Source organism: Escherichia sp. KTE114, assembly GCF_000407765.1.
Taxonomy (GTDB): domain Bacteria; phylum Pseudomonadota; class Gammaproteobacteria; order Enterobacterales; family Enterobacteriaceae; genus Escherichia; species Escherichia ruysiae.
The window spans coordinates 2924558-2980919 of sequence record NZ_KE136626.1; the positions used below are offsets into that span (position 1 = coordinate 2924558).

Here is a 56362-nt window from a genome sequence, read left to right on the forward strand (position 1 = left end):
GTCGATTCCGCCTGTTCACGACAACAGTGACTACAAAGGCTACAGCAGCACCATTCCGATTGCCCGTTTTATCGATGCGATCCTCGAACCGGGGAAAGTGATCAACTGGAACGGTAAATCGGTAAAACTGCCGCCGCTGAAAATGTGTATTTTTGCCGGAACTAACCCGTTCCATCGCCATCAGCAGATCAACCGCATTATTGAAGGCTGGCGCAAGCTGGAAACGGTTATCGCCATAGATAACCAGTGGACCTCAACCTGCCGCTTTGCCGACATCGTGCTGCCTGCGACCACGCAGTTTGAGCGTAACGATCTCGACCAGTACGGCAACCACTCCAACCGTGGCATTATCGCCATGAAACAGGTCGTGCCGCCGCAGTTCGAGGCGCGCAACGACTTTGATATTTTCCGCGAGCTGTGCCGCCGCTTTAATCGCGAAGAAGCCTTTACCGAAGGGCTGGACGAAATGGGCTGGCTGAAACGCATCTGGCAGGAAGGTGTACAACAAGGCAAAGGGCGCGGCGTTCATCTGCCAGCGTTTGATGACTTCTGGAATAACAAAGAGTACGTCGAGTTTGACCATCCGCAGATGTTTGTTCGCCACCAGGCATTCCGCGAAGATCCGGATCTCGAACCGCTGGGCACGCCGAGTGGCCTGATTGAGATCTACTCGAAAACCATCGCCGATATGAACTACGACGATTGTCAGGGGCATCCGATGTGGTTTGAGAAAATCGAACGCTCCCACGGTGGGCCTGGCTCGCAAAAGTATCCGTTGCATCTGCAATCTGTGCATCCGGATTTCCGACTTCACTCGCAGTTATGTGAGTCGGAAACGCTGCGTCAGCAATATACGGTAGCGGGTAAAGAGCCAGTGTTCATTAACCCGCAGGATGCCAGCGCGCGCGGTATTCGTAACGGTGATGTGGTACGCGTGTTTAACGCTCGCGGTCAGGTGTTGGCAGGAGCAGTAGTTTCTGACCGCTATGCGCCCGGCGTGGCGCGAATTCACGAAGGGGCATGGTACGATCCAGATAAAGGTGGCGAGCCTGGTGCGCTGTGCAAATACGGTAACCCCAACGTGTTGACCATCGACATCGGTACTTCGCAGCTGGCGCAGGCGACCAGTGCGCACACTACGCTGGTGGAAATTGAGAAGTACAACGGAACAGTGGAGCAGGTGACGGCGTTTAACGGCCCCGTGGAGATGGTGGCGCAGTGCGAATATGTTCCCGCGTCGCAGGTGAAATCATGACCACGCTGACAGCACAACAGATTGCCTGTGTTTACGCCTGGCTGGCGCAGTTGTTCTCCCGTGAACTGGACGATGAACAACTGACGCAAATCGCCAGTGCGCAGATGTCTGAATGGTTTTCTTTGCTGAAAAGCGAACCGCCGTTAGCTGCGGCGGTGAACGAACTGGAAGCTAAAATCGCCGCATTGACGGTTCGTGACGACGCCCGTCTGGAACTCGCCGCTGACTTTTGCGGACTGTTTCTGATGACTGACAAACAAGCGGCGCTGCCTTATGCATCGGCCTACAAACAGGACGAGCAAGAGATTAAACGCTTGTTAGTTGAGGCGGGGATGGAAACCAGTGGCAATTTCAACGAACCGTCAGATCATCTGGCGATCTATCTGGAGTTGTTAAGTCATCTGCATTTTTCACTGGGAGAGGGGACTGTTCCTGCGCGAAGAATCGACTGTTTGCGGCAAAAAACGCTAACGGTACTGTGGCAATGGTTACCTGAGTTTGCTGCGCGTTGCCATCGGTATGATAGCTTTGGTTTTTACGCGGCACTAAGCCAGTTGTTGCTTGCGATAACCAATAGAGATAATGCCGATTTGTAAGCCTGATAAGACGTGTTAAGCGTCGCATCAGGCATTATGGCAGAGCCGCCGGATGCGGCGTGAACGCCTATCCGGCCTACGGGAACAGTGCCCTTTGTAAGCCTGATACGACGCGTTAAGCGTCGCATCAGGCAACAAACTCACGGATGAGCCACAAACCGGGAAAGCCGCTGGCGCAGCAGGCGGTTTTCCTGCCTCAGGTGCGCAATATCATTCATTAACGTCAGTGCCACCGCGATCCCCGGCCAGTCCAGCGCCAGTTCCTGACGCAGACGTACCGCGCGTTGCACCACAATGGCGGCATGGTCGTCAAATACCCAGGTTGTTTCCTGGATCTCACGCGGTTCAACCACCCCCAAACCGACAATTTCATTCAACTCCTCTTCAGAGATGCCGGTATGCAGGCAAAATTCGGTAATGGTAAAAGTCACCGTAACATTAGCCATCATGCTTTCCCCCAATCTTTACGTGGATCAAAAGACGACTGGGCGTCTGCCAGTTGTTGCCACAGCGCGGTAGTGTTCTCATCCGGTTTCGGTGGCATGACGATTTTCAGCACTGCATACAGGTCGCCGGTCTGTTTTTTGCTGACCAGACCTTTGCCTTTAACGCGTAATCGTTGCCCGGCCTGACTGCCTGGCGGGATAGTCAGCAAAATGCTTTCTTTCAGTGTTGGTACTGTGACTTTTGTACCCAGTGCCGCTTCCCACGGGCTAACCGGCACCACAATTTCCAGATCCTGACCGACAATATCAAACAATGGATGCGGCGCAATATGAATCACCAGCCACAGGTCGCCATTTGGACCACCGTTTTCGCCCAGCGTCCCCTGGCCTTTCAGACGGATGCGTTGACCATTGCCGACGCCCGCCGGGATCTTCACATTCAGCGTTTTCGGGATTTCCTGTTCGATCATGCCAAAGGCGTTATAAACCGGCAGGTTATAGCTGATGGTACGCTTATGCTCAGTAAGCGTTTCTTCGAGGAATACCGCCACTTCGATTTCAATATCGTGGCCGCGTGTGGCGGGGCGTTGACGGCTCTGGCGGGCATGCTGACCGAAAATTGACGAGAAGATATCGTCAAAATCTTCGGCGTTAAAACTCTGACCGTCGCCATGCTGGAACTGACGGCTAAATTGCGGATCGTTGCGATGTTGCCACATCTGATCATACTCAGCGCGACGTTGTTCATCACTTAACACTTCCCAGGCTTCAGCGACCTCTTTGAAGCGGGCTTCGGCATCCGGTTCTTTGCTGACATCAGGATGGTATTTGCGGGCCAGTCGACGATAGGCGGTCTTGATTGTCTTGAGATCGTCCGTCGGTTTCACGCCCATGATGGCGTAATAATCCTTTAATTCCATAGCGTTATCTCGCGTAAATCAATACAGACAAAGGGAAACCCCTGATAAGGTATCAGTGTTAAGTGTAGGGGAAATCAGAAAAAATCGTAGGCCAGAGACAACAACATAACTAAAAATGATATTTTCAGCCTGAATGTTGGCAGGTGAAAGAGGGGATGTTTAACCTTCAGGGATGCCCCATGACTATCTTGCCAGGGGGCAGAAAATGGGTACTTATCCCGCTTTTACCGCAGTGACCATCACTTCAACCAGAATCTCCGGGCGGGCCATCTCCGCTTGTACGGCAGCACGTGCCGGGCTATATCCTTCTGGCATCCAGCTAACCCATACGTCGTTGAACTCGGCAAAATCGCGGCTGATATCTTTTAACCATATCTGAGCGGACAAGAGATGAAATTTATCACTGCCAGCTTCAGCAAGTAATGCGTCGATTTTCTCCAGCACTTCGCGCGTTTGTTGCGCGATGGACGGAGTATTGCTCTTCGGTGTCTGACCGGAGAGAAAAACAAGATTGCCATATTCCACGCTGGCGGCAAGACGCGGTTGTGGGTTATTACGTTTGATATTCAAGCTGATTGGCTCCATGTCAGTCCATCAAGTGAAATTGCAGGATCTTCGCCCGACAGCAGAGCGCCTAACACCACGGCACTACCCGCCGCCAGCGTAAAGCCCAGACTGCCCTGACCAAGATTCATCCATAGATTTTGATACTTCGCCCGTCCTAATAGTGGCGGACCCGCAGGGGTGGATGGACGCATACCCGTCCATAATTCGGCCTCATCGATACCTTGCAGTTGCGGAAAACTGGCAGCTACGATCTGTTTTAAGGCGCCAATGCGTTCAGAGCGCAGTTCAGTACCGTCATAGCCAATATCGACCATGGCGGCGATGCGCAACCGGTCACCGAGCCGGGCATAGACAATTTTATGACCATAGTCGGTGACACTGATTTGTGGTGCGATCCCCATTTTTTGTGGGAAGGGGAGCGTCAGACTGTAGCCTTTCAGACCACAGAGCGGTACGTGAGTCCCGGTTCCGGTAAGCAAATGCGTGCTGCCATTACCGGCGGCAACGACATAATCATCCGCAACCAGCGTTCCAGTGCGGGTGGTAATAGACTCAATGCGCTCACCTTTATTGTTCAACTGCAAAACTTCGCAATCGGTCTGTAGCGAAAAATTCGCACTGGCATTAAGTTTGGCAAGTAATGCCTGACAGAACTTATAGCAGTCCGCCGTTTCATCGCCGGGGGAGTAAATACCACCGCACAGGGAATGACCAATATGTTTTAGTGCTGGTTCAAGATGAACACACTCTTCGCGTGATAAAGCCTGTTGAAATTGCGGAACAATGCCTTTTGCTGCTTTGGCTAAATCTTGCTGGCGGCGATGAATAATCAGTTTGCCAGAACGGCGCCAGTGAAAATCATCAAGATTATCCTCCAGCAGCCACTCTTCCATGACCTGACGACTTAACAGTGATAAGCGTAAAATATGGTCGCCATTGAGTTTATTTGTCCGGCTATTACAGGACATTAAAAACGCCAGCAACCAGCGCCACTGGCTAAATGACATGCGCAAACGCATATTCAGAGGGGAGTCACTTTTCCCCATCCACTTAAGCCCCTGCATCGGTACGCCTTTATCCGCCAGAGGGGCCACGTAGCGATAGCTGAGTTGCCCGCCATTAGCGAAACTGGTGGCGACGCCTGCCTGACTGTTACGTTCTAACAATTGCACCTGATGGCCCTGTTTTACCAGAACCCATGCTGTCGCCAGACCAATTACCCCGCCGCCAATAACTACAATGCGTTTTTTCATCACCTGAGATATCCACCGCTAATAAATGCGTTGGGGATATGTCAAAACATTTAGGCCTGAGGAGCAATTGACTTTTTATTTTCAGGGTATAACTCAAGGTTAATGGCTCGCAGTTGCTGACGTAATTGCTGACAGAGGAAATCGACAAATTTTTGTGTAATAGGGCTAAGCGAAACATCGGCACGGCGTAGTAAGCAAAGATCAATTTTTATTGGTGGTTCGATGGAGTGAATTGTCTCTGCCGGGAGGTTATGACGGGCAGAGAAAATATCGGTAATACTGCATCCCATTCCTCGTTTTACAAATTCAGTCGCCATGTAATATGTCTGGACATTCAGGCGCGTCGTCAAAAAATCACGCCGTTTGGCTATTGCATCGGAAAGGGAATAGGGGCCGGGAGAAATCCAGCGTTGTTGGTCAATCTTGTCTATTTCTACCGCGCCCTGTCGATAGTCCCGGTCGATATAAACCAGTGGAACTTCGGCTATCAGCGTCGTCATAATCTCCCCCTGTTGAATCGGCTGTAGCGTCAGAGCCAGATCAATCTCACGCAGATCAAGCTTTTTAACCAACGTTTCGGTGTGCTCTGTCGTCAGTGTCATTACCAGATTCGCATTCTGCTGGTAAAACGCGGTGACTATTTCTGGCACCAGACTTAACCCCAGACTTGGCAGGCATCCCAGGGCTATTTTGGCTCGCGGATCTCGCGTCAGGTTATCGGCCAGCAGTCGCAGGTTATCGAGTTCGTGATAAATCGACTGCGCTTTTTCAAAAAGTGTGATCGCTTCGCTGGTTGGAAGAAGCTTGCCACGAACTCGCTGAAAGAGCTGAAAACCGAGTTTTTGTTCAGCGTTTTTTAACGCTTTACTGGCGGCCGGCTGGGAAATATTCAGCGATTCCGCAGCCCGGGAAAGTGTCCCGCATGTCATCACGGCATAGAAGATTTCCAGGTGGCGCAGTTTCATTAAGAGTTAACCCAGAGTTATAGACGATAGATAAAAAGTCATTTCATGGTAACACCAAGTTAACATAAATTTAATCTGTAACGCCTGTTCTGGTAACAATGCGTTATTTGCCCACCTAAAGGGGTTAATTACGAACTCAGAATAATACCTGTAGTACCCGGACAAACCCTCAGTGCATTTTGCTAACAATAATAACGAGGGGGGATATTTTCTGAGCTGTCCAAATACATCGGCTGATATTGAAAGTCGATTCGATGGGGTTAAGGAGTTATATGAGTGACTCAATGCTCGCTGGTGGTTCGCTAACCAGACAAAATATCACCAAAAAGAATGTCATTATTGGTTTACTGTTGGTTGTTTTTTTACTAACAGCGTTCTGGTGTCAGGGGCGTCCAGGTAATGAACTCGGACTGCTTGGTTTTACACCGCTGGTAGCGTTAGCGGTGCTCTCGTTGATAGGCGTCGATATTGTTTTGGCGGTTATTTCATCGATTATTATTGCGATGATAATGACTTCCACCGGCTTACCTGAAATGGGCACCATGCTGGCAAAATCGACGGGATCGTTTATCGCCACTGTAGGTCTGATCATCATGCTTGGTGCCGGTGTCGGGGAAGTGGCAACACGTACCGGAGCCGCCGTTGAACTGGTCAAATTTGTGGTACATCGTATCGGGCTTTCCAGCCAGACGCGGGTCAAATTTGGCATCGTTGTATCTTCCATTCTCATCTGTGGCGCGCTGGGCACTATGGCAGGCGGTAATGCCATTATTGTCGCGGTGATTATTCCTGTAGCGGCGGCAGTACGGCTGACACCGCCTACGGTGGCTGCACTGATGATGACGGCGGGGTCAGTGGGATTGTTTACCGGGCCATTTACCCCCAGTACCGTGACGATTTTACAACTCGGCGGCCTGACTTATCCGCAATACCTGATGTACGTTGGATTACCAATGAGCGCCGTGACGTTATTCGCTGGCTGGATCATGGCCGGGCGAATTCAGAAGATGACGGAAGGAAAATTACACTACGAAGTGGATCTCTCTGAGAAAACTCAGGAAGAAAAGGAACCCGCCCGCGTTCGCCGTCGCAAGCTCAGCGCGCTGGCATTTGCCGCAACCATTATTGTTATGGCGGTTATCGGTGTAGTGATAAAAGCAGGTTTTAGTTTTGCCATTATCGTGATGTTACTGGTGGCTTTGTTCACTGGACTGGTGGGAGGATTAAGCCCTGCCGGGATACTGCAGGCGCTGTATAAGGGGTGTGGCAGACTGGTGTGGATGTTTCTGCTTTACTGGCTGTATAACCCGATTCTGGAACTTATGGATAGCCTGCAGGCGTATCAGGGATTGCTCGAATACACCCAACCACTGTTAACCGGGATATCTCCGGCATGGCTTTGCTTCTGTATTTTTGCCTTTAACATTATCGGTCATGTGCCAGGCGCCGCTGTTGCTCAGATGACCTTTACGCACAAAATATTTGGTCCAATGTTGATGGCTGCGGGAGTGCCGCCACAGGGGACAACGGCGGTATTGTTAGCCTCATCGCAAGTGGACTGGTTTGGGCCTTTCCCTTCATCGGATATGTTTGGTCAAATGGGGCTGGCACAATCAACCCATCTGAAATATATGCTTTATAACGGTTGGACCATTGTCATTGCCAATATCATTCTTTTTGCCGTGCTGTTTCAGGTATTAGTTTAACGATACAAACCAGGCGATAGCGCACTGTCCGCTATCGCCTGGTGCTCTGCAAGTTTCCCGCCTCGTTATCTGCTAATTTGCGAACCTGTTCCCGGAAAAAAGTCATATTTCTGTCACACTCTTTAATCATTGATAACAAAAGAGGTGTGAGGAATGAAAAAAACGCTAATCGCCGCAGCCGTGGCAGGGATGGCTTTGCTTTCTTCAAATGCTCAGGCACAGGCTGTACCGGAAGGCTATCAGCTACAGCAAGTGCTGATGATGAGTCGCCATAACTTACGTGCGCCGCTGGCAAATAATGGCAGTGTGCTTGAGCAGTCGACGCCGAATAAATGGCCGGAATGGGATGTTCCTGGCGGGCAGCTCACCACTAAAGGTGGCGTGCTGGAAGTGTATATGGGGCATTACATGCGTGAGTGGCTGGCAGAGCAGGGGATGGTAAAGTCGGGTGAATGCCCGCCGCCGGACACCGTTTATGCCTACGCAAACAGCCTGCAACGTACCGTCGCTACCGCGCAGTTCTTTATTACCGGCGCATTCCCTGGATGTGATATTCCTGTTCATCACCAGGAAAAAATGGGCACCATGGACCCAACCTTTAACCCGGTAATCACCGATGATTCCGCCGCATTCAGTGAGCAGGCGGTGGCGGCAATGGAGAAAGAGTTCAGCAAACTACAACTGACGGACAGCTATCAGCTACTGGAAAAAATCGTTAACTATAAAGACTCTCCAGCCTGTAAAGAGAAGCAGCAATGTTCGCTGGTGGATGGTAAAAATACTTTCAGTGCGAAGTATCAACAAGAGCCGGGCGTTTCCGGGCCATTGAAAGTAGGCAACTCGCTGGTAGATGCGTTTACGTTGCAATACTACGAAGGTTTCCCGATGGATCAGGTGGCGTGGGGGGAAATTAAATCTGACCAACAGTGGAAGGTGTTGTCGAAGCTGAAAAACGGCTACCAGGACAGCCTGTTTACCTCACCGGAAGTAGCGCGCAATGTTGCGAAACCGCTGGTCAGTTATATCGACAAAGCCCTGGTCACCGATCGCGCCAGCGCACCGAAAATCACTGTGTTGGTAGGGCATGACTCTAATATTGCCTCGCTGCTCACCGCGCTGGATTTTAAACCCTATCAGTTGCATGACCAGAACGAACGCACGCCAATTGGCGGCAAAATCGTTTTCCAGCGTTGGCATGACAGCAAAGCCAATCGTGATTTGATGAAAATCGAGTATGTATACCAGAGCGCGGAACAGTTACGTAATGCCGATGCGTTAACGTTGCAGGCTCCGGCTCAGCGGGTGACGCTGGAATTAAGCGGTTGCCCGATAGATGCTAATGGTTTTTGTCCGATGGATAAGTTTGATAGCGTGTTGAATGAAGCGGTGAAATAACAGAAAACTCCCCCGTCAGCTGCGGGGGAGTCACTGGTTAAACGTTTTTACGTTCGATGGTCTGTTCGCCCCAAAAAAGCGAATCTTTATCGGTTTTGGCAAAGGCTTTGACTAACACTTCGTCGCTACCTTCTTCCCAAATTTTTTCCGCCATTTTCTCATCGTACCCGGCGACTTCAAAAATGGCCTCGGCTATTTCCGGTGACGTGTTGCGCAGAGATGCCCATTCACCCACGTGATGAGCTTTCGCTTCTTGAGTTGGCATGTGTATCCTCCTGTTGAAGATTAGCCATTAAGTTTGACTGCCAGACCAGCAACATATTCCCCCTGGTAACGTGCGATAGACAACTCTTCCTGACTGGGCTGGCGCGAACCGTCACCGCCTGCAATGGTGGTCGCGCCATAAGGCGTTCCGCCGCGAACCTGCGAGACGTCAAATAACTCTTGTGCTGCGTAGCCAATAGGGACAATCACCATGCCGTGATGTGCAAGGGTCGTCCAGGTTGAAGTGATAGTCTGTTCCTGACCGCCGCCGGTGCCGGTCGAACTAAAGACGCTTGCCAGTTTGCCGTACAGAGCGCCGGAAGCCCACAGGCCGCCAGTCTGATCCAGGAAAGTACGCATCTGGCCTGACATATTGCCAAAACGGGTTGGTGTACCAAAAATAATCGCGTCGTAATCGGCCAGTTCTTGCGGGTTTGCAACGGGCGCAGTTTGCGTTTTACCGCCTGCTTTTTCGAATAATTGCGGCTGCATGGTTTCCGGTACACGCTTAACGACAACTTCTGCGCCATCGACTTTGCTTGCGCCTTCGGCGACAGCTCGTGCCATCGTTTCGATATGTCCGTACATGGAATAATAAAGCACCAGAACTTTAGCCATTTCTAACCACTCCTCGTGTTATCTCTATTCCGTAGCGATTCGCTACCACTCATTTAAAGATAAGACGTCCTATTCAGAGTGCAAATGTCACAACCACTTATTTGATTTATAACAATTTTCACAAGCATGTAATTTTGTCGCAAAATGATACATTTTTATCCCATAGCGTTTTTTTAATCATAAGAGCGGCTTATGGCTGATTACCGGAAATGATATCTATTCTCGCTAAGAAGCTGTTGCAGGATATTACCAAACGCAGGCTTACCCGCGTCAGTTCACTAAGCTTAGTCCCACGTAGCGAAAATATGGCACCCGCCATACGCCGCGTTAATCCTGGGCACTATGATGACGGAGGTCAGTAATGGCAAACCATCGAGGCGGTTCCGGCAATTTTGCAGAAGACCGCGAAAGAGCATCAGAAGCAGGTAAAAAAGGTGGACAACACAGCGGGGGGAATTTCAAAAATGACCCGCAGCGCGCATCTGAAGCTGGAAAAAAAGGGGGCAAAAGCAGTCACGGCAAAAGCAACAACTAGCCGGGCTACTCCATGACGAATGCGTTTTGTCTGACGCACGTCATTACGCCACTGCCGCCGGTAATTCCGGCGGTTTTTCGTTCTGGTACTCTTCTTAATATCCTCGTTTTAATACCTTTCTCGCTCATTTCACCATTATTCATTTGTACCGTGAATGTTGATGGTCGAGGCATCGTGCTGATTTTGCTATCCTGTTGCCAGTCTACAAGAGGGGTGAGTGCATGACGCAAGGCGCAGTGAAAACAACGGGTAAACGTTCGCGCGCAGTGAGCGCGAAGAAAAAAGCGATTCTTGGTGCGGCACTGGACACTTTTTCACAATTCGGTTTTCACGGCACAAGGCTGGAGCAGATCGCAGAGTTGGCGGGCGTGTCAAAAACCAATCTGCTGTATTACTTCCCGTCGAAAGAGGCGCTGTATATTGCCGTGCTGCGGCAGATTCTCGATATCTGGCTGGCACCGTTAAAAGCGTTTCGTGAAGATTTTTCCCCGCTGGCGGCGATCAAAGAGTACATCCGTCTGAAGCTGGAAGTCTCACGCGATTATCCGCAGGCTTCGCGCCTGTTCTGTATGGAGATGCTGGCGGGCGCGCCGCTGTTAATGGATGAGCTGACGGGGGATTTGAAGGCGTTAATTGATGAGAAATCGGCGCTGATTGCCGGTTGGGTCAAAAGCGGAAAACTCGCGCCGATTGACCCGCAGCATCTGATTTTTATGATTTGGGCTTCCACCCAACATTATGCCGATTTCGCTCCCCAGGTGGAGGCGGTGACAGGCGCCACGTTGCGCGATGAGGTGTTTTTCAATCAAACGGTTGAAAACGTGCAGCGGATTATTATTGAAGGGATTCGACCACGTTAATAATTGCCGGAGGAGGTTACAACCTCCTCCGGCAAGTTCTTTAACCGATCGTCATTAAACTGGCGTTACCGCCGGCGGCAGCGGTATTCACACTCAGCGAACGTTCGATATACAGCCGTTCCAGCAGGATATTGCTTTCGCCACGGGCAAAACCCTGCACCGAAACAATCGCACCGTCACGCGCGGCAACCGCTTCACACAGTGCACGAAGCTGATCCGAATCACCGTGGAAAATCACCGCATCAAATGGTTGAGCGGTAATATTTTCCGCTTTAGCCAGTTGAATACGTTCGCTGACTGCCGATGGTAATGCCTTCACTAACTGACGATGGAGCGCGTCATCCGTCCACAGCACCTGGCTGCCCACCGCCAGCACGGCGGCAAGCTGAGTTAATGCATCCTGTTCATCATCCGCAATACATAACACGCGCTTACGCGGCAGCAGCGTCCAGGTGTTGCGTTCACCCGTCGGCCCTGGCAGCAATCGCTGTGTTCCTGCCTGCGCCAGCTCGCCATATTGAGTACATAACGCTTGCAATTCTGGACGATTTGCTGCCCATTCCCGTAGTGCATTCAGTGGCTGGATCAATGCGGCTTTCAACTGCGCATCGACCGGATACTCTGCATCCTGACGCGCGAGCGTCACTGTCAGCGCGCTTTCCGGGCGATTCGCCAGCAGACGGTAGAGATAGAGCGGACCGCCTGCTTTCGGACCTGTACCGGACAACCCTTCGCCGCCGAACGGCTGCACACCAACCACTGCGCCAACCATATTACGGTTAACATACAGGTTACCGACATGCGCCGAGCCAGTGACCTGGGCAATGGTTTCATCAATACGTGTATGAACGCCAAGCGTCAGACCATAACCGGAAGCGTTAATCTGCTCGATCAGCTCCGGCAATTGATTACGGTTGTAGCGCACCACATGCAGCACCGGACCAAAGACCTCTTTTTGCAATTCGGCAAAGTCATCCAGTTCGATCAGCGTCGGGGCGACAAAGGTGCCGCTTTGCCATTCACGGGCATCTTCGCTGTTTTCCCGCACCGCCTGGAACACCGGACGGCCTTTGCTACGCATGGTCTGAATATGACGCTCAATATTGGCTTTCGCTTCGCTATCAATCACCGGACCGATATCGGTGGTCAGGCGACCCGGATTACCCATCCGGCATTCGGCCATTGCGCCGCGCAGCATTTTCAACGTGTGGTCGGCAATCTCATCTTGCAGGCACAGCACGCGCAGTGCCGAACAACGCTGACCTGCACTGTCGAACGCCGAGGCCAGCACATCTATTACGACTTGTTCGGTCAGTGCTGAAGAATCGACAATCATCGCGTTCATGCCGCCGGTTTCAGCGATGAGCGGAATAGGGCGACCCTGAGCGTCCAGGCGGCTGGCGATATTGCGTTGCAGTAACGTAGCGACTTCGGTTGATCCGGTAAACATCACCCCGCGCACGCGATCATCACCCGTCAGTTGCGCGCCCACGGTTTCACCCCGACCTGGTAGCAACTGCACCACGCCTGGCGGTACACCCGCTTCCAGCAAAATGGCGATCCCTTGCGCGGCAATCAGCGGCGTTTGTTCTGCCGGTTTTGCCAGCACGCTGTTACCTGCCGCCAGTGCGGCGGCGATCTGCCCGGTGAAAATCGCCAGCGGGAAGTTCCACGGGCTGATACACACCACTGGCCCTAATGGACGATGAGTTTCGTTAGCGAAATCGTCCCGCACCTGTCCGGCGTAGTAGTGGAGAAAATCGACAGCTTCGCGCACTTCAGCAATGGCGTTACTGAAGGTTTTCCCGGCTTCACGCACCAGAATACCAATCAGTTGCTGCATCTGGCTTTCCATTAGCACGGCAGCGCGATGCAATATCGCCGCACGTTCAGCCGGAGGAGTGGCAAACCAGATTGGCGCATTATTAACCGCATTTTCCAGTGCCTGTTCCACTTCACGCGGCGTGGCTTCACGCACATAGCCCACAATATCTTTCGGTTCCGCAGGGTTAATAACGGGTGACATCTCACCTGCCGCTACCGGCTGTTCCAGCATTGGCAAGGCCTGCCATTTTTGCAGCGCACTGTTGAGCAGGGCAGAGGAGAGCGATGCCAGACGGTGTTCGTTGGCGAGATCTAACCCTGCCGAGTTGTCGCGCCCCTGACCGTAAAGATCGCGCGGCAGCGGAATTTTCGGATGCGGTAGCCCTGTTTGCCCTTCCTGTTGCGCCAATTTTTCTACAGCAGTGACCGGATCTGCAACCAGTTCATCCAGTGGCAAAGAAGTGTCGGCAATACGGTTAACAAACGAGGTGTTGGCACCGTTTTCCAGCAGACGACGTACCAGATACGCCAGCAGCGTTTCATGCGTACCGACCGGCGCGTAAATACGACACGGGCGGTTAAGTTTGCCGTCGGCAACTTTCCCGGTGACCTGCTCATACAGTGGCTCGCCCATACCATGCAGGCACTGGAACTCGTACTGACCCGGATAGTAGTTTTGACCCGCCAGTTGATAAATTGCCGCCAGCGTATGGGCGTTGTGCGTCGCGAACTGCGGGTAGATTAGATTAGGCACTGCCAGCAGCTTTTTCGCACAGGCAAGATAAGAAACGTCGGTATACACCTTGCGGGTATAAACCGGATAACCTTCAAGGCCGTCCATCTGCGCACGCTTGATTTCGCTGTCCCAGTACGCGCCTTTCACCAGGCGAATCATCAGACGGCGACGGCTGCGGGTGGCGAGATCAATCAGGTAATCAATTACCATCGGGCAGCGTTTTTGATAAGCCTGAATAACAAAACCGATGCCGTTCCAGCCTGCCAGCTCTGGCTCGAAACAGAGTTTTTCCAGCAGATCGAGGGAGATCTCCAGACGATCTGCCTCTTCGGCATCGATGTTAATACCAATATCGTACTGACGCGCCAGTAGGGTTAATGATTTCAGACGCGGGTAAAGCTCGTCCATTACCCGGTCATACTGGGCGCGGCTGTAACGCGGATGCAGCGCCGACAGCTTGATTGAAATGCCTGGCCCTTCATAGATGCCACGACCGTTGGATGCTTTGCCAATGGCGTGAATCGCCTGCTGATAGGACACCATATACGCCTGCGCATCTGCGGCGGTCAGCGCGGCTTCGCCGAGCATATCGTAAGAGTAACGGAAACCTTTCTCTTCCAGCTTGCGGGCATTGGCTAATGCTTCCGCGATGGTTTCGCCAGTGACGAACTGCTCGCCCATCAGGCGCATCGCCATATCCACACCTTTGCGGATCAGCGGTTCACCGCTCTTACCGATAATGCGGTTCAGCGAGCGGGAGAGGCTGGCTTCGTTATGGGTAGAAACCAGTTTGCCGGTAAACAGTAGCCCCCAGGTGGCGGCATTAACAAACAAAGACGGGCTACGACCAATGTGTGACTGCCAGTTACCGTTGCTGATTTTGTCGCGAATTAACGCATCACGGGTGGCTTTATCGGGAATACGTAGCAACGCTTCCGCCAGACACATCAGCGCCACGCCTTCCTGCGATGACAGTGAAAACTCCTGCAATAATCCCTGAACCATGCCTGCGCGACCACTGGCGTTTTTTTGATTACGCAGTTTATCTGCCAGTTGATATGCCAGTTTGTGCGCCTGTTCCGCAATCGGCTGCGGCAGGCGAGCTTGTTCCAGCAGCATAGAAACCGCTTCGGTTTCCGGGCGGCGATAGGCAGCGGTGATGGCAGCACGGGAAACTGACTGCGGCAAAATTTGCTCGGCAAAGTCGAGGAATGGCTGGTGTGGTTCCTCTGCCGGAGTCGGTGCTTCATCGCTCTCATTGGCAGCGCCAGAAAGCAGCGCAGGCAGCTCCGGCAGGGTATCGCTGTTCTCCAGCTGTTCAAGATAAGAAAAAATCGCCTGCTTAATTAACCAGTGTGGCGTGCGATCGATACGTGTCGCGGCTGACTTAATACGCTCGCGCGTCGCGTCGTCCAGCTTAACCCCCATGGTGGTGGTTCCCATGCCATTACTCCTGTTGTTCTGAAAGGTGCAACTTAACGTTATTGTGAAATATCCATTATGTTGCAACTTTGTGCAACCATGTTAAATGTGACTTCCGTAGCAAGCTTAAAAATGAATGAAATGTTAATAAAAGAAATCGATATGACAGGGAATAAAAAAATAACGCAGATTTTTTCTCTGCGGCAGTTAACATTTTTGAAAGGTGCAACCGCAAAAAATGTGAGGGAGTGCAACCTGATGAAAAATAGTATCGCTGGGCACTAAAATTTAATGTAAATGATGTGTTAAATCGATTGTGAATAACCAACGCTTCCGGCAGGATACGGTCGCCCTGGTAAACATAAACTCTGTTACCCCGTTCCGGTGGCAGATATAACGGCAAGTTTCGACATTGCCGATAATAATTTTTTGGAGACTTTAGATGGCTATTAGCACACCGATGTTGGTGACATTTTGTGTCTATATCTTTGGCATGATATTGATTGGGTTTATCGCCTGGCGATCAACTAAAAACTTTGACGACTATATTCTGGGCGGTCGCAGCCTTGGGCCGTTTGTAACGGCATTATCGGCGGGTGCGTCGGATATGAGCGGCTGGCTGTTAATGGGATTGCCGGGCGCAGTGTTTCTTTCCGGGATTTCCGAAAGCTGGATCGCTATTGGCCTGACATTAGGCGCGTGGATTAACTGGAAGCTGGTGGCCGGGCGGTTGCGTGTGCATACCGAATACAACAATAACGCCTTAACCCTGCCGGATTATTTCACCGGGCGCTTTGAAGATAAAAGCCGTATTTTGCGCATTATCTCCGCGCTGGTTATTTTGCTGTTCTTCACCATTTATTGCGCTTCGGGCATTGTGGCAGGCGCGCGTCTGTTTGAAAGCACCTTTGGCATGAGCTACGAAACGGCTCTGTGGGCAGGTGCAGCGGCGACCATCCTTTATACCTTTATTGGCGGCTTCCTCGCGGTGAGCTGGACCGATACCGTACAGGCCAGCCTGATGATTTTTGCCCTGATCCTGACGCCGGTTATTGTAATCATTAGCGTTGGTGGGTTTGGCGACTCGCTGGAAGTGATCAAACAAAAGAGCATTGAAAACGTTGATATGCTTAAAGGACTGAATTTTGTCGCCATTATCTCGCTGATGGGCTGGGGGCTGGGTTACTTCGGGCAGCCGCATATTCTGGCGCGTTTTATGGCGGCGGATTCTCACCACAGCATCGTCCATGCGCGTCGTATCAGTATGACCTGGATGATCCTCTGCCTTGCTGGGGCGGTGGCTGTCGGCTTCTTTGGGATTGCTTACTTTAATGATCATCCGGCGGTAGCAGGTGCGGTAAACCAGAACGCTGAACGCGTGTTTATCGAACTGGCGCAAATTCTGTTTAATCCGTGGATTGCCGGGATCCTGCTGTCGGCGATTCTGGCGGCGGTGATGTCAACCTTAAGCTGCCAACTGCTGGTGTGCTCCAGTGCGATTACCGAAGATCTGTACAAAGCATTTCTGCGTAAACATGCCAGCCAGAAAGAACTGGTGTGGGTAGGGCGTGTTATGGTGCTGGTGGTGGCGCTGGTGGCCATTGCGTTGGCAGCGAACCCGGAAAACCGCGTGCTGGGGCTGGTGAGCTACGCGTGGGCAGGCTTTGGCGCGGCGTTTGGTCCGGTGGTGCTGTTCTCGGTGATGTGGTCACACATGACGCGCAACGGCGCGCTGGCGGGGATGATCATCGGTGCGCTGACGGTTATCGTCTGGAAACAGTTCGGCTGGCTGGGTCTGTACGAAATTATTCCGGGCTTTATCTTCGGCAGCATTGGGATTGTGGTGTTTAGTTTGCTGGGTAAAGCGCCGTCAGCGGCGATGCAAAAACGCTTTGCCGAAGCAGATGCGCACTATCATTCGGCGCCACCGTCACGGTTGCAGGAAGGTTAAGGGAAGGCGTTTTACCGAAAATTCCACGTCATAATGGGAAGCAGACAGAGGGCAATCAGTGATTGCCCTCTGTGTTTTCTCTCAAAATATTTTTACATTTCCTCATCATTATCACTACATTCCGCTTGTGTTTTTCTTCACCGTAATGATAATCGCTATCACTGCGATTTACTTTTCTTTGCATAGATTGACTCAGAAAAACGTTTAAGGGTGGGTGGCATGTTTGTTCCGTTTCTCATTATGTTGCGCGAAGGACTTGAAGCCGCGCTGATTGTCAGTTTGATTGCCAGCTATCTTAAGCGTACCCAGCGAGGCCGATGGATTGGTGTGATGTGGATTGGCGTGTTGCTTGCCGCTGCGTTGTGCCTGGGTTTGGGTATCTTCATTAATGAAACCACCGGCGAATTCCCGCAAAAAGAGCAGGAGCTGTTTGAAGGGATCGTGGCGGTGATCGCCGTGGTGATCCTCACCTGGATGGTTTTCTGGATGCGCAAGGTGTCGCGCAACGTCAAAGTGCAACTGGAGCAGGCGGTCGATAGCGCATTGCATCGCGGGAATCATCACGGCTGGGCGCTGGTGATGATGGTCTTTTTTGCCGTTGCACGGGAAGGGCTGGAGTCGGTCTTTTTCCTGCTGGCGGCATTTCAGCAAGATGTCGGGATCTGGCCGCCGCTCGGTGCAATGCTTGGCCTCGCCACGGCCGTGGTGCTTGGTTTCCTGCTCTACTGGGGCGGTATTCGCCTCAATCTTGGCGCATTTTTCAAATGGACCAGCCTGTTTATTCTCTTCGTCGCCGCAGGGCTGGCAGCAGGTGCCATTCGCGCATTTCATGAAGCCGGATTGTGGAACCACTTTCAGGAAATCGCCTTCGATATGAGCGCGGTGCTCTCAACTCACTCGCTGTTCGGCACGCTGATGGAAGGTATTTTTGGGTATCAGGAAGCGCCGAGCGTCAGCGAAGTCGCCGTCTGGTTTATTTATCTCATCCCGGCGCTGGTGGCGTTTGCTCTGCCGCCACGTGCAGGAACGACAGCGTCTCGCTCCGCGTAACAAATACGACGCAAACTCTTGCTTAGTTACAACATACTTTAAAGGGATAGTCTCGTCATGACCATTAACTTCCGCCGTAGCGCACTGCAATTAAGCGTGGCTGCGCTGTTCTCTTCTGCTTTTATGGCTAGCGCCGCTGATGTTCCGCAGGTCAAAGTGACCGTGACGGATAAGCAGTGCGAACCAATGACTATTACGGTTAACGCCGGGAAAACGCAGTTTATCATTCAGAACCACAGTCAGAAGGCGCTGGAGTGGGAGATCCTCAAAGGCGTGATGGTGGTGGAAGAGCGGGAAAATATCGCCCCTGGTTTTAGCCAGAAAATGACGGCGAATTTACAGCCTGGTGAATACGATATGACCTGCGGTCTGCTGACTAACCCGAAAGGGAAGTTGATCGTCAAAGGCGAGGCGACGGCGGATGCGGCGCAAAGTGATGCACTGTTAAGCCTCGGCGGTGCAATTACCGCATATAAGGCGTATGTCATGGCGGAAACCACGCAGCTGGTGACCGACACTAAAGCCTTTACCGACGCCATTAAAGCGGGCGATATCGAAAAAGCGAAAGCACTGTATGCACCGACGCGCCAGCACTATGAGCGCATTGAACCGATCGCTGAACTGTTCTCCGATCTGGATGGCAGCATTGACGCCCGTGAGGATGATTACGAGCAAAAAGCTGCCGACCCAAAATTCACCGGTTTCCACCGTCTGGAAAAAGCCTTGTTTGGCGACAACACCACCAAAGGAATGGATCAGTACGCTGACCAGCTTTATACCGATGTGGTCGATTTGCATAAACGCATCAGTGAACTGGCTTTCCCACCTTCAAAAGTGGTCGGCGGCGCAGCGGGACTGATTGAGGAAGTGGCAGCCAGCAAAATTAGCGGTGAAGAAGATCGCTACAGCCACACCGATCTGTGGGATTTCCAGGCTAACGTTGAAGGCTCGCAGAAAATTGTCGATCTGCTGCGTCCACAACTGCAAAAAGCCAACCCGGAACTGCTGGCAAAAGTCGATGCCAACTTTAAAAAGGTCGATACCATTCTGGCGAAATACCGTACTAAAGACGGTTTTGAAACCTACGACAAATTGACCGATGCTGACCGTAATGCACTAAAAGGCTCGATTACCGCGCTGGCGGAAGATCTGGCGCAACTTCGCGGTGTGCTGGGACTGGATTAAGCGTTATGCAGTATGAAGATGAAAACGGCGTGAATGAACCGTCACGCCGACGTTTACTGAAAGGGATTGGTGCACTGGCGCTGGCGGGAAGTTGTCCGGTCGCTCATGCACAAAAACCGCAAAGTGCGCCGGGTACGCTTTCACCGGATGCACGCAATGAGAAACAGCCGTTTTATGGTGAGCATCAGGCAGGGATCCTGACGCCACAGCAGGCCGCAATGATGCTGGTGGCGTTTGATGTGCTTGCCAGTGATAAAGCCGATCTTGAGCGGTTGTTTCGCTTGTTGACTCAGCGTTTTGCTTTTCTGACTCAGGGCGGAATGGCACCAGAAACGCCAAATCCGCGCCTGCCGCCACTCGATTCCGGTATTCTTGGCGGCTACATTGCGCCTGATAATCTCACCATCACGTTGTCTGTTGGTCACTCGTTGTTTGATGAGCGGTTTGGCCTTGCGCCACAGATGCCGAAAAAGTTGCAGAAGATGACGCGTTTCCCCAACGACTCGCTTGATGCAGCGTTATGTCATGGAGATGTGTTGCTACAGATTTGCGCCAATACCCAGGACACGGCGATCCACGCGCTGCGCGATATCATTAAACACACGCCGGATTTGCTCAGCGTGCGCTGGAAGCGGGAAGGGTTTATTTCCGATCATGCGGCGCGTAGTAAAGGCAAAGAGACGCCGATTAATTTGCTGGGCTTTAAAGACGGCACTGCTAATCCCGACAGCCATAATGCGAAGTTGATGCAAAAAGTGGTGTGGGTCACGGCAGATCAGCAGGAACCTGCCTGGACTATCGGTGGTAGCTACCAGGCGGTGCGGTTGATTCAGTTTCGGGTGGAATTTTGGGACAGAACGCCACTGAAAGAACAGCAGATGATTTTTGGTCGTGATAAGCAAACCGGTGCTCCGCTAGGAATGCAGCACGAGCATGATGTGCCCGATTACGCCAGCGATCCTGAAGGGAAGGTGATAGCACTGGATAGCCATATCCGGCTGGCGAATCCACGCACGCCAGAGAGTGAGTCCAGCCTGATGTTGCGCCGTGGCTACAGTTATTCACTGGGCGTCACCAACTCCGGGCAACTGGATATGGGGCTACTGTTCGTTTGCTACCAACACGATCTGGAAAAGGGCTTCCTGACAGTACAAAAAAGGCTGAACGGCGAGGCGCTGGAGGAATACGTTAAACCTATCGGTGGCGGTTATTTCTTTGCGTTGCCAGGGGTGAAGGACGCGAACGATTATCTCGGAAGCGCATTATTGCGGGTTTAATGTTTTTAGGCGGATAGGCGTTACGCCGCATCCGACGTTCGTGCGCTGATGCCTGATGCGATGCTGGCGCATCTCATCAGGCCTACAATCGGTGTAGGATCGGTAGGCAGGATAAGGCGTTACGCCGCATCCGACGTTCGTGCGCTGGTGCCTGATGCGATGCTGGCGCATCTTATCAGTTCTACAATCGGTGCCGGATCGGTAGGCAGGATAAGGCGTTTACGCCGCATCCGGCAAGCACAAGGCACATTTTACCAGCACCGCGAATCCTGCTGAAAGCACACAGCTTTTTCCATCACTGTCATCACTCTGTCATCTTTCCAGTAGAAACTAATGTCATCAAAATGGTGTTTTATGGTTAAATATAAGTAAATTTATTGTTGCAATAAAGGCAAAAACTGTTGTACTTATTAAGTAACAGCGGTAGTTCCCGGCAGTGATAGTCAGTCACTATGGAGATCGCGGATGGTAACGTCCTGTACTGGACAATGTTTTGTTAAGCAACGTTTCACCACTCGCGGAGAGTTCTCCTCCGGTAGTCATCTCGTCACTCTGTATTTTTACCCACTTCCTTTCTTTATTCGTGTTACCGACGCCTTTAACGGTGCGCGTAGCCGTTTTCGGTGTTATCTCCAAAAGCAAACTATGGCTTACAAGGAAGCCAACCCTCTGATGTTCGTGCGCATAATCGCGCTGCCAACGGCGCGTGTGATGAATACAAACAACTCAAGGTGCTCTCCATGGGAAGACAAAAAGCAGTGATCAAAGCTCGTCGCGAGGCAAAACGTGTGCTGAGACGGGATTCGCGCAGCCATAAACAGCGTGAAGAAGAATCGGTCACCTCGCTTGTGCAGATGAGCGGCGTAGAAGCCATTGGCATGGCTCGCGACAGTCGCGATACCTCGCCAATCCTCGCGCGAAATGAAGCGCAATTGCACTATCTGAAGGCTATTGAGAGTAAGCAACTGATATTCGCCACGGGCGAAGCCGGGTGTGGTAAAACCTGGATCAGTGCGGCAAAAGCGGCAGAAGCCCTGATACATAAGGATGTCGACAGAATTATCGTCACCCGTCCAGTTCTGCAAGCCGATGAAGATCTTGGCTTCTTACCTGGAGATATCGCAGAAAAGTTTGCTCCTTATTTTCGTCCGGTCTACGACGTGCTGGTTCGGCGGTTGGGCGCTTCCTTTATGCAATACTGCCTGCGACCGGAGATAGGGAAGGTCGAAATCGCGCCGTTCGCCTATATGCGTGGACGTACCTTTGAAAATGCAGTCGTCATCCTTGATGAGGCGCAGAATGTGACTGCCGCGCAAATGAAAATGTTTTTAACCCGCCTCGGGGAAAACGTGACGGTTATTGTTAACGGAGATATTACACAGTGCGATTTACCTCGCGGTGTGCGCTCCGGATTAAGTGACGCGCTGGAACGTTTCGAAGAAGATGAAATGGTCGGGATTGTCCGATTCGGTAAAGAGGATTGCGTACGTTCGGCACTTTGCCAACGTACGCTACATGCCTATAGTTGAGATTTTTAATGGTACAGAGCCCTGGCGTGGAGTGCACCCCAAAAGTTGGACACTCAGCTGAGTAAGGTGCAGTCCACTTTCATACGAGCTCTTCTCAAAATATGGCGGTGAGGGGGGGATTGACTCGCTTCACTCGCCCTGCGGGCAGCCCACTCACTGCGTTCGCGGACTGTCCAACTGGCTGTCGCCAGTTGACGAACCCCGGTCGGGGTTTCTCATCCCCCCGGTGTTGTGCAATATGCGAAAAAAAAGCCCGTACTTACGTACGGGCTCTTCTTAAAAGATGGCGGTGAGGGGGGGATTCGAACCCCCGATACGTTGCCGTATACACACTTTCCAGGCGTGCTCCTTCAGCCACTCGGACACCTCACCAAATTGTCGTTCCTGTCTTGCTGGAACGGGCGCTAATTTAGGGAAATCACGGCCTGAGGTCAACAAACTTTTTAAAAAAATAGCGCGTTTATTCAAACTTCAATCAATCTGCAACTTTAATAAGCAAAGTTTGCTTTTTTTACCACCAGCAGTGGATTTGTTATGCTGAGGAGCTTTGTAGATCATAATGATAAGCGCGGGTAAATTCCGCAAAACCGCTTTCGGGAGTCAGTATGGATATCATTTTTTATCATCCTGTGTTCGATACCGCCTGGTGGATTGATGCGCTGGGTAAAGCTATTCCTCAGGCCAGAGTCAGAGCATGGAAAACCGGTGATAATCATCCTGCGGATTATGCTTTGGTCTGGCATCCACCTGTTGAAATGCTGGCAGGTCGTGATCTTAAGGCCGTGTTCGCGTTGGGTGCCGGCGTTGATTCGATTTTGAGTAAATTACAGACGTACCATGAAATGCTGAAACCGTCTATTCCACTTTTTCGCCTGGAAGATACGGGGATGGGCGAGCAAATGCAGGAATATGCTGTCAGTCAGGTGCTCCATTGGTTCAGACGTTTTGACGATTATCGAGCGCAGCAAAATGCTTCGCTTTGGCAACCTCTGCCTGAGTATCAACGGGAAGATTTTACTATCGGCATCCTGGGGGCTGGCGTATTGGGCAGTAAAGTCGCACAGAGCTTGCAGATCTGGCGTTTTCCGCTGCGTTGCTGGAGTCGTAGCCATAAAAGCTGGCCCGGCGTACAAAGTTTTGCCGGAACTGAAGAGTTAGGCAAATTTTTGAGCCAATGCCGTGTATTAATTAATTTATTACCGAATACGCCTGAAACCGTCGGCATCATTAATCAACAATTATTAGAAAAATTACCGGATGGCGCATATCTCCTCAACCTGGCGCGTGGCGTTCATGTGGTGGAAGATGACCTGCTCGCGGCGCTGGATAGCGGTAAAGTTAAAGCGGCGATGCTGGATGTTTTTAATCGTGAACCTTTACCGCCGGAAAGCCCGCTCTGGCAACATCCACGCGTGACAATAACACCACATGTCGCAGCCATTACCCGACCCGTTGAAGCAGTGGAGTACATTGCACACGCCATTACACAACTCGAAAAAGGGAAGACGGTCAGCGGACAAGTCGACCGTGTACGAGGCTACTAATAAACCATACGGATTCCTGCTATCCTTGGCGGGAATTGAATACAGGAGAGAGTTATGTATCCCGTCGACCTTCATATGCATACCGTTGCCAGTACACATGCATATAGCACATTAAGTGATTACATTGCCCAGGCCAAACAGAAAGGCATTAAACTTTTTGCGATCACCGATCATGGCCCTGATATGGAAGATGCACCTCATCACTGGCACTTTATTAATATGCGTATCTGGCCGCGAGTCGTCGATGGGGTGGGGATCCTGCGTGGCATCGAAGCCAATATCAAAAATATTGATGGTGAAATTGATTGCAGCGGCAAAATGTTTGACTCGCTGGATCTGATTATTGCTGGTTTTCATGAACCGGTTTTTGCGCCGCATGATGAAGCTACGAATACTCAGGCCATGATTGCCGCGATGGCGAGTGGGCATGTGCACGTGGTTAGCCATCCCGGAAATCCACGATATCCAATTGATTTTAAAGCTGTTGCTGAAGCTGCTGCTAAGTATCAGGTGGCGCTGGAAATCAATAACTCCTCATTCTTACATTCGCGTAAGGGCAGTGAAGATAACTGCCGTGCGGTTGCCGCTGCGGTGCGCGATGCCGGAGGTTGGGTCGCGTTAGGATCGGATTCTCATACCGCTTTTACCATGGGCGATTTTGAAGAATGCCGCAAGATCCTCGACGCAGTGGATTTTCCGGAAGAGAGAATATTGAATGTTTCGCCACGCCGTTTGCTGAATTTCCTTGAATCTCGCGGTATGGCGCCGATTGCGGAATTTGCTGATCTTTAATTGCTATTAACGGAAATAAATTAATGAACGAGTTTTCTATCCTGTGTCGTGTGCTGGGTTCGCTCTATTACCGTCAACCGCAGGATCCTTTACTGGTTCCGCTGTTTACCTTAATTCGTGAAGGGAAACTGGCGGCGAACTGGCCGCTGGAACAGGATGAATTGCTGGCGCGTTTGCAGAAAAGCTGTGATATGGCGCAAGTTTCTGCCGATTACAATGCATTATTCGTCGGTGATGAATGCGCAGTTTCACCTTATCGCAGCACCTGGGTTGAGGGAGCCACAGAAGCGGAAATCCGTACTTTCCTTTCTGAACGCGGGATGCCGTTAGCGGATACGCCAGCCGATCACATCGGTACTTTGCTGCTGGCCGCTTCCTGGCTGGAAGATCAGTCAACAGAGGATGAAAGCGAAGCTCTGGAAACACTGTTTAGCGAGTACTTGTTGCCCTGGTGCGGCGCATTTCTCGGAAAAGTAGAGGCTCATGCGACTACACCGTTCTGGCGCACCATGGCACCACTGACCCGCGATGCAATCAGCGCAATGTGGGATGAACTTGAGGAAGAATCAGAGGAGTAAATGTGATCGGAATCACTCATTACTGCAATCTATATATAGCTGTTGCATAAAATGTGTGCTCGATCTCATTCATAGTCGCGTTTTCTGCTATTATGCGCGGCATGAACATACTTCTCTCTATTGCAATCACAACAGGCATTCTCTCCGGTATCTGGGGCTGGGTGGCTGTTTCCCTTGGCTTACTTAGCTGGGCAGGTTTCCTGGGCTGCACGGCCTACTTTGCCTGTCCGCAAGGTGGGCTAAAAGGGCTGGCTATTTCCGCTGCAACACTGCTTAGCGGCGTGGTGTGGGCGATGGTTATTATTTACGGCAGTGCTCTGGCACCACATCTGGAAATTCTCGGTTATGTCATAACCGGTATTGTCGCTTTTCTGATGTGTATTCAGGCGAAACAGGTGTTGTTGTCGTTTGTTCCGGGGACGTTTATTGGTGCATGTGCGACGTTTGCCGGGCAAGGGAACTGGAAGCTGGTGCTACCTTCGCTGGCGCTTGGGCTGGTGTTTGGTTACGCAATGAAAAACAGCGGTCTTTGGCTGGCGGCGCGCAGTGCTAAGTCCGCTCACCGTGAGCAACAAGTCAAAAATAAAGCGTGAGGAGCACTCACGCTTTATATTGAATCATCAAGGGCCGGAATTAACTCCGGCTTTTTTATGTATCAGGATTCCGGTGGTACTGATAAGTGACGGTATTTCACCAGAATGTCATTCTGCCGCTCTGATTTATTCTGCAAATCCCACAAGCCACGGTCGATGCCGTCGTTAATCAGGAAGATAACGCCTGTTTCGATGGCGGACATTAGACAGAGCATAACCGGTTCGTTAGAGGTATAACCCACTTCCCCTTCCAGTAACCGCTGGTAGTCAATAAAGCGGAAGACACCCGCCTGGACTTCATACGAAAGGATCGTCTTACTGGTGTTCACCGAAGAGAGGATCTCACCGGTACTTACATTGACGACGCGCAGGTTCACTGCAATCTGATCAAGTTGGTATTGCGTATCTGCACCAATACCAAAATATCTCGCCCCAACACCGCCCGATTTGACGTTACTTTCATAACCAATAATAGAGCCTTCAACCATGATATTGGCTGCGGTCAACGATTGAAGCGGGATTCGGTTGTTTACCGCGACAGTGCCGTTTTCCTGTGCCGCACGAATAATCTTGCGTTCGTTGAGCAGGTTTTGTAGGCCCTGACGTTCCAGCGGTATAAACCAGCGAGAATCTTTCAATGCCGTGACCAGCATCGCGGTGGCGCTTTGCGGAACAGCAGTGGAGAAGTTACTCGCCGGGTAGGGTTTAAATTGCCCGGTTTCGTCCTGAATGTTGTATACCGAAACAAAGATCTTACCTGTTGGCGCTGGCAGGTGGGTCAAATCTTTGTAGCTCTGGGCACGAGGCATTAATGTCGGTCTGGCGGCTTCTTTAGGTGGGGCGGTTAAGCATCCGCTCAGCAACATGACGGCAACCAAAACAAATAAGCGCTGCATGATTATTTTCCTTATGAAGCTGGGGCTTAAAAATCGGTTGAGTTATTTTGTAAACCCGAAACCTGGATGGTCGAGGTTTGTCCTGTCTTGCGATCCGTCACATTCAACTGCAATTGACCATCGCGGTTGGCAATATCAACAATATATTCATTGGTCACCATTCTTCCTGGCTGACCCGTATTAATATTTGTCAGCAACCCACCTAAAATTTGGGACTGGATGGCTTGAGTAAAGTTATCTAACGCTGATGGCGTTTCAATACCAAAGTCATCGTCATAGCTCGGATCTTTATACGAGTTCTGCGCCTGGGCACTATTTAATAAAAAAGCACCGTTATTCGGGTTACCACCAAAGTTTGGATTGCGGAACTGGAAAGTCATATTTCCTGCCCAACTTAATGGTGAAATAAGCATGAGTAGAACTACTGCATGTTTGACACGCATTGCAGCCTCCGAACAAATTTTTATTTAAAATTCATCATGCGCCAAATCGCCCGTACTCAATAACGCCTGATTTATCTGGCGACGATTTAGTGCTTCTTCAGTTTGAATCAGTGCAAAGACAACAGTTTTCTCGAAGTCTCTTTTCAATGGGAATAAAAATGTCTGGAAAATAACGTCCTGATTCACCGTTATTGTGATCCAGCTTCCCCATCGTGCACTGGGTCTTTCATTAATTGTTAAGTTACCGGTGTAGTCACTTTCCCATTTATCACTAAAGGCACGGTAAAAATCATGGCCAATAGAGGAAACGGTATGGTCAGTTAACAATCCCGGTACTTCTACTTCAACGGCGTGAACATTTCCCGCAGCGAAGAGAAGTTCTACTGCTACAATCCAGCATAAATAACGTTTCATGGCTTTATCGCCTGAGGTTATCGTTTGCCCATGAGACCGCTTGTGTTCGGTTTTTAACTGCTATCTTTTTGAAAAGATTATAAAGATGCGTTTTTACCGTGTTTTCGCTGATGAACAGCGAACGAGCAATCTCGTTATTGGAGGCGCCGATACGCAGCTTATTAAGGATCTCTTTTTCCCTATGAGTAAGGAGGGCTGATTCCGTGCTGTTATAACGATAGTTACCGGAATGTGTAATCAAGTAACTGGCAAGCTTTTGCGTAAAGTAGCATTCACCACGTAAGACGCCTTGCAACCCATTGACTACGCGTTCTTGATCCTCCATGGCGTAAAAAACACCATTGATATGCGGCCAGTTTTCAATGTCGCGGTACGGGTAATCATCTGGAGTATTTAACAACAGCGTTTTAATGTTGTTGTGTTTTCTGCTTAATGTATCCTGCCAGTAATGAATGAGCTTTTTATCTGCTTCCATCATATCCAACAGAATAATGCAGCCAGAAGATATATCGTCCAGAGAACGTTGAATATTATGCAGTTTTCCTGTGATTGCCAGCGATTGTTTTAAATGCTGCAATAACGCGGTCGCCTGCAAAGAAGGTTTAGTGATCAACAGTAATGTATGACCATGAATACTATGGACTTCATTAAACATGATGAAACCCCGCTTTTTTTATTAATCGCACACCTGACAGCTGCCTTTATAAAATAGAGGCACCAGAAGTACTGACAGATGTTGCACTGCTGTGTGTAGTAATAAATCAACCCTAAATGGGTAAAATATAAAACTAATGGATTACATCTGATTTCAATCTAGCCATTACAAATCTTAAATCAAGTGTTAAACGTGTAACAAAATGTAATCTGGAATTTTAAAATGTTAACAAGGTGTGGTTATGGAGTTTAGAGTTGATAGAAAAGTTGTACATATTGCTTTTATTGCACAATTTTAAAAAGTCATACAAATGAAGCTAAGTCTATAATTATGCATATAAAAATTATTTCCACATAGTTCTTTTGTCGTGTGAAAATTTCTTACTTTCGCTGATGTTGCCCTTGGACAAATTTTTGCCGTAAAAAGACGATGTTTGTCACGGCTTGTCAAACAGACATATCGACGTAATCTTCGCGAACCATGAAGGAAGGCTGACTGTTGATTTTTTGCTGTCAAAAAACGGTACTTTAAAAGAAAACAAAATAATTTTTGCGTAAATAACAGCGTATTTGCGGGAGTTTTAATACTTTGGTATGAACAAAAAAAGCAAAATACAACGCGCGGGTGAGTTATTAAAAATATTTCCGCAGACATACTTTCCATCGTAACGCAGCGTTAACAAAAAACGGTTTGCGTTAACAACCAAGTTGAAATGATTTAATTTCTTAAATGTACGACCAGGTCCAGGGTGACAACATGAAAAACAAATTGTTATTTGTGATGTTAACAATACTGGGTGCGCCTGGGATTGCAGCCGCAGCAGGTTATGATTTAGCTAATTCAGAATATAACTTAGCGGTAAATGAATTGAGTAAGTCTTCATTTAATCAGGCAGCCATAGTTGGTCAAGCTGGTACTAATAATAGTGCACAGTTACGGCAGGGAGGCTCAAAACTTTTGTCGGTTGTTTCGCAAGAAGGTAATAGCAACCGGGCAAAGATTGACCAGACAGGAGATTATAACCTTGCATATATTGATCAGGCGGGCAATGCCAACGATGCCAGTATTTCGCAAGGCGCATATGGTAATACTGCAATGATTATCCAGAAAGGTTCTGGTAATAAAGCAAATATTACGCAGCATGGTACTCAAAAAACGGCAATTGTAGTGCAGAGACAGTCGCAAATGGCTATTCGCGTGACACAACGTTAATTTCCATTCGACTTTTAAATCAATCCGATGGGGGTTTTACATGAAACTTTTAAAAGTAGCAGCAATTGCAGCAATCGTATTCTCCGGTAGCGCTCTGGCAGGTTCTATTCCTCAGTACGGCGGTGGCGGCGGTAACCACGGTGGTGGTGGCAATAACAGCGGCCCGAATTCAGAGCTGAATATTTACCAGTACGGTGGCGGTAACTCTGCTGTTGCATTGCAGGCTGATGCCCGCAACTCTGATCTGACTATTACCCAGCACGGCGGCGGTAACGGTGCAGACGTTGGACAAGGTTCTGATGACAGCTCAATTGAACTGACCCAGCGTGGCTTCGGTAACAGCGCCACTCTTGATCAGTGGAACGGTAAAAACTCTGAAATGACTGTTAAACAGTTCGGTGGTGGCAACGGTGCAGCAGTTGACCAGACTGCATCTAACTCCAGCGTCAACGTAACTCAGGTTGGCTTTGGTAACAACGCGACCGCTCATCAGTACTAATACAGAATTTGTATGACAGAAACAGGGCGTAAGCCCTGTTTTTTTTCGGGAGAATAGTATGAACGCGTTATTACTTCTCGCGGCGCTTTCCAGCCAGATAACCTTTAATACAACTCAGCAAGGTGACATGTACACCATTATTCCTGAAGTTACTCTGACGCAATCATGCTTGTGCCGGGTTCAGATATTGTCACTACGCGAAGGCAGTTCGGGACAAAGTCAGACGAAGCAAGAAAAGACCCTTTCATTACCCGCTAATCAACCCATTGCCTTGACGAAGTTGAGTTTAAATATTTCCCCGGACGATCGGGTGAAAATAGTTGTTACGGTTTCTGATGGACAGTCACTTCATTTATCACAACAATGGCCGCCCTCTTCAGGAAAGTCTTAATGTATTGATAGTTGAGCATAAAACGAGCCGGAAGAGAACGGTCTGATGCGAATCGACCAACCTGAAAGCATGGATAACCCCCTCAAGGATGATTAATCATTGAGGAAACAGAATAGATGTTCAGACCGTTGTTAAACTCCCTTATGCTCGGCAGCCTGGTTTTTCCTTTCTTTGCAACAGCGGAAAACAATGCGCAAGGTGGCGTGATTCATTTTTATGGTCAAATTGTGGAACCCGCGTGTGACGTGATGCAAACGCCAGTTGAAATGACTTGTATGCAAAATGGTCCAGTACAGAGCAAAACGTATTCCAGCAAAGAGCTAATGAGTGGCAAAGTTAAAAATGCGCAAATTGCCTCAGTAAAAGTGCAGTATCTTGATGAGCAGAAAAAGCTGGCTGTGATGAACATCGAATATAACTAAGTTTCTGAACTACTCACGCTACTGACAAGAAAAATGCGATTTACCTAAAAACACTGCTGTACACTTAAGAAACAAGAGGGTGTAAGGAGGCGTTATGAAATCGCGTATTCATGTTGTGCAGGGTGATATTACTAAACTAGCCGTTGATGTTATTGTTAATGCGGCTAATCCGTCACTAATGGGGGGCGGCGGCGTTGATGGCGCTATTCATCGCGCAGCCGGCCCGGCGTTGCTGGATGCCTGTTTGAAAGTTCGCCAGCAACAGGGCGATTGCCCCACAGGACATGCAGTGATTACTCTTGCGGGCGATCTCCCTGCCAAAGCTGTTGTGCATACCGTTGGGCCTGTCTGGCGCGGTGGCGAACAAAACGAAGACCAGTTATTGCAGGATGCCTATCTCAATAGTCTACGACTGGTAGCGGCAAACGGCTATGCGACAGTGGCTTTTCCTGCCATCAGTACCGGCGTTTATGGCTACCCGCGTGCTGCAGCGGCTGAAATCGCAGTAAAAACCGTTTCAGAATTTATTACCCGTCACGCTTTGCCTGAGCAGGTATACTTTGTCTGTTATGATGCAGAAAATGCCCATCTCTACGAAAGACTCCTTACCCAACAAGGAGATGAATGATTTGCCCCGGCTGGCGAGCGCGGTGCTGCCGCTGTGCTCGCAACATCCTGGGCAGTGCGGCATTTTCCCCCTGGATAAAAGTCTGGATGCGTTCGCTGCACGATATCGTCTGGCAGAAATGGCGGAGCATACTCTGGATGTTCAGTATTACATCTGGCAGGACGATATGTCGGGGCGATTGCTATTTTCGGCTCTGTTAGCCGCAGCGAAGCGTGGCGTTCGCGTCCGTTTGTTGCTGGATGACAATAATACTCCCGGTCTTGATGATATTTTACGCTTGCTCGATAGTCACCCGCGTATTGAAGTTCGACTTTTTAATCCTTTCTCTTTCCGCCTGTTACGTCCGCTTGGTTATATCACCGATTTTTCCCGCCTCAATCGTCGTATGCACAATAAAAGTTTTACCATTGATGGTGTGGTGACGCTGGTGGGCGGGCGCAACGTTGGCGATGCCTATTTCGGCGCGGGAGAAGAGCCACTTTTTTCAGATTTAGATGTCCTGGCAATAGGGCCGGTTGTTGAGGACGTTGCCGATGATTTTGCCCGCTATTGGTATTGCAAATCAGTTTCACCGTTGCAGCAGGTGCTGGATGTTCCCGACGGCGAAATGGCTGACCGTATTGAGCTACCTGCGTCCTGGTACAACGACACTGAGACACATCGCTATTTGCGCCAAATGGAGTTAAGTCCATTTATAAATCAACTGGTTGACGGAACGTTGCCGCTTATCTGGGCAAGAACGCGTTTATTAAGTGATGATCCGGCAAAAGGGGAGGGCAAAGCAAAACGGCATTCCCTGTTACCGCAGCGCCTGTTCGATATCATGGGCTCACCCAGCGAACGTATTGATATTATCTCTTCCTATTTTGTGCCAACGCGCGCGGGAGTGGCGCAGCTTTTACGAATGGTGAGAAAAGGAGTCAGGATAGCCATCTTAACCAATTCACTTGCCGCTAACGATGTCGCTGTCGTTCATGCCGGGTATGCCCGCTGGCGCAAAAAGTTACTCCGCTATGGCGTGGAATTGTATGAACTGAAGCCGACGCGGGAACAGAGCGGCACGTTGCACGATCGCGGTATAACCGGTAATTCCGGCGCAAGCCTTCATGCCAAGACATTCAGTGTCGATGGCAAAATAGTGTTTATTGGCTCATTCAATTTCGATCCGCGTTCAACATTACTCAATACTGAAATGGGCTTCGTGATAGAGAGCGAAACGCTGGCACAATTAATCGATAAACGCTTTATTCAGAGCCAGTATGATGCGGCCTGGCAGCTCCGTCTGGATCGGTGGGGACGAATCAACTGGGTCGATCGCCATGGGAAGGAGGAAATTATCCTCAAAAAAGAACCCGCCACCAGTTTCTGGAAGCGGGTTATGGTCAGATTAGCGTCAATATTGCCCGTTGAATGGTTATTGTAAGTATGGTTTAGCGAGCTGGCGCTTTGTCATTCTCGCGTTTTACGATCGGTTTGCCGGAGAACAAAAACTTCAACAACGGAATGCGTAAATGAATTTCGTACAGAATTATCGCAATCCCTACCACAAATATCAGACCGCAGAGGAAACCCAGCAGATTTGATGTGATGTGCGGAGTGATGTAAGCACCGAAAAAGAGCGTTAATGGGTGATGAACCAGATAAATAAATAGCGATGCGTTTACAAAATAGGTTACCCGCGCCGACTGAAAATTAAGCAAACGGTGGCCGAAGGAGAAGACCACATTCACCATCCACAGGCCGAGCACCATCGTGATCACTGACTCGGTTTCATACATCCAGGCATCGCCGCTGCCGTAGCGTTGATTGAGCAAATAAGCAACAAATGCCAGTGCTGCTGCGAGAGTGCATCCACGAGACGGTGTGGTAAACAAGGCCTTAAGATTAGGGAAAATGAAAGCCAGCGCACCGAGAATAAAGAACGGCATATAAAACAGCGTCTGCATGAAAATAAAATTGAACATGCCATCGCTTAATATGGGTGGATAAACGATAAATAACGTTCTTCTTATTGCTGCATAGCCAATTCCCAGACAGAAAAATAGTATCGATAGCTTAACCATCGAGAAATTTTTATTCGTTTTATCTGAATTTTCTAAATTATTTCTTATTCGTTTAAATATCCATACGCAAAGTGTCGTCATAACGACCAACACCAGTAAAAACCACAGGTGCGAAATTAACTCCCAGGCCAGCGTATTATATTTGTCATACAATGATAGCCCAGGCCAGCTTTCCGCTTTGCCTTTGACATATTGCAGCATAATGAATTGCGGCAAGGTGAGCAGGGGAATAGCCGTTAACATCGGGATTCCTACGCGTTCAACGCGCACTTTCCACCATTTTTTCAACGGGTAGCGCAAAAACAGCATGTAGGAAAAATATCCGGAAATAACGAAAAATACCTGCATACGGAAGGCGTGGATGAAATCGTTAAAAAGCGTCAGCCACCATGACGGTTCTGCGCTATTCACATGCCAGGTGTGGCTTGAATAGATTAAAGAAATATGAAAAGGGATCCCTAACAACATCAACCATGCGCGGATGGAGTCGAGGAAATATTCACGCTGCGCGGGTACTGGATTCATATATGGTTAACTAATCTCGGATTTTTCGTCTTATCCCCGCCGGGTAATGCCTTTAGGCTTTTGCCGTAACGACACTGACCTGCTGCATGAGGTGCAGGCTTCAAATGTGTTTTTGCGCGGCATAGCCGCAATCACTAACCAAAATGGAAGCGCCTGTAAGACGGTTGATAAATAAATTTGCCGGCAAACCCTACACGAACTCGCTCCTTCTGTCTTTAGGAGAAGCACGGAAAGTGAAAACGGTTGCAATCAGGTGCTTAATCCATGAGCCGGCACGCTGAATAATACCGGGATTCTGTTGTCGGAATGGCTGGTTATCCATTAAAATAGATCGGATCGATATAAGCACACAAAGGGGGAAGTGCTTACTTATTATGAAACATAAACTACAAATGATGAAAATGCGTTGGTTGAGTGCTGCAGTAATGTTAACCCTGTATACATCATCAAGCTGGGCCTTCAGCATTGACGATGTCGCAAAGCAAGCTCAATCCTTAGCCGGGAAAGGCTATGAGGCGCCTAAAAGTAACTTGCCCTCCGTTTTCCGCGACATGAAATACGCGGACTATCAACAGATCCAGTTTAATCATGACAAAGCATACTGGAACAATCTGAAGACCCCATTCAAGCTCGAGTTCTACCATCAGGGTATGTACTTCGACACACCGGTCAAAATAAATGAAGTCACTGCAACGGCAGTAAAAAGAATCAAATACAGCCCGGATTATTTCACTTTCGGCGAAGTTCAGCATGACAAAGACACGGTAAAAGACCTCGGTTTCGCCGGTTTTAAAGTGCTTTACCCGATCAACAGCAAAGATAAAAATGATGAAATCGTCAGTATGCTCGGGGCCAGCTATTTTCGCGTGATTGGCGCAGGTCAGGTTTACGGTCTTTCTGCCCGAGGCCTGGCAATTGATACCGCGTTGCCATCAGGTGAAGAATTCCCACGCTTTAAGGAGTTCTGGATCGAGCGTCCAAAACCGACCGACAAGCGTTTAACGATTTATGCGTTGCTTGATTCGCCGCGTGCGACAGGCGCTTATAAGTTTGTTGTTATGCCGGGACGTGACACGGTTGTTGATGTGCAATCGAAAATCTACCTGCGCGATAAAGTCGGCAAACTGGGTGTTGCGCCGTTAACCAGTATGTTCCTGTTCGGGCCGAACCAGCCATCTCCGGCGAATAATTATCGTCCGGAATTGCACGACTCCAACGGTCTGTCTATCCATGCTGGTAACGGTGAGTGGATCTGGCGTCCGCTAAACAACCCGAAACATCTGGCGATCAGCAGCTTCTCGATGGAAAACCCGCAAGGCTTCGGCCTGTTGCAGCGTGGCCGCGATTTCTCCCGCTTTGAAGATCTCGACGATCGTTACGATCTTCGTCCAAGCGCGTGGGTGACACCGAAAGGGGAGTGGGGCAAAGGCAGCGTTGAGCTGGTGGAAATTCCAACCAACGATGAAACCAACGATAACATCGTCGCTTACTGGACGCCGGATCAGTTACCGGAACCAGGTAAAGAGATGAACTTTAAATACACCATTACTTTCAGCCGTGATGAAGACAAACTTCACGCGCCTGATAACGCCTGGGTGCAGCAGACGCGTCGTTCAACGGGGGATGTGAAACAGTCGAACCTGATTCGCCAGCCTGACGGCACTATCGCCTTTGTGGTCGATTTTACCGGCGCAGAGATGAAAAAACTGCCAGAGGATACCCCGGTCACTGCACAAACCAGCATTGGCGATAATGGTGAGATTGTAGAAAGCACGGTGCGCTATAACCCGGTCACCAAAGGCTGGCGTCTGGTAATGCGCGTGAAAGTGAAAGATGCCAAGAAAACCACTGAAATGCGTGCTGCCCTGGTGAATGCCGATCAAACGTTGAGTGAAACCTGGAGCTACCAGTTACCTGCCAATGAATAAGACAACCGAGTACATTGACGCAATGCCCATCTCCGCAAGCGAGAAAGCGGCATTGCCGAAGACTGATATCCGCGCCGTTCATCAGGCGCTGGATGCTGAACACCGAACCTATGCGCGAGAGGATGACTCCCCGCAAGGGTCGGTAAAAGCACGTCTGGAACAAGCCTGGCCAGATTCACTCGCTGATGGACAGTTAATTCAAGACGACGAAGGGCGCGATCAGCTTAAGGCAATGCCGAAAGCAAAACGTTCTTCTATGTTCCCCGATCCGTGGCGTACTAACCCGGTTGGGCGTTTCTGGGATCGTCTGCGTGGGCGCGATGTGACGCCGCGCTATCTGGCGCGGTTGACCAAAGAAGAGCAGGAGAGCGAGCAAAAGTGGCGTACCGTCGGCACCATCCGTCGTTACATCCTGCTTCTCCTCACTCTGGCGCAAACCGTCGTCGCTACCTGGTATATGAAGACCATCCTGCCTTATCAGGGGTGGGCGCTGATTAATCCAGTTGATATGGTCGATCAGGATCTGTGGGTTTCCTTTATGCAGCTTCTGCCTTACATGCTGCAAACCGGTATTCTGATCCTCTTCGCTGTTCTTTTCTGCTGGGTGTCTGCCGGTTTCTGGACGGCGTTGATGGGCTTCCTGCAACTGCTTATTGGTCGCGATAAATACAGTATTTCCGCTTCAACCGTTGGCGATGAACCGTTAAATCCGGAGCATCGCACAGCATTGATCATGCCTATCTGTAACGAAGACGTGAATCGCGTTTTTGCAGGTCTGCGTGCAACGTGGGAATCAGTGAAAGCGACCGGTAATGCCAAACATTTTGATGTTTATATCCTGAGTGACAGCTACAACCCGGACATCTGCGTGGCAGAACAAAAAGCCTGGATGGAGCTGATCGCCGAAGTGCAGGGTGAGGGCCAGATTTTCTATCGCCGCCGTCGCCGTCGCGTGAAGCGTAAAAGCGGTAACATTGACGATTTCTGCCGTCGCTGGGGTAGCCAGTACAGCTACATGGTGGTGTTGGATGCGGACTCGGTGATGACCGGTGATTGTTTGTGCGGTCTGGTGCGCCTGATGGAAGCCAACCCGAACGCCGGGATTATCCAGTCGTCGCCGAAAGCGTCTGGTATGGATACGCTGTATGCACGCTGCCAACAGTTTGCGACCCGTGTCTATGGGCCATTGTTCACTGCTGGTTTGCATTTCTGGCAGCTCGGCGAGTCACACTACTGGGGGCATAACGCGATTATCCGCGTGAAACCGTTTATCGAGCACTGTGCGCTGGCGCCGCTGCCTGGCGAAGGATCATTTGCGGGTTCAATTCTTTCGCACGACTTCGTGGAAGCCGCACTGATGCGCCGTGCAGGCTGGGGGGTATGGATTGCTTACGATCTCCCTGGCTCTTATGAAGAGCTGCCGCCTAACCTGCTTGACGAGTTAAAACGTGACCGCCGCTGGTGCCATGGTAACCTGATGAACTTCCGTTTGTTCCTGGTTAAAGGGATGCACCCGGTTCACCGCGCGGTGTTCCTGACGGGCGTGATGTCTTATCTTTCCGCACCGCTGTGGTTTATGTTCCTCGCGCTCTCTACCGCATTGCAGGTCGTACACGCACTGACCGAACCGCAATACTTCCTGCAACCACGGCAGTTATTCCCGGTCTGGCCACAGTGGCGTCCTGAACTGGCGATTGCGCTGTTTGCCTCGACGATGGTGCTGCTGTTCCTGCCGAAGTTGTTGAGTATTTTGCTTATCTGGTGCAAAGGAACGAAAGAGTATGGCGGCTTCTGGCGAGTTACGTTATCGCTGTTGTTAGAAGTGCTGTTCTCCGTGCTGTTGGCGCCGGTGCGTATGCTATTCCATACGGTATTCGTGGTTAGCGCCTTCCTCGGCTGGGAAGTGGTGTGGAATTCCCCGCAACGTGATGACGACTCTACCTCCTGGGGCGAAGCGTTTAAACGCCACGGCTCACAGCTGCTGCTGGGGTTAGTGTGGGCGGTCGGTATGGCGTGGCTGGATCTGCGTTTCCTGTTCTGGCTGGCACCGATTGTCTTCTCGCTGATTCTGTCACCGTTTGTTTCGGTGATCTCCAGCCGTACAACCGTTGGGCTGCGCACGAAACGCTGGAAACTGTTCCTGATCCCGGAAGAGTATTCACCGCCTCAGGTACTGATCGATACCGATCGTTTCCTTGAGATGAACCGTCAACGTTCTCTCGACGATGGCTTTATGCATGCAGTGTTTAATCCGTCGTTTAACGCTCTGGCAACGGCAATGGCCACCGCGCGTCACCGCGCCAGTAAGGTGCTGGAAATCGCCCGTGACCGCCACGTTGAACAGGCGCTGAACGAGACGCCAGAGAAGCTGAATCGCGATCGTCGTCTGGTGCTGCTAAGCGATCCGGTGACGATGGCTCGTTTGCATTTCCGCGTCTGGAATTCCCCGGAGAGATATTCTTCATGGGTGAGTTACTACGAAGGGATAAAGTTGAATCCACTGGCATTGCGTAAACCGGATACGGCTTCGCAATAAAAGCGTAGATGCCTGCAATATATTGAATTTGCAAGGCTTCGTAGGCCGGATAGGGCGTTCACGCCGCATCCGGCAAAACAACAAGCACTTTATCAGCAATAAAAATACCGGCGTAATGCCGGTATTTTTTTACAGAAGAGGGTTCAAATGCGCTTAATTGTAGTAGGCATCATGGTTGCTTTGCTGAGTGGTTGTGGCAGCATCATTAGCCGCACCATACCGGGACAGGGGCATGGCAACCAATATTATCCCGGCGTGCAGTGGGATGTACGTGACTCCGCATGGCGCTATGTCACAATCCTTGATCTCCCTTTCTCTTTAGTCTTTGATACCTTACTGCTGCCGATCGACATTCATCACGGAGCATATGAGTAATTAACGCTCATCCCACTCATCGGCTGCTGCGCGTCCTTCTTCGGTATCCAGCGGTGGCTCAAGCTGGAATTCACCTTCGTCCCATTCATGCAGAGTATTTTCTTCCTGCCATTCCTGGCGGATTTCAATCTCATCATAGTCGCCATCAAAGATGCTTTGTGCGGCTTCTCCACTGAACATTGGCAGGCATTCACCTTCTTCGCCTTCATCGGCGAGAAACTCAACCTGCCACATAATGTCGCCATCTTGCAGAATATATTTCTGGACATTGAACTGTTGCACATTCGCTTCTTCGGCGTCGATGCCGGGGTTGTCAGCAAGAAATTCTTCGCGTGCGGCATCAATGGCTTCTTCAAGCGTTGCGTACATAGTCATCACGACTCTCCCTTTGATTTGCTGAGGTGTTCAGGGAAAGAATAGCTGATTCTCCGCTTTTGCAAGTATGAAAGGCGAAAAATCAGTTCGATACCTGGGGGAGTCGGCGACGGCGCAGGCTGTTCCACGAATAGACCGCGTTAAACAAAACGACTCCGGCGGTAACCAGAAATACAGCACGAAAGCCGTAGTGTGCTGAAATAGCTGCGCCCATCAACGGCCCCGTAACGTTGCCAATATCGCGAAACGACTGGTTGTAGCTGAAAATGCGCCCGGCGATTTGGTTGGTCGAATTATAAACCAGCAACGTTTGTACGGCGGGGAGCAGAGCGCCGTCTGCGGCGCCGAGCAAAAAGCGTAAAATCCCCAGTTGCAGTGGTGTCTGGACATAAGACATTGGGATCAACAGCAGCACAGAAAAGATCAGCGCAGTTATCAGGATCTTTTCTGGCCCGATACGATCGCCAAGTTTACCGAGTCGTGGAGCACTTAGCAGTGCAGCCACGCCGGGCACGGAGGCGATCATGCCGCTAATAAAGGCGATATTACTGACATTTCCTGCCAGTTCGCGGACATACAGCGTCAGGATTGGCGCGATAGATCCAGTAGCAATCTGGATAATTAATGTTGTGACAAACAGGCTAAGTACCAGTTTCGGATTTTTAAGCGATGTTACGACTTCCCGCATGTGCAGCATCTCTTTTTTGCTGACGGGCTGGAATTTTTCTCTGATACAAAACAGGGTGACGAAAAAGCAGAGTATGAGCACACTGGCGGTAATAAAGAATACCGGACGTAAGCCGTAGTTATCAGCGAGTAAGCCACCAGCCATCGGGCCGAGCAACGCGCCGCTAACGCCGCCGGTGGAGAGCGTACCCAGCGCCCAGCCGCTTTTATTACGCGGTACTTGTGTGGCGATAAGAGCATTGGCGTTGGGGACAAATCCGCCAAGCAAACCAAGCAGCGCCCGCAGGATCAAAAACTGCCAGATATTTTGCGCCAGCCCCATCAGCACCATCACGATGCCCATGCCAAGAGCAGAGCGCAATAGCATGATTTTTCGGCCTTTGCGGTCGGCAAGTCCACCCCAGAAAGGGGAGGCGATGGCGGAGAATAAAAAGGTAATACTGAAGACAATTCCCGACCACATATTCAGCGCGCTGTGGCCAGTGACGCCAAGTTGCTCAACGTAGAGGGGTAAGAATGGCATCACCAGACTGAAGGCGGCACCGGTAAGAAAACAACCTAGCCAGGCAACGATCAGGTTTCGTTTCCAGTTTATGGGGGTGTCATTTTCACAGAGTGACATAGCAATCCGCTGTTGGTGCGCCAGGCGCGGTGAATAAAAGGAGAAAAAGTAAGCACACTAATTATGCGCCTGACTTATAGGTGACGCAATGTACAGAGCTTTTATCGCTAAATCAGGGGGGGGGCAGCGGTAATGCCGGATGCAGTTCGAAACATCCGGCAAGGGAGATTTAATAGCGTGAAGGTACGCCTTCCGGGCGCGTTTTAAAGCGACGATGCAGCCACATGTACTGTTCCGGTGCCATCATGATGCATTTCTCGACCACTTTATTCATCCACGCTGCGGTGACTTCGGCGTTATCCAGAGGCGGTGAACACTCTGGCGGCAGCATGATCAACTGATAGCCTTTGCCGTCTGGCTTACGACGCGGAACGAACGGCACCAGGCACGCACCAGACATTCTCGCCAGCATCCAGGTGCCACTGGTGGTCGCCGCCTGCTCAACAGCAAACAGCGGCACGAAAACGCTCGAGCGCGGACCGTAATCGTGATCCGGCGCATACCAGACCACTTCGCCTTTCTTTAGTGCCCGGATCATGCCTTTTAAATCTTTGCGATCAAGCATCGATTTGTTCGAACGCAGGCGCCCCCAGGTTTGCAGCCAGTCGAGCAACGGATTATCGTTTGGGCGATAGACGCCGATACCCGGCTCCTGCATACCAAATTGCCTTGCGCCCAGCTCCAGCGTCAGAAAATGGATGCCGACCAACAGAATGCCGCGCTTTTGCGCCTGCACGTCACGGATATGTTCCATGCCAATCACTTCCGTCCAGCGGGCAATTCGACGATCCGACCAGAACCACGCCATGCCGGTTTCCATCAACCCCATACCAACGGATTCGAAATTCTTCACCATCATTTCATGGCGTTCTTGTTCGCTCATCTCCGGAAAGCACAGTTCCAGGTTGCGATATACAATTTTGGCGCGACGTTTCATAACATGTAACGCCAGTCGTCCTGCCGCAATGCCAAGGCGGTAGATAATCGGGTAGGGTAACTGAACGACTAACCAAAGTACGCCAATACCCAACCAGGTTAACCAATAACGCGGATGAAGCAGTGCGGTGGAGAACTTGGGTAGATTCGTCATATCAATCCTGTCTTTCAACCTATACGGGCAATTGTATGTATTGTCGCATTTTTTCGTCCGCAACCAAAATTTGTGACCGAAGACTGGGCGAAATTACCGCGTATGTAAATCATTAATAATTTTTAATGCGCAAATGTAGCGTAAAATGTATGGATGTTAATTGTCGATAATTGCTATATCATGCTGCGGATTTTTACTTTCCCACCCCGCAGGAACCGTACACCATGCCAGTGTTACACAACCGCATTTCTAATGACGCGCTGAAAGCCAAAATGCTGGCCGAGAGCGAACCACGCACCACCATTTCGTTCTATAAATATTTCCACATTACCGATCCCAAAACGACTCGCGATGCTTTATATCAGCTATTTACCGCGTTGAATGTCTTTGGACGGGTCTATCTGGCGCATGAAGGGATCAACGCACAAATCAGCGTACCGGCGAGCAACGTAGAGACATTTCGCGCACAGCTTTATGCTTTTGATCCTGCTTTAAACGGTTTACGTCTGAATATTGCGCTGGATGATGACGGGAAATCCTTCTGGGTGCTGCGCATGAAGGTTCGCGACCGAATTGTTGCCGATGGTATTGACGATCCTCAATTTGATGCCAGTAACGTGGGGGAATACCTGCAAGCAGCGGAAGTGAACGCCATGCTTGATGATCCCGATGCGCTGTTTATCGACATGCGCAACCACTATGAATATGAAGTGGGGCATTTTGAAAACGCGCTGGAAATTCCGGCAGATACCTTTCGCGAACAACTGCCAAAAGCGGTTGAGATGATGCAGGCGCATAAAGATAAAAAGATCGTGATGTACTGCACCGGTGGTATTCGTTGCGAAAAGGCCAGTGCCTGGATGAAACATAACGGATTCAATAAAGTCTGGCATATTGAAGGCGGGATTATTGAATACGCTCGTAAGGCGCGTGAACAAGGTTTGCCTGTCCGCTTTGTTGGTAAAAATTTTGTTTTTGACGAGCGGATGGGCGAGCGGATCTCTGACGAAATTATTGCGCATTGTCATCAGTGTGGCACACCTTGTGACAGCCATACCAATTGTAGAAATGATGGCTGTCATCTGTTGTTTATCCAGTGTCCGGCGTGTGCCGAGAAATTCAAGGGCTGTTGTAGTGAGATTTGCTGTGAAGAAAGTGCATTACCGCCTGAAGAACAGCGCCGCCGTCGTGCCGGGCGAGAAAATGGCAATAAGATCTTTAATAAATCGCGTGGACGCCTGAACACGACGCTGGTCATTCCTGATCCAACAGAATAAACATTCGTGCCGGATGTGCGTCATCCGGCAACATCTATGCATTACTTCTGCTGTACACCTTCCACCGAAATAATCAGATCAACCTCCTGCGAAGCTGGACCTAAATCAGTCTTAATGTTGAAGTCTTTCAGCTTAATTTTGCCTTCTGCCTCGAAGCCCGCACGTTTACCGCCCCACGGATCGTCACCCTGACCAATCAATTTTGCTTCCAGCGTTACTGGTTTGGTTACGCCATTTAGTGTCAGATCACCCGTAATATCCAGTTCATCACCGTCTTTCTTCACGCTGGTAGAAGTGAACGTCGCCTGCGGATATTTTGCGGTATTGAGGAAATCTGCGCTGCGAAGATGCTTATCACGTTCGGCGTGATTGGTATCGACGCTGGTGGTGTTAATTGTCACATTCACTTTATCAGCAGCTGGGTTCTTTTCATCAAAGGTAAAAGTACCGTCGAAATCTTTAAAGGTGCCATATAACCAGCTATAGCCAAGGTGCTGGATGCGGAAATTGACAAAGGCGTGCTGACCTTCTTTGTCAATTTTGTAATCGGCGGCGACAGCTGAACCGGCAGAGAACATCAGGGAAGCAAAGGTTAAAGCAAGCAGGCTTTTTTTCATTTTATACTCCATAGTCAGATGACGATTTTCCCAGCATACGCTTCAGGGTGTCGTCTTTATCGATGAAATGATGCTTCAGGGCCATAAATCCGTGCATAACGGACAGTACGACGACGCTCCACGCGAGCCAAAAATGCAGGGCACCGGCAAGGTCAGCCTGTGCGCCAGCATCGGCAAGGGTCGCGGGGATGTCAAACCAGCCAAAAACGCTGATCGGTTTGCCATCGGCGGTCGAGATGAGATAGCCGCTGATGCCAATGGCGAAGAGCAAAAAGTACAGCGTGAGATGTCCAATTTGTGCGCCGAGACGCGTCATGGGCGAATAACTTTGCAATGGACCAGGCGGTGGGGATATAACGCGCCACAGAATGCGTATAACCAGCCCCATCATTAACAGAATACCGACGCTTTTATGCAGCTCTGGTGCTTTGTGATACCAGCCATCGTAATAACTGAGCGTTACCATCCATAGTCCTAAAGCAAACATGCCGTAGATAATGATTGCACTCAGCCAATGAAAGGCCATCGATATAACACCATAACGTTTGGGGGTATTTGTAAGGGGCATAAATGCATCCGAAACTTATTTGCGAAAGAATGAAAATGGCGCGTTGGAGAATGAATTGCAACTGAAAAATAACAATTCGAATGATATTTATTTTTATTTCAATAATTTTGATTTAATAATGAAAGAATCTTCATAAGTTTAGTGGTTTCAGGATGAGGTATGTCAGGGGAATGCTACCAGGACAGAAATAAAGTTATTCAATTTTTCACGCCAAATGAAAGAGAGATTAAGGTTTTGTCAATTTATGTCAGTGGGGTGCGGTTAAAAATAAAACACGTAGATCAGATCCATAATTGCCAATAATCCCCAGAGAAAAAGATATAGCATGAGATGCTCGCGGATATTATTAATGAGATAGTTCACCAGCCGACGCATTAAAAACTCCTGTAAAAACGGCCTCATTTTTGAGGCCGTGATGATGATTATTTGAAGCGGGCAAGTCTGAATGGCGTCAAATCAAAATCGCTATTTATGCCTTGCGCAAAATCGGCGGCTATTTCCCCTAATACCGATGCAAATTTAAATCCGTGTCCACTCAGACCGGTAATCAGCAGCGTATTATCGTGACCGGGCAGGGTGTCGATAATAAAATCTTCATCAGGCGAATTATCGTAAGTGCAGGAAGCGCCGTACAGGCAGCAACCAATACCCGGCAGTATGCTACGTAAGAAGGGAAAGGCTTCAGAACCGTCACTGGCGATTTCAGCAAACGGAACGCGTTCATCCGCTGAATGAATCACCTGTCCACCATTGTGTTTGCCAATTTTCAGGGCGTCATTTTCGGCGGGAAAGCCGTAATATTGATCGCCGTTGGGCAGTTCTCCGGTAAAGGCCGGAAATTTATTTTTCATACTATAACGACCATCGGCCTGATACCAGGCGAATACTTTGCGTACTGGCTGGACAGGGAGTTCTGGCAGCAGGTCTTTTACCCAGGTTCCCGCGCAGACGATCGCTTTTTTCGCCTGATACTCGCCGTCAGCTGTTGTAATGGTTACGCCGTTGTCATCATGGTGAATAGCGGTAACCGGGCAATTAAACAGTTGAGCACAGCCAGCTTCATTCGCCAGTTTGATCCAGGTTTTAATCGCCAGTTCGCTGTGCAGAAAGCCAGAATCAGCCTCAAACAAGCCGATGTAATTGTCAGGAACGCGTATTTCAGGCCAGCGAGCCATAATGGCCTGCGCATCCAGTTTTTCGACGTTGAGTTGCCATTGTTCCGCGCTGTGGGCGACATTGGCGAGGAATTCGGAGTCGGCAGGGCCGAGGTTGATGACGCCAGAGCGCACAAAAACGGGGTCTTCTTCGTTGTAACGGGTGAGTTCATCCCACAGGGTTTGCGCGCGAAGCACCAACGGAACATACTTTTCGCCTTCACCATAAGCATGGCGAATTAATCGTGTATCACCGTGGTGGCTGCCGTGTTGGTGCGGCGGCATATGGGCGTCGGTCATCAGCACTTTCAAACCGGCCCGAGTGGCATAATACCCGGCTGCAGCACCTACGGAACCGCTGCCAATAATGATGAGATCGTATTTCATTTTTTTCTCTCTGCTCTCATGGTTTAAGCAGAGTAATTAAGTGAATGCAGATATACAACCCAGAAATAGTAAAGGCACCAATCTGGTGCCTTTTGGGTGGATGGTCATGTCAAGTTAATGACGACGATACTCATTTACATGGAAATCACCAGATTCAATTTTGGCTATTCCTGCTTCTAATATCGAAATAAATTGTCTGGCAACATCAGTAGTTAACCAGAGTGTCTGACCAACTTCAGTCCCTTCCTGCTCGGACTTATTTGGGGTCTGGTAGTGCAAACGCAACATCAGAGCATCATAGCTATCAACGGTGCTGATGTCCCACCCTACGAGCGGATGAGTCTGAATGACTTCATTGTTTTTTTCCATCATGGCCCCCTAATTCGTGTTACTAGACAACGTTATTCGAGGTTCAATGCATTTTTATCTGAAGCAACTTCAGTATACCAATAAGTAAGGGTATCCACAGAATTTTTAAAGGGGGAAAGAGATATTTTTTTGTTTTTAAGATTTATATGAACAATAAAACAGCATGTCATTCATATTTTTTTAGCATATCGTGCAATTATTTTGAGGAAGTGTAGAAATTTTGTGCTGAAAATAAAAAAGCCGGGGCGACCCGGCAAAAACAAACATTACTGTATATTATTCGCTAACGAACCAGTCATCTGCGCTTTCCCATGTTTCTTGCAGAATTTCGCTAATGCGCTGTTTATCTTCTTTTGTTGCGCCAATAACCGATAAATTATTGGCTGCGGCATAACGAACAGAAACATGACCTTCGTTATCAGGAAACGCATATTGAATACGGCGGGAAAGTTCACCGGCCAGGGCGTCAATGGCTCCGGCAGGTAATGGAGAAGTTTTTGCTATGGTGACTTCAATTCTCATAATAGCCCCCTGTTTTACATACTGGTTATTTATACAGGTAAAATAACCTAATGACAACAGGGAACTACGTTTTTTATTGTTTAACTGTCCAGCGTACCGTTTCTCCGGCCAGGAATGGCACCAACGTGTCGTCAGTCAGAGCGATGCTTTCAGCCACTTTCTGCTCTTCGCGTACCAGTTCAATAAACGATTCGTTGACCGGTAAACCATAGAACTGCGGGCCGTTTAAAGAACAGAACGCTTCAAAGTGCTGTAACGCATTCATTTCTTCAAAGACAGTGGCGTAACTGCCCAGCGCCGTTGGTGCATTAAAACAGCCGGCACAACCGCAACTACTCTCTTTGCGATGACGCGCATGTGGCGCGGAGTCAGTCCCAAGGAAAACGCGACTAAAGCCACTGGCGACCAGTTCACGCAGCGCCTGTTGATGCACATTACGTTTGAGAATGGGCAGGCAGTACAGGTGCGGACGTACACCACCAACCAGCATGTGGTTACGGTTAAACATCAAATGTTGAGGGGTAATGGTAGCAGCCAGTAGTTCATTACCATCACGAACATATTCAGCGGCATCTTTAGTCGTGATGTGCTCAAAAACCACTTTCAGCCCAGCCAGGCGTTGGCGTAGCGGTTCCATAACAGTTTCAATAAAGCGAGCTTCACGGTCAAAAATGTCAATGTCGGCGTGTGTCTCTTCTCCGTGTACCAGCAGTGGCATACCCATTTTTTCCATTCGCTCCAGTACGGGCATGATAGCGTCAACCGACGTCACGCCGTGGCTGGAGTTGGTGGTCGCGTTTGCCGGGTAAAGTTTTGCAGCGGTAAACACGCCTTCGTTAAACCCTCGCTCCAGTTCGTCTGCATCCAGTGAATCAGTTAAGTAGCAGGTCATCAGCGGGGTGAAGTCGTGCCCGGCAGGGACGGCGTCAAGAATACGTTGACGATAAGCCACGGCAGCTTCAACGGTCGTCACGGGCGGTGCCAGATTGGGCATAACGATGGCCCGACCATAGGTTTGGCTGGTATACGGCACGACAGTTTTTAACATGTCGCCATCGCGGAGGTGAAGGTGCCAGTCGTCTGGGCGGCGGATCTTTAATACCTGGGATGGTGCAGTCATTAATCTCTATGCTCCGGCTGAAGGGATGTTTTTGCCGGACACAAAGGATAAGCGGAAACGTTTTCCTTTGCACGAAAAATAAAGGGCGCGAATGCGCCCTCGTGTTTAATCAGTAAACGGAATGACAATTTCGCCAGGTTTCACCTCAATACCTTTCGCCAGTTTTTTCGCCATTGCTTCACCTTTGCTGCCATCTTCGCGCAGAATGTAAGCCGGTTGCTGGTTAAAGTAGTTGCGTAATGCCTGATTCAAATAGGGGAGCAACGTTTGCATCACTGTCTGCATTTTTTCCGGTTGTACCGTCGCATCGACCACTTCCATTTCCTTCAGGAAGATAGCGCCTTTTTCTTTATCGAAAACCGGCAGTGCTTTCAGTTTTAGTTTCATGGTCGCTTTCTGGCTGCCGAACAGGGAGTTCATATCCAGATTTGCATCCCCGGTTAAGGTTATCTTATTCGGCTCTTCGCGACCAATTTGGCTGGTCAGGTTTGTCAGAACAATATGGGCGTCAGCTACGCCGGGCAAACCGATATCTTTCGAGAAATTATTATGTTTCTCAAGCGACTGGTTAATTTCTTGTTCGCTAATCGTGTACTGGGTGAGTTGATTACAGCCAACGAGCAGGCCGCTGACGAGCAATGCAGCGGCAAATAAAAACTTGTTCATGGTAGTCCTCGACATGAAATCTGCGTCAATATCCTGACACAACGCAGCATGTGCCACCAGCGTTAAACTCGCCAGCAGAAAAAACTGAATTCTGCGGCGGCTGGTAATAACAAGCTGTTAAGGCGCGTCAGGTTGACAGGACGAGCAATGGTAACAGAACGCATCGCGTTTTCAGGCATCGCGTTCCAGCAACCGACGCGCAGCGCGCTTCTGGCTAAATTGCCAACCCAGAGCAAGAAAGGTGATTATGCCAATAATGCCCAACATCATCCACGGTAGCTCTGGTTGTTGTGCCGACTTACCCAGATCAAACAGCCAACCGCCGCCGATATAACCGATAGCGCCGCCAATCGCCAGACCCAGACGACTAAACCCCATATAGCTGCCGCGCGCTCGCGCATCCGCCAGCGAGGCGCTTAAGGTTTCACGCGCAGGTTCGGCAATGATCGACCCGATATAAAACAGACAAATCAGGGTGAAGAGTTGTTGCAGACTGCTGACCATTCCAACTGGCATCATGCTTAACGACATGACTAACAGCCCAGCCATCAACCGATGTTCCAGACGAAAACGCTTTTCGCTCCAGCGAGCGATAGGGTAGAGCAAGGTTAAGGAGAGACATGCTTCAATGGCATACATCCATTTAACGGCAGAGGATGCGCCAGCAACATCGTTGACCATAATCGGCAGCATCAGCATCACCTGAACGGCCAGCATGTAGTAGCCCGCCAGCGTCAGGACGTAAGTGACAAAACGTTTATCACGCATCACGCGAGCCATGCCTTCGCGGACTGGCGTGCGCACGGTAGAGAGTTTCCACGCCGGTAACAACCAGGCATTAAATGCTGCACACAGCACAAACAGAATCGCCCCCGTGGCGCAGACCAGGCGGAAATCATATTGCAACAGCCAGCTCCCCAACAATGCGCCAATGACCGCACCGGCACTGTCCTGCATCATTAACAACGAGAAAAAGCGGCCACGCTGCTGCGGGCGAATCAATTTGACCACCAGCGCCGAACGCGGCGGATCGAAAAGAGTGCCGCCAAGACCTGAGAGAAGGCAGGAAAACCACAGTAGCCAGGGCTCCTGAGCGATGCCCATGGTGGCGAATCCGGCGGCGCGCATCAGCATACCGGTGACAATCATCGGTTTAGCGCCAAAGCGGTCGGCAATTGCGCCGCCAAAAATACCCAACCCCTGCTGAATGAACTGACGCAGACCGAGGGCAATACCGACCATCACGGCGGCCCAGCCCATTTGATCAACGAAGCGGATGGAGATCAGCGGAAAGACAACAAAGAACCCCAGCACGACCAGCATATTATCGATGAGCAGGAAATATTTACCCAGGTTCCTCGCCTGCGACACGCGCGACATTTCCCCTCCCGGGAAATAAAAGATGAGCACTTTCTATTCTGCATGGTCGCTAATACTTTTCCCACAATTCCCGGGACAATATTTTTTTATCGAAAGCCCTCTTTGATAGAGAGTTTTTATCAAATATGTGAATAATGCAGGAAATGGTATTTGGGACTTTTCACAGGCTCTGGTTGCGCAGGTATAGTAATACTTACAGCGTATTAAAGACGTTACGGGAAGGAGTAGGTATAGAATGTTTGGCTATCGCAGTAACGTGCCAAAAGTGCGCTTAACCACGGACCGACTGGTCGTGCGTCTGGTGCATGATCGTGATGCCTGGCGGCTGGCGGATTATTACGCAGAGAATCGCCATTTCCTCAAGCCCTGGGAGCCAGTGCGCGACGAAAGCCACTGCTATCCTTCAGGCTGGCAGGCCAGGTTAAGCATGATTAATGAATTTCATAAACAAGGTTCTGCATTCTATTTTGGGTTGTTCGACCCGGATGAGAAAGAGATTATTGGCGTTGCCAATTTTTCTAATGTGGTGCGAGGATCTTTTCATGCCTGCTATCTCGGTTATTCGATTGGGCAAAAATGGCAGGGCAAAGGGCTAATGTTTGAAGCCCTGACCGCCGCCATTCGTTATATGCAGCGCACCCAACATATTCATCGCATTATGGCCAACTATATGCCGCACAATAAACGCAGCGGTGATTTACTTGCGCGACTGGGTTTTGAAAAAGAAGGCTATGCGAAAGACTATTTGTTGATTGATGGACAATGGCGCGATCACGTACTGACGGCATTAACCACCCCAGACTGGACGCCCGGCCGCTAAGGAGAATCTCATGAAATATCAACTTACTGCACTGGAAGCCCGCGTGATTGGCTGCTTGCTGGAAAAACAGGTGACAACGCCGGAGCAATATCCGCTTTCTGTAAATGGTGTAGTAACGGCCTGTAATCAGAAAACGAACCGTGAACCGGTAATGAATCTGAGTGAATCCGAGGTGCAGGAGCAGCTGGATAATCTGGTCAAACGTCATTATTTACGCACGGTGAGCGGTTTTGGTAATCGGGTCACCAAATATGAGCAACGCTTTTGTAATTCAGAATTTGGCGATCTAAAACTGAGCGCCGCAGAAGTGGCGTTGATAACCACTTTGCTGTTACGCGGTGCCCAGACGCCAGGCGAATTGCGCAGCCGCGCGGCGCGGATGTATGAATTTAGCGATATGGCGGAAGTGGAGGCCACGCTGGAACAACTGGCTAATCGCGAAGACGGTCCTTTTGTGGTTCGCCTGGCTCGTGAACCGGGTAAACGTGAAAGCCGTTATATGCATCTTTTTAGCGGTGAGGTTGAGGATCAGTCGGTGTTAGCGGAGTCGTCGAACGCGGTTGACGGCGATTTACAGGCTCGTGTCGAAGCACTGGAAATCGAAGTGGCAGAACTGAAACAGCGTCTTGATTCATTGCTGGCCCATCTGGGAGATTAAAGTGAAAAAATTACGTATCGGCGTAGTGGGATTAGGCGGCATCGCGCAAAAAGCGTGGTTACCGGTGCTGGCGGCAGCATCAGACTGGACGTTACAAGGCGCGTGGTCGCCAACGCGTGAGAAAGCTCTGCCAGTTTGTGAAAGCTGGCGCATTCCCTACGCTGATTCGTTATCCAGCCTCGCCGTCAGTTGCGATGCAGTTTTCGTGCATTCAAGCACTGCCAGCCACTTTGAGGTTGTCAGTGCGCTGTTAAATGCGGGGGTGCATGTTTGTGTCGATAAACCGCTGGCGGAAAATCTGCGTGATGCCGAGCGGCTGGTGGAACTGGCAGCACGGAAAAAACTCACCCTGATGGTCGGTTTTAACCGCCGTTTCGCACCGCTCTACTGTGAGTTAAAAACGCAACTCGCTACGGCGGCCTCGCTAAGAATGGATAAGCATCGTAGCAATAGTGTCGGGCCGCACGATCTTTATTTCACGTTGCTGGATGATTATCTGCATGTGGTGGATACCGCGCTGTGGTTGTCTGGCGGCAAAGCCTCCCTGGATGGCGGCACGTTACTGACTAACGACGCTGGCGAAATGCTGTTTGCCGAGCACCATTTTTCTGCGGGTTCTTTGCAGATTACTACCAGTATGCATCGCCGTGCCGGAAGTCAGCGTGAAGCCGTGCAGGCCGTGACTGACGGTGCGCTCATCGACATTACGGATATGCGTGAATGGCGTGAGGAGCGCGGGCAGGGGGTAGTGCATAAACCGATTCCAGGCTGGCAGAGTACCCTTGAGCAGCGTGGATTTGTTGGTTGCGCACGTCACTTCATTGAATGCGTGCAAAATCAGACAGTTCCGCAAACCGCCGGTGAACAGGCTGTGCTGGCGCAGCGCATCGTTGACAAGATCTGGCGCGACGCGATGAGTGAATAAACCCTGTAACATCTGGCGGTAGCAATTCACCATAATCCAGGTAGACTATTCGCCTCTTTCAGCGCCTGCCTTGCAGGCGTTTTGCCCGTGGGTCTGGATTAGAACACCGATGAATTTATTAAAATCGCTGGCCGCCGTCAGCTCGATGACCATGTTTTCGCGTGTGCTTGGCTTCGCACGTGACGCTATTGTCGCCAGAATCTTTGGTGCAGGGATGGCAACCGACGCCTTTTTTGTCGCTTTTAAACTGCCTAACTTGTTGCGCCGTATCTTTGCCGAAGGGGCATTTTCCCAGGCATTTGTACCAATTCTGGCGGAATATAAAAGCAAGCAGGGTGAAGACGCCACGCGGGTCTTTGTCTCTTATGTTTCTGGTCTGCTGACTCTCGCGCTGGCGGTTGTGACGGTTGCCGGGATGCTCGCCGCGCCGTGGGTAATCATGGTGACCGCGCCGGGCTTTGCTGATACTGCCGACAAATTTGCCCTGACCACCCAGCTATTACAGATTACTTTTCCCTATATTTTGCTGATCTCCCTGGCATCGCTGGTGGGGGCGATTCTGAATACCTGGAACCGTTTTTCGATTCCGGCATTTGCCCCGACGTTACTTAACATCAGCATGATTGGTTTTGCGCTGTTTGCCGCGCCGTACTTTAATCCGCCGGTGCTGGCGCTGGCGTGGGCTGTAACGGTGGGCGGGATCCTGCAACTGGTTTATCAGCTACCGCACCTCAAGAAGATAGGCATGTTGGTTTTGCCACGCATTAACTTCCACGATGCGGGTGCGATGCGCGTGGTGAAACAGATGGGGCCGGCGATTCTTGGCGTCTCTGTCAGTCAGATCTCCTTGATCATCAACACCATTTTTGCTTCGTTTTTGGCATCCGGTTCAGTCTCCTGGATGTATTATGCTGACCGTTTAATGGAGTTCCCGTCTGGCGTACTGGGCGTGGCGCTTGGCACCATTTTGCTACCGTCACTGTCGAAAAGTTTTGCCAGCGGCAATCACGATGAATACAACCGCTTGATGGACTGGGGGCTGCGTCTTTGTTTCTTGCTGGCGCTGCCAAGCGCGGTGGCGCTGGGTATCCTTTCCGGGCCGTTGACCGTTTCACTGTTTCAATACGGTAAATTTACCGCCTTTGATGCGCTGATGACCCAGCGGGCGTTAATTGCTTACTCGGTGGGTTTGATTGGCCTGATTGTGGTGAAAGTGCTGGCTCCGGGCTTTTATTCCCGACAGGACATTAAAACACCGGTAAAAATAGCCATCGTCACGCTGATCCTGACGCAATTGATGAACCTGGCGTTTATCGGCCCGTTGAAACATGCCGGATTGTCGCTTTCCATTGGTCTGGCGGCTTGTCTGAATGCTTCGTTGCTGTACTGGCAGTTGCGTAAGCAGAAAATTTTCACCCCGCAGCCCGGCTGGACTGCGTTTCTGCTGCGTTTGTTGGTAGCCGTATTGGTGATGTCTGGCGTGCTGTTAGGTATGTTACACATCATGCCAGAGTGGTCATTGGGCACTATGCCCTGGCGCTTACTACGCTTGATGGCGGTTGTTGTGGCGGGGATTGCGGCATACTTTGCCGCGCTAGCGGTGCTGGGCTTCAAAGTTAAAGAGTTTGCCCGTCGGACGGTGTAATAATGCGTTCCGGCCTGCATTGCAGGCCGGAGAAAATCTTCAGATAGATATCTTTTTACTGCCGCGATGGGACGTTGAGGTTTGACCGTTAGCTCCGTACAGCGTCGGTTCCTGATGCGGTTTCAGCATCTCCAGCGCCTGTTGATTGCGCTCAATCTGTCCTTCCAGTAACCAGCCGTTATGTTGATTTAACTGGCGCAGTTTCTGCGTTTTCACGGTAATTTCCCGCCAACGCTGCGCGATATCGTCGCTGTTTGCAGTATCCAGTGTTTGCCGACGTAACTGCTCAAGGTAATCCAGCGTTGCCAGCAGTGAGCTTTTTTGTTCTGTAATCCATTGCAACTGGCTGCCGTTGATCTGCCCCATAGAGAGATGTTGCTGCTCTTGATCCATCACCATTTTAAGCTCGTTAAGCACTGCGGACATCTGGTCGAGGATCTCTGCAAGACGCGTCATAAGCCTATTTACTCAGTAAGTCTTGTTGTACTTCGCTGATCAGTGCGTCGGCAATTTTGCCGATATCCATTTTTAGCTCGCCGTTACGAATCGCCTGTCTCAACGCTTCTACGCGTTCAAGATTGATATCACTGCTGCCTGGCTGCATCAATTTTGCCTGCGCATCGCTTAACGTGACGCTGGTGCTGGTGGCTGCGGTCGTTTTAGTCGAGCGGGTATTGGCTACCGGCGCGTCAGTGTTTTCGCGTGGCTGAACGGTGCTTACGGGCTTCAGAGGTGAAGTGCGGTCAATACTCATGGTTTATTCCTCATTGAGGGCGCTTTTATCATTTGTTGCTTATTTATCGGCAATAGTCGGTCAATCTTTAATAGCTTACAGGTTTATAAGAATATTCCCATCAGCATCCACCACGCCACTGACCACCTGACCCGACACCATGCGGACACGAGCATTTTGCGCGACGGCGGCATTGTTCAGTGCCTGACCTTCAGCATTGGCACTGAATCCCTCGCCGCTGGCAATCACATTGACGCGTTGACCGGCTTTGACTCGCCAGGCCTGGCGCAGCATGGTTAGCTGTACAGGCTGCTCGGGCGCCAGATCGCGCAGGCTGACGGCATCAACAAGTTGATTGACATCCAGCACAGTACGCGGCGGTAAGGTATCCAGCCGTCCGCGTTTTAGTTTGACACTGCCAGATTCCAGCTTTCCTCCCCTCACAACGGGCATCGCAGCAACCACATAATTTCCCGTGGCCTGCACATTAACCTGCAAATATCGTTTGTCGTTGCCGCAGCGCGCCAGCACATTCACATTGCCCCACAGGCGAGAATTGCTGGTCATCGACAGCAACGGCTGTTCACACGGAGGCAGTAAATGGGGCGCAGTACGAATAGAGACCCGGACTTCATCACTCAACCCTGCCAGTTGTGCGGCAAAAAAGGTTTGCAATTGTGATGTGAGATCGCCAGCCGCACTCAGCGGACTGAACAGTATCGCGATGATCGCCATACAACGCTTCATTGCCAGCATTTTCGCCTCCAGCCATTTCTACGGGCCAAATTGTACCCGCGCGCTGTGACCATCAACGGCATAAATAGCGACCCATTTTGCGTTTATTCCGCCGATAACGCGCGCGTAAAGCCTTTAAGCTGACGGCAGAATTTTAATACCTGCGGAGGAGATATGCTCGACAAGCTCGATGCCGCCTTACGTTTTCAACAAGAGGCGCTCAATCTGCGCGCCCAGCGTCAGGAAGTGCTGGCGGCAAACATCGCCAATGCCGATACCCCTGGTTATCAGGCGCGCGATATAGATTTTGCCAGCGAACTTAAAAAAGTGATGCAGCGTGGACGGGATGAAACCAGCGTGGTCGCCCTGACTATGACCTCAACGCAACACATTCCGGCGCAGGCGCTGACGCCTCCTACCGCAGAACTGCAATACCGTATTCCGGACCAGCCTTCGCTGGACGGTAATACCGTCGATATGGATCGCGAACGTACCCAGTTTGCCGATAACAGCCTGCAATACCAGATGAGCCTTAGTGCGTTGAGCGGGCAAATCAAAGGCATGATGAACGTTTTACAGAGCGGAAATTAACGGATGGCACTGCTGAATATTTTTGATATCGCCGGATCGGCGTTAACTGCTCAGTCCCAGCGTCTGAACGTGGCGGCCAGTAATCTGGCGAATGCTGATAGCGTGACCGGTCCCGATGGACAGCCGTATCGGGCAAAACAGGTGGTGTTCCAGGTGAATGCCGCGCCAGGCGCTGCAACGGGCGGCGTAAAGGTTGCCGATGTTATTGAAAGTCAGGCTCCGGACAAACTGGTTTATGAGCCGGGTAATCCTCTGGCGGACGCGAAGGGCTACGTGAAAATGCCAAACGTTGATGTTGTCGGGGAGATGGTTAACACCATGTCGGCGTCGCGCAGCTATCAGGCCAACGTGGAAGTGCTCAACACGGTGAAAAGCATGATGCTGAAAACCCTCACGCTCGGTCAATAAAGGAGAAAGCCATGTCCATTGCGGTAACCACCACCGATCCGACAAATACCGGCGTCAGCACTACCAGCAGTAGTTCGATCACGGGCAGCAACGCCGCAGATTTACAAAGCAGTTTTCTGACTTTGCTGGTGGCACAGCTGAAAAACCAGGATCCGACCAATCCAA

61 protein-coding genes and 1 tRNA gene (2 of these 62 cut by a window edge) are annotated in these 56362 nt (G+C 50.3%); 33 read left to right on the plus strand and 29 right to left on the minus strand.

The window, feature by feature from the left end; translation table 11 throughout:
• Both torA and torD read left to right on the plus strand, forming a co-directional pair.
• Positions 1–1255 carry the final stretch of a trimethylamine-N-oxide reductase TorA gene (gene torA, locus WC5_RS07335; RefSeq protein ID WP_001063181.1) on the plus strand. It extends 1292 nt beyond the left edge of the window, so 1255 of the gene's 2547 nt are visible here — the last part of the coding sequence; its start codon lies beyond the left edge, outside the window; its stop codon occupies positions 1253–1255.
• Positions 1252–1851, plus strand: a complete 600-nt coding sequence (gene torD / locus WC5_RS07330; protein ID WP_016231660.1) for a molecular chaperone TorD — start codon at positions 1252–1254, stop codon at positions 1849–1851. Before torA ends, torD begins: the two co-directional genes overlap by 4 nt.
• 140 nt (positions 1852–1991) lie before the next feature.
• Here the strand turns inward: torD and cbpM are convergent, their stop codons facing one another.
• The 5 genes from cbpM to admX form a co-directional block, all read right to left on the minus strand.
• Positions 1992–2297, minus strand: coding sequence for a chaperone modulator CbpM (gene cbpM, locus WC5_RS07325; RefSeq protein ID WP_000024564.1), 306 nt, complete (start codon positions 2295–2297; stop codon positions 1992–1994).
• Entirely contained in the window at positions 2297–3217 is a 921-nt protein-coding gene (cbpA, locus tag WC5_RS07320; protein ID WP_000420640.1) for a curved DNA-binding protein, read from the minus strand. Before cbpA ends, cbpM begins: the two co-directional genes overlap by 1 nt.
• 213 nt (positions 3218–3430) lie before the next feature.
• A complete protein-coding gene (locus WC5_RS07315) occupies positions 3431–3787 on the minus strand; it encodes a RidA family protein (RefSeq protein WP_024192222.1) in 357 nt (118 codons plus the stop codon).
• Complete coding sequence (locus WC5_RS07310; protein ID WP_000746242.1) at positions 3784–5037, minus strand: D-amino acid dehydrogenase; 1254 nt, start codon at positions 5035–5037, stop codon at positions 3784–3786. The genes WC5_RS07315 and WC5_RS07310 overlap by 4 nt, the downstream gene beginning before the upstream one ends.
• Positions 5038–5087: 50 nt before the next feature.
• Positions 5088–6002: an HTH-type transcriptional regulator AdmX gene (gene admX / locus WC5_RS07305; RefSeq protein ID WP_000776563.1), complete on the minus strand. Its 915-nt coding sequence runs from the start codon at positions 6000–6002 to the stop codon at positions 5088–5090.
• Positions 6003–6274: 272 nt separating this feature from the next.
• Here admX and WC5_RS07300 point away from each other — a divergent pair, with 272 nt between their 5' ends.
• Both WC5_RS07300 and agp read left to right on the plus strand, forming a co-directional pair.
• Complete coding sequence (locus tag WC5_RS07300) at positions 6275–7708, plus strand: hypothetical protein (protein ID WP_001285186.1); 1434 nt, start codon at positions 6275–6277, stop codon at positions 7706–7708.
• Positions 7709–7861: 153 nt separating this feature from the next.
• Positions 7862–9103 carry a bifunctional glucose-1-phosphatase/inositol phosphatase gene (gene agp / locus WC5_RS07295; RefSeq protein WP_000751739.1) on the plus strand — a complete coding sequence of 414 codons (1242 nt, stop codon included), beginning with the start codon at positions 7862–7864 and terminating at the stop codon, positions 9101–9103.
• 37 nt (positions 9104–9140) lie between these two features.
• On the opposite strand, the gene WC5_RS07290 is transcribed toward agp, so the two are convergent.
• On the minus strand, positions 9141–9368 hold the full coding sequence (locus WC5_RS07290; RefSeq protein WP_001143120.1) for a YccJ family protein: 228 nt from the start codon (positions 9366–9368) through the stop codon (positions 9141–9143).
• 20 nt (positions 9369–9388) lie between these two features.
• Positions 9389–9985 carry an NAD(P)H:quinone oxidoreductase gene (gene wrbA / locus WC5_RS07285; RefSeq protein ID WP_001151440.1) on the minus strand — a complete coding sequence of 199 codons (597 nt, stop codon included), beginning with the start codon at positions 9983–9985 and terminating at the stop codon, positions 9389–9391.
• Positions 9986–10346: 361 nt separating this feature from the next.
• Here wrbA and WC5_RS07280 point away from each other — a divergent pair, with 361 nt between their 5' ends.
• Positions 10347–10520 (plus strand): con-10 family general stress protein, encoded by a 174-nt coding sequence (locus WC5_RS07280; RefSeq protein WP_001273661.1) that lies wholly within the window; start codon positions 10347–10349, stop codon positions 10518–10520.
• Positions 10521–10741: 221 nt separating this feature from the next.
• Positions 10742–11380 (plus strand): HTH-type transcriptional regulator RutR, encoded by a 639-nt coding sequence (gene rutR, locus WC5_RS07275; protein ID WP_010352087.1) that lies wholly within the window; start codon positions 10742–10744, stop codon positions 11378–11380.
• Between the two features lie 40 nt (positions 11381–11420).
• Here the strand turns inward: rutR and putA are convergent, their stop codons facing one another.
• Positions 11421–15383 (minus strand): trifunctional transcriptional regulator/proline dehydrogenase/L-glutamate gamma-semialdehyde dehydrogenase, encoded by a 3963-nt coding sequence (gene putA / locus WC5_RS07270; protein ID WP_016231661.1) that lies wholly within the window; start codon positions 15381–15383, stop codon positions 11421–11423.
• A 57-nt stretch (positions 15384–15440) separates the two neighbouring features.
• Between putA and WC5_RS0122440 the strand changes: the two genes are divergently transcribed.
• From WC5_RS0122440 to phoH, 6 genes are all read left to right on the plus strand, one after another.
• Positions 15441–15647, plus strand: coding sequence for a hypothetical protein (locus WC5_RS0122440; protein WP_000939663.1), 207 nt, complete (start codon positions 15441–15443; stop codon positions 15645–15647).
• Between the two features lie 157 nt (positions 15648–15804).
• Positions 15805–17313 (plus strand): sodium/proline symporter PutP, encoded by a 1509-nt coding sequence (putP, locus tag WC5_RS07265; RefSeq protein ID WP_001018480.1) that lies wholly within the window; start codon positions 15805–15807, stop codon positions 17311–17313.
• Between the two features lie 219 nt (positions 17314–17532).
• Complete coding sequence (efeU, locus tag WC5_RS07260; protein WP_000497937.1) at positions 17533–18363, plus strand: iron uptake transporter permease EfeU; 831 nt, start codon at positions 17533–17535, stop codon at positions 18361–18363.
• 57 nt (positions 18364–18420) lie between these two features.
• Complete coding sequence (gene efeO, locus WC5_RS07255; protein WP_000154422.1) at positions 18421–19548, plus strand: iron uptake system protein EfeO; 1128 nt, start codon at positions 18421–18423, stop codon at positions 19546–19548.
• A gap of 5 nt (positions 19549–19553) precedes the next feature.
• The gene (gene efeB / locus WC5_RS07250; protein WP_001199129.1) at positions 19554–20825 is read left to right on the plus strand and encodes an iron uptake transporter deferrochelatase/peroxidase subunit; all 1272 of its coding nucleotides are present in this window, start codon (positions 19554–19556) and stop codon (positions 20823–20825) included.
• Positions 20826–21565: 740 nt separating this feature from the next.
• A complete protein-coding gene (gene phoH, locus WC5_RS07245; RefSeq protein WP_000533536.1) occupies positions 21566–22354 on the plus strand; it encodes a phosphate starvation-inducible protein PhoH in 789 nt (262 codons plus the stop codon).
• Positions 22355–22638: 284 nt separating this feature from the next.
• Here phoH and WC5_RS07240 read toward each other — a convergent pair.
• Positions 22639–22726 (minus strand) — tRNA-Ser (locus WC5_RS07240).
• Between the two features lie 233 nt (positions 22727–22959).
• Here WC5_RS07240 and ghrA point away from each other — a divergent pair.
• The 4 genes from ghrA (at position 22960) to WC5_RS07220 (ending at position 25861) form a co-directional block, all read left to right on the plus strand.
• Positions 22960–23898 (plus strand): glyoxylate/hydroxypyruvate reductase GhrA, encoded by a 939-nt coding sequence (gene ghrA / locus WC5_RS07235; protein ID WP_016231662.1) that lies wholly within the window; start codon positions 22960–22962, stop codon positions 23896–23898.
• 54 nt (positions 23899–23952) lie between these two features.
• A complete protein-coding gene (locus WC5_RS07230; protein WP_000283652.1) occupies positions 23953–24690 on the plus strand; it encodes a phosphatase in 738 nt (245 codons plus the stop codon).
• 23 nt (positions 24691–24713) lie between these two features.
• Complete coding sequence (gene ycdY / locus WC5_RS07225; protein WP_001001895.1) at positions 24714–25268, plus strand: molecular chaperone YcdY; 555 nt, start codon at positions 24714–24716, stop codon at positions 25266–25268.
• Between the two features lie 101 nt (positions 25269–25369).
• Positions 25370–25861 carry a DUF1097 domain-containing protein gene (locus tag WC5_RS07220; protein WP_032147879.1) on the plus strand — a complete coding sequence of 164 codons (492 nt, stop codon included), beginning with the start codon at positions 25370–25372 and terminating at the stop codon, positions 25859–25861.
• A gap of 62 nt (positions 25862–25923) precedes the next feature.
• Here WC5_RS07220 and csgG read toward each other — a convergent pair whose 3' ends face one another.
• The 4 genes from csgG to csgD are packed head-to-tail and all read right to left on the minus strand — an operon-like array spanning position 25924 to position 28269.
• Positions 25924–26757 carry a curli production assembly/transport protein CsgG gene (gene csgG, locus WC5_RS07215; protein WP_001189336.1) on the minus strand — a complete coding sequence of 278 codons (834 nt, stop codon included), beginning with the start codon at positions 26755–26757 and terminating at the stop codon, positions 25924–25926.
• Positions 26758–26783: 26 nt separating this feature from the next.
• Complete coding sequence (gene csgF, locus WC5_RS07210) at positions 26784–27200, minus strand: curli production assembly/transport protein CsgF (protein ID WP_001264079.1); 417 nt, start codon at positions 27198–27200, stop codon at positions 26784–26786.
• Positions 27201–27224: 24 nt separating this feature from the next.
• The gene (gene csgE, locus WC5_RS07205; protein WP_000833234.1) at positions 27225–27614 is read right to left on the minus strand and encodes a curli production assembly/transport protein CsgE; all 390 of its coding nucleotides are present in this window, start codon (positions 27612–27614) and stop codon (positions 27225–27227) included.
• Between the two features lie 4 nt (positions 27615–27618).
• Entirely contained in the window at positions 27619–28269 is a 651-nt protein-coding gene (gene csgD / locus WC5_RS07200; RefSeq protein WP_000481491.1) for a biofilm master transcriptional regulator CsgD, read from the minus strand.
• Between the two features lie 756 nt (positions 28270–29025).
• On the opposite strand from csgD, the gene csgB reads away from it, so the two are divergent.
• The 6 genes from csgB (at position 29026) to clsC (ending at position 32844) form a co-directional block, all read left to right on the plus strand.
• Positions 29026–29481 carry a curli minor subunit CsgB gene (csgB, locus tag WC5_RS07195; protein ID WP_010345644.1) on the plus strand — a complete coding sequence of 152 codons (456 nt, stop codon included), beginning with the start codon at positions 29026–29028 and terminating at the stop codon, positions 29479–29481.
• Positions 29482–29521: 40 nt separating this feature from the next.
• Complete coding sequence (gene csgA, locus WC5_RS07190) at positions 29522–29980, plus strand: curli major subunit CsgA (RefSeq protein ID WP_000771421.1); 459 nt, start codon at positions 29522–29524, stop codon at positions 29978–29980.
• Positions 29981–30038: 58 nt separating this feature from the next.
• Positions 30039–30371, plus strand: coding sequence for a curli assembly chaperone CsgC (csgC, locus tag WC5_RS07185; RefSeq protein WP_000992819.1), 333 nt, complete (start codon positions 30039–30041; stop codon positions 30369–30371).
• A 116-nt stretch (positions 30372–30487) separates the two neighbouring features.
• The gene (locus WC5_RS07180) at positions 30488–30793 is read left to right on the plus strand and encodes a YmdA family protein (RefSeq protein ID WP_000489600.1); all 306 of its coding nucleotides are present in this window, start codon (positions 30488–30490) and stop codon (positions 30791–30793) included.
• Positions 30794–30887: 94 nt separating this feature from the next.
• Positions 30888–31421: an O-acetyl-ADP-ribose deacetylase gene (gene ymdB / locus WC5_RS07175; protein WP_000842234.1), complete on the plus strand. Its 534-nt coding sequence runs from the start codon at positions 30888–30890 to the stop codon at positions 31419–31421.
• Complete coding sequence (gene clsC, locus WC5_RS07170; protein WP_016231663.1) at positions 31363–32844, plus strand: cardiolipin synthase ClsC; 1482 nt, start codon at positions 31363–31365, stop codon at positions 32842–32844. The genes ymdB and clsC overlap by 59 nt, the downstream gene beginning before the upstream one ends.
• Positions 32845–32851: 7 nt before the next feature.
• Here the strand turns inward: clsC and mdoC are convergent, their stop codons facing one another.
• On the minus strand, positions 32852–34009 hold the full coding sequence (mdoC, locus tag WC5_RS07165) for a glucans biosynthesis protein MdoC (protein ID WP_001070366.1): 1158 nt from the start codon (positions 34007–34009) through the stop codon (positions 32852–32854).
• Positions 34010–34401: 392 nt separating this feature from the next.
• On the opposite strand from mdoC, the gene mdoG reads away from it, so the two are divergent.
• From mdoG to WC5_RS07150, 3 genes are all read left to right on the plus strand, one after another.
• Positions 34402–35937 carry a glucans biosynthesis protein MdoG gene (gene mdoG, locus WC5_RS07160; RefSeq protein WP_077629266.1) on the plus strand — a complete coding sequence of 512 codons (1536 nt, stop codon included), beginning with the start codon at positions 34402–34404 and terminating at the stop codon, positions 35935–35937.
• On the plus strand, positions 35930–38473 hold the full coding sequence (mdoH, locus tag WC5_RS07155; RefSeq protein ID WP_010351277.1) for a glucans biosynthesis glucosyltransferase MdoH: 2544 nt from the start codon (positions 35930–35932) through the stop codon (positions 38471–38473). The genes mdoG and mdoH overlap by 8 nt, the downstream gene beginning before the upstream one ends.
• A gap of 147 nt (positions 38474–38620) precedes the next feature.
• Positions 38621–38848 (plus strand): YceK/YidQ family lipoprotein, encoded by a 228-nt coding sequence (locus WC5_RS07150; protein ID WP_001237191.1) that lies wholly within the window; start codon positions 38621–38623, stop codon positions 38846–38848.
• On the opposite strand, the gene WC5_RS07145 is transcribed toward WC5_RS07150, so the two are convergent.
• The 3 genes from WC5_RS07145 to lpxL all read right to left on the minus strand — a co-directional run bounded on the left by WC5_RS07145 (position 38849) and on the right by lpxL (position 41622).
• Positions 38849–39223, minus strand: a complete 375-nt coding sequence (locus WC5_RS07145; protein ID WP_000180062.1) for a MysB family protein — start codon at positions 39221–39223, stop codon at positions 38849–38851.
• Between the two features lie 82 nt (positions 39224–39305).
• Positions 39306–40532: a multidrug efflux MFS transporter MdtG gene (gene mdtG / locus WC5_RS07140; protein WP_000050574.1), complete on the minus strand. Its 1227-nt coding sequence runs from the start codon at positions 40530–40532 to the stop codon at positions 39306–39308.
• 169 nt (positions 40533–40701) lie between these two features.
• Entirely contained in the window at positions 40702–41622 is a 921-nt protein-coding gene (gene lpxL, locus WC5_RS07135) for a kdo(2)-lipid IV(A) lauroyltransferase (RefSeq protein ID WP_010351771.1), read from the minus strand.
• Positions 41623–41846: 224 nt separating this feature from the next.
• Here lpxL and trhO point away from each other — a divergent pair, with 224 nt between their 5' ends.
• The gene (gene trhO / locus WC5_RS07130; protein WP_010351773.1) at positions 41847–42899 is read left to right on the plus strand and encodes an oxygen-dependent tRNA uridine(34) hydroxylase TrhO; all 1053 of its coding nucleotides are present in this window, start codon (positions 41847–41849) and stop codon (positions 42897–42899) included.
• A 41-nt stretch (positions 42900–42940) separates the two neighbouring features.
• On the opposite strand, the gene WC5_RS07125 is transcribed toward trhO, so the two are convergent.
• From WC5_RS07125 to mdtH, 9 genes are all read right to left on the minus strand, one after another.
• Complete coding sequence (locus tag WC5_RS07125; RefSeq protein WP_000749186.1) at positions 42941–43516, minus strand: YceI family protein; 576 nt, start codon at positions 43514–43516, stop codon at positions 42941–42943.
• A gap of 1 nt (position 43517) precedes the next feature.
• Positions 43518–44084 carry a cytochrome b gene (locus WC5_RS07120; RefSeq protein WP_001131605.1) on the minus strand — a complete coding sequence of 189 codons (567 nt, stop codon included), beginning with the start codon at positions 44082–44084 and terminating at the stop codon, positions 43518–43520.
• A 261-nt stretch (positions 44085–44345) separates the two neighbouring features.
• Positions 44346–44459, minus strand: coding sequence for a YceO family protein (locus WC5_RS07115; protein ID WP_001253739.1), 114 nt, complete (start codon positions 44457–44459; stop codon positions 44346–44348).
• A gap of 47 nt (positions 44460–44506) precedes the next feature.
• Positions 44507–45625 (minus strand): N-methyl-L-tryptophan oxidase, encoded by a 1119-nt coding sequence (gene solA / locus WC5_RS07110; protein WP_000872756.1) that lies wholly within the window; start codon positions 45623–45625, stop codon positions 44507–44509.
• Between the two features lie 114 nt (positions 45626–45739).
• Positions 45740–45994: a biofilm formation regulator BssS gene (gene bssS, locus WC5_RS07105; protein WP_000414435.1), complete on the minus strand. Its 255-nt coding sequence runs from the start codon at positions 45992–45994 to the stop codon at positions 45740–45742.
• A gap of 276 nt (positions 45995–46270) precedes the next feature.
• Entirely contained in the window at positions 46271–46516 is a 246-nt protein-coding gene (gene dinI / locus WC5_RS07100; RefSeq protein ID WP_001217754.1) for a DNA damage-inducible protein I, read from the minus strand.
• A gap of 73 nt (positions 46517–46589) precedes the next feature.
• A complete protein-coding gene (gene pyrC, locus WC5_RS07095) occupies positions 46590–47636 on the minus strand; it encodes a dihydroorotase (protein ID WP_000126573.1) in 1047 nt (348 codons plus the stop codon).
• A gap of 105 nt (positions 47637–47741) precedes the next feature.
• Complete coding sequence (locus WC5_RS07090; protein ID WP_010351783.1) at positions 47742–48302, minus strand: lipoprotein; 561 nt, start codon at positions 48300–48302, stop codon at positions 47742–47744.
• Positions 48303–48473: 171 nt separating this feature from the next.
• A complete protein-coding gene (gene mdtH / locus WC5_RS07085) occupies positions 48474–49682 on the minus strand; it encodes a multidrug efflux MFS transporter MdtH (protein ID WP_016231666.1) in 1209 nt (402 codons plus the stop codon).
• Positions 49683–49917: 235 nt separating this feature from the next.
• On the opposite strand from mdtH, the gene rimJ reads away from it, so the two are divergent.
• The 4 genes from rimJ to murJ all read left to right on the plus strand — a co-directional run bounded on the left by rimJ (position 49918) and on the right by murJ (position 53730).
• Positions 49918–50502, plus strand: coding sequence for a ribosomal protein S5-alanine N-acetyltransferase (rimJ, locus tag WC5_RS07080; protein WP_000468197.1), 585 nt, complete (start codon positions 49918–49920; stop codon positions 50500–50502).
• A gap of 10 nt (positions 50503–50512) precedes the next feature.
• Positions 50513–51160 (plus strand): YceH family protein, encoded by a 648-nt coding sequence (locus WC5_RS07075; RefSeq protein ID WP_000877098.1) that lies wholly within the window; start codon positions 50513–50515, stop codon positions 51158–51160.
• 1 nt (position 51161) lies between these two features.
• Positions 51162–52085, plus strand: coding sequence for a Gfo/Idh/MocA family protein (locus WC5_RS07070; RefSeq protein ID WP_000736173.1), 924 nt, complete (start codon positions 51162–51164; stop codon positions 52083–52085).
• Positions 52086–52194: 109 nt separating this feature from the next.
• On the plus strand, positions 52195–53730 hold the full coding sequence (gene murJ / locus WC5_RS07065; RefSeq protein ID WP_001050689.1) for a murein biosynthesis integral membrane protein MurJ: 1536 nt from the start codon (positions 52195–52197) through the stop codon (positions 53728–53730).
• A 39-nt stretch (positions 53731–53769) separates the two neighbouring features.
• On the opposite strand, the gene flgN is transcribed toward murJ, so the two are convergent.
• The 3 genes from flgN to flgA all read right to left on the minus strand — a co-directional run bounded on the left by flgN (position 53770) and on the right by flgA (position 55219).
• Positions 53770–54186, minus strand: a complete 417-nt coding sequence (flgN, locus tag WC5_RS07060) for a flagella biosynthesis chaperone FlgN (RefSeq protein ID WP_000197370.1) — start codon at positions 54184–54186, stop codon at positions 53770–53772.
• A 4-nt stretch (positions 54187–54190) separates the two neighbouring features.
• Entirely contained in the window at positions 54191–54484 is a 294-nt protein-coding gene (flgM, locus tag WC5_RS07055) for a flagellar biosynthesis anti-sigma factor FlgM (protein WP_000020871.1), read from the minus strand.
• A 75-nt stretch (positions 54485–54559) separates the two neighbouring features.
• Entirely contained in the window at positions 54560–55219 is a 660-nt protein-coding gene (flgA, locus tag WC5_RS07050) for a flagellar basal body P-ring formation chaperone FlgA (protein ID WP_000880636.1), read from the minus strand.
• A gap of 153 nt (positions 55220–55372) precedes the next feature.
• Between flgA and flgB the strand changes: the two genes are divergently transcribed.
• The 3 genes in view from flgB to flgD are tightly spaced (at most 11 nt apart) and all read left to right on the plus strand, a layout consistent with a single transcriptional unit that may run on beyond the window.
• A complete protein-coding gene (gene flgB / locus WC5_RS07045; RefSeq protein ID WP_000884707.1) occupies positions 55373–55789 on the plus strand; it encodes a flagellar basal body rod protein FlgB in 417 nt (138 codons plus the stop codon).
• 3 nt (positions 55790–55792) lie between these two features.
• On the plus strand, positions 55793–56197 hold the full coding sequence (flgC, locus tag WC5_RS07040; protein WP_001196460.1) for a flagellar basal body rod protein FlgC: 405 nt from the start codon (positions 55793–55795) through the stop codon (positions 56195–56197).
• An 11-nt stretch (positions 56198–56208) separates the two neighbouring features.
• A protein-coding gene (gene flgD / locus WC5_RS07035; protein ID WP_000020457.1) for a flagellar hook assembly protein FlgD crosses the window boundary here: on the plus strand, positions 56209–56362 show its 5' portion. It continues 542 nt past the right edge of the window; 154 of the gene's 696 nt are visible here — the first part of the coding sequence; it begins with the start codon at positions 56209–56211; the stop codon falls past the right edge of the window.

Excerpts from the sequence above, each read along its gene's own strand:
- csgE (WP_000833234.1), bottom strand. The coding sequence starts at position 27,614 with ATGAAACGTTATTTATGCTGGATTGTAGCAGTAGAACTTCTCTTCGCT.
- putA (WP_016231661.1), bottom strand. The coding sequence starts at position 15,383 with ATGGGAACCACCACCATGGGGGTTAAGCTGGACGACGCGACGCGCGAG.
- ycdY (WP_001001895.1), top strand. The coding sequence starts at position 24,714 with ATGAACGAGTTTTCTATCCTGTGTCGTGTGCTGGGTTCGCTCTATTAC.
- cbpM (WP_000024564.1), bottom strand. The coding sequence starts at position 2,297 with ATGGCTAATGTTACGGTGACTTTTACCATTACCGAATTTTGCCTGCAT.
- WC5_RS0122440 (WP_000939663.1), top strand. The coding sequence starts at position 15,441 with ATGTTGCAACTTTGTGCAACCATGTTAAATGTGACTTCCGTAGCAAGC.
- ghrA (WP_016231662.1), top strand. The coding sequence starts at position 22,960 with ATGGATATCATTTTTTATCATCCTGTGTTCGATACCGCCTGGTGGATT.
- efeU (WP_000497937.1), top strand. The coding sequence starts at position 17,533 with ATGTTTGTTCCGTTTCTCATTATGTTGCGCGAAGGACTTGAAGCCGCG.
- rutR (WP_010352087.1), top strand. The coding sequence starts at position 10,742 with ATGACGCAAGGCGCAGTGAAAACAACGGGTAAACGTTCGCGCGCAGTG.
- WC5_RS07115 (WP_001253739.1), bottom strand. The coding sequence starts at position 44,459 with ATGCGTCGGCTGGTGAACTATCTCATTAATAATATCCGCGAGCATCTC.
- dinI (WP_001217754.1), bottom strand. The coding sequence starts at position 46,516 with ATGAGAATTGAAGTCACCATAGCAAAAACTTCTCCATTACCTGCCGGA.
- WC5_RS07125 (WP_000749186.1), bottom strand. The coding sequence starts at position 43,516 with ATGAAAAAAAGCCTGCTTGCTTTAACCTTTGCTTCCCTGATGTTCTCT.
- WC5_RS07230 (WP_000283652.1), top strand. The coding sequence starts at position 23,953 with ATGTATCCCGTCGACCTTCATATGCATACCGTTGCCAGTACACATGCA.
- mdoC (WP_001070366.1), bottom strand. The coding sequence starts at position 34,009 with ATGAATCCAGTACCCGCGCAGCGTGAATATTTCCTCGACTCCATCCGC.
- clsC (WP_016231663.1), top strand. The coding sequence starts at position 31,363 with ATGATGCAGAAAATGCCCATCTCTACGAAAGACTCCTTACCCAACAAG.
- WC5_RS07300 (WP_001285186.1), top strand. The coding sequence starts at position 6,275 with ATGAGTGACTCAATGCTCGCTGGTGGTTCGCTAACCAGACAAAATATC.
- mdoG (WP_077629266.1), top strand. The coding sequence starts at position 34,402 with ATGATGAAAATGCGTTGGTTGAGTGCTGCAGTAATGTTAACCCTGTAT.
- csgF (WP_001264079.1), bottom strand. The coding sequence starts at position 27,200 with ATGCGTGTCAAACATGCAGTAGTTCTACTCATGCTTATTTCACCATTA.
- WC5_RS07145 (WP_000180062.1), bottom strand. The coding sequence starts at position 39,223 with ATGACTATGTACGCAACGCTTGAAGAAGCCATTGATGCCGCACGCGAA.
- flgM (WP_000020871.1), bottom strand. The coding sequence starts at position 54,484 with ATGAGTATTGACCGCACTTCACCTCTGAAGCCCGTAAGCACCGTTCAG.
- WC5_RS07090 (WP_010351783.1), bottom strand. The coding sequence starts at position 48,302 with ATGAACAAGTTTTTATTTGCCGCTGCATTGCTCGTCAGCGGCCTGCTC.
- mdtG (WP_000050574.1), bottom strand. The coding sequence starts at position 40,532 with ATGTCACTCTGTGAAAATGACACCCCCATAAACTGGAAACGAAACCTG.
- lpxL (WP_010351771.1), bottom strand. The coding sequence starts at position 41,622 with ATGACGAATCTACCCAAGTTCTCCACCGCACTGCTTCATCCGCGTTAT.
- csgG (WP_001189336.1), bottom strand. The coding sequence starts at position 26,757 with ATGCAGCGCTTATTTGTTTTGGTTGCCGTCATGTTGCTGAGCGGATGC.
- WC5_RS07075 (WP_000877098.1), top strand. The coding sequence starts at position 50,513 with ATGAAATATCAACTTACTGCACTGGAAGCCCGCGTGATTGGCTGCTTG.
- WC5_RS07310 (WP_000746242.1), bottom strand. The coding sequence starts at position 5,037 with ATGAAAAAACGCATTGTAGTTATTGGCGGCGGGGTAATTGGTCTGGCG.
- csgA (WP_000771421.1), top strand. The coding sequence starts at position 29,522 with ATGAAACTTTTAAAAGTAGCAGCAATTGCAGCAATCGTATTCTCCGGT.
- csgD (WP_000481491.1), bottom strand. The coding sequence starts at position 28,269 with ATGTTTAATGAAGTCCATAGTATTCATGGTCATACATTACTGTTGATC.
- admX (WP_000776563.1), bottom strand. The coding sequence starts at position 6,002 with ATGAAACTGCGCCACCTGGAAATCTTCTATGCCGTGATGACATGCGGG.
- WC5_RS07180 (WP_000489600.1), top strand. The coding sequence starts at position 30,488 with ATGTTCAGACCGTTGTTAAACTCCCTTATGCTCGGCAGCCTGGTTTTT.
- cbpA (WP_000420640.1), bottom strand. The coding sequence starts at position 3,217 with ATGGAATTAAAGGATTATTACGCCATCATGGGCGTGAAACCGACGGAC.
- csgB (WP_010345644.1), top strand. The coding sequence starts at position 29,026 with ATGAAAAACAAATTGTTATTTGTGATGTTAACAATACTGGGTGCGCCT.
- torD (WP_016231660.1), top strand. The coding sequence starts at position 1,252 with ATGACCACGCTGACAGCACAACAGATTGCCTGTGTTTACGCCTGGCTG.
- ymdB (WP_000842234.1), top strand. The coding sequence starts at position 30,888 with ATGAAATCGCGTATTCATGTTGTGCAGGGTGATATTACTAAACTAGCC.
- efeB (WP_001199129.1), top strand. The coding sequence starts at position 19,554 with ATGCAGTATGAAGATGAAAACGGCGTGAATGAACCGTCACGCCGACGT.
- flgA (WP_000880636.1), bottom strand. The coding sequence starts at position 55,219 with ATGCTGGCAATGAAGCGTTGTATGGCGATCATCGCGATACTGTTCAGT.
- efeO (WP_000154422.1), top strand. The coding sequence starts at position 18,421 with ATGACCATTAACTTCCGCCGTAGCGCACTGCAATTAAGCGTGGCTGCG.
- flgC (WP_001196460.1), top strand. The coding sequence starts at position 55,793 with ATGGCACTGCTGAATATTTTTGATATCGCCGGATCGGCGTTAACTGCT.
- pyrC (WP_000126573.1), bottom strand. The coding sequence starts at position 47,636 with ATGACTGCACCATCCCAGGTATTAAAGATCCGCCGCCCAGACGACTGG.
- wrbA (WP_001151440.1), bottom strand. The coding sequence starts at position 9,985 with ATGGCTAAAGTTCTGGTGCTTTATTATTCCATGTACGGACATATCGAA.
- agp (WP_000751739.1), top strand. The coding sequence starts at position 7,862 with ATGAAAAAAACGCTAATCGCCGCAGCCGTGGCAGGGATGGCTTTGCTT.
- WC5_RS07220 (WP_032147879.1), top strand. The coding sequence starts at position 25,370 with ATGAACATACTTCTCTCTATTGCAATCACAACAGGCATTCTCTCCGGT.
- flgN (WP_000197370.1), bottom strand. The coding sequence starts at position 54,186 with ATGACGCGTCTTGCAGAGATCCTCGACCAGATGTCCGCAGTGCTTAAC.
- WC5_RS07290 (WP_001143120.1), bottom strand. The coding sequence starts at position 9,368 with ATGCCAACTCAAGAAGCGAAAGCTCATCACGTGGGTGAATGGGCATCT.
- rimJ (WP_000468197.1), top strand. The coding sequence starts at position 49,918 with ATGTTTGGCTATCGCAGTAACGTGCCAAAAGTGCGCTTAACCACGGAC.
- putP (WP_001018480.1), top strand. The coding sequence starts at position 15,805 with ATGGCTATTAGCACACCGATGTTGGTGACATTTTGTGTCTATATCTTT.
- WC5_RS07120 (WP_001131605.1), bottom strand. The coding sequence starts at position 44,084 with ATGCCCCTTACAAATACCCCCAAACGTTATGGTGTTATATCGATGGCC.
- WC5_RS07150 (WP_001237191.1), top strand. The coding sequence starts at position 38,621 with ATGCGCTTAATTGTAGTAGGCATCATGGTTGCTTTGCTGAGTGGTTGT.
- csgC (WP_000992819.1), top strand. The coding sequence starts at position 30,039 with ATGAACGCGTTATTACTTCTCGCGGCGCTTTCCAGCCAGATAACCTTT.
- phoH (WP_000533536.1), top strand. The coding sequence starts at position 21,566 with ATGGGAAGACAAAAAGCAGTGATCAAAGCTCGTCGCGAGGCAAAACGT.
- WC5_RS07280 (WP_001273661.1), top strand. The coding sequence starts at position 10,347 with ATGGCAAACCATCGAGGCGGTTCCGGCAATTTTGCAGAAGACCGCGAA.
- murJ (WP_001050689.1), top strand. The coding sequence starts at position 52,195 with ATGAATTTATTAAAATCGCTGGCCGCCGTCAGCTCGATGACCATGTTT.
- mdtH (WP_016231666.1), bottom strand. The coding sequence starts at position 49,682 with ATGTCGCGCGTGTCGCAGGCGAGGAACCTGGGTAAATATTTCCTGCTC.
- solA (WP_000872756.1), bottom strand. The coding sequence starts at position 45,625 with ATGAAATACGATCTCATCATTATTGGCAGCGGTTCCGTAGGTGCTGCA.
- flgB (WP_000884707.1), top strand. The coding sequence starts at position 55,373 with ATGCTCGACAAGCTCGATGCCGCCTTACGTTTTCAACAAGAGGCGCTC.
- mdoH (WP_010351277.1), top strand. The coding sequence starts at position 35,930 with ATGAATAAGACAACCGAGTACATTGACGCAATGCCCATCTCCGCAAGC.
- trhO (WP_010351773.1), top strand. The coding sequence starts at position 41,847 with ATGCCAGTGTTACACAACCGCATTTCTAATGACGCGCTGAAAGCCAAA.
- bssS (WP_000414435.1), bottom strand. The coding sequence starts at position 45,994 with ATGGAAAAAAACAATGAAGTCATTCAGACTCATCCGCTCGTAGGGTGG.